Below are 57,671 nucleotides of genomic sequence, written 5' to 3'. Positions count from 1 at the left end.
CCGCCAGCACGCCACCGGTGAACATCGGCGAACCGAAGACGGAGAAGTCGATGAGGGGCTCGGTAAGACGTGCTTGGCGACGTCGAAACAGTACCGCGCCCACCAGCCCGCAGGCGATAGCTGCCACGATGGCGATGGAGGAGCGATGACCGGCGAGTTCCTTAATGAGTGAAACCAGACCCAGCATGGCCAGCATCGCGTAGAAGCTGGTGAGGAAGTCCCAGTGTTTGGCAGGGTTTGGTTGATTCGAGGGCGCAAAAATCAGCGTGCCAATGATTGCGAGAATCACGACTGGGATGTTGATAAGGAAGATAGACCCCCACCAAAAGTGCTCCAGCAGGAAGCCACCAACGACGGGGCCGGCGGCAGCGCCCAGCGTCGCCGTGGCTGACCAAATGCCAATAGCCGTGGCGAGTTCGCGAGGGTGGTGGAAAGTCTCGCGTAGCAGGGCGAGGGTGGCCGGCATCATGGTGGCAGCTCCCAGACCCAAAAAACCACGGGCGGCGACCAGAGCCCAAGCATTTGGAGCAAACGCGGCGGCCAGGGATGAAAAGCCAAAGATTGTCAGGCCGACAAGAAACATTTTGCGGTGGCCGATGCGGTCTCCCAGGGTGCCCGTGCCGAGCAGGAGCGCGGAGATTACCAGGGGGTAGGCGTTGATAATCCACAGTCCCTCTAGCTCAGTGGTGTGAAGCTGTTCGCGCAGGACGGGTAGAGCTGTGTAGAGCACCGAGTTATCTACGCCGATAAGTAGTAGGCCGGCGCTGATGATAGCGAGGAAGAGCCACCTGTGGGTGACTGGAGTGGGCGGATTTGCCCCCGCGGGAGCGGTTTTGTCGGTGCTTGTCATTCCAGTAACTGTAACGAACGTTCGGTTTAGTTACAACTTCTGAAATTTAGGAAATTAGGCATGAAGCTGCAGGAAAAGTAAGCCAATCTTACCCAGCGGGATGGTGGAAAAGCGTCTAAGTTGAAGGCATGGTCGAGGTACGAATTCACGGACGCGGAGGGCAAGGCGTAGTCACCGCCTCTGATCTCATCGCGATGGCGGCTTTCGCGGAGGGGCGTCACGCACAGGCATTTCCATCCTTTGGTTCTGAACGCACAGGTGCGCCGGTTGTCGCGTATTGCCGCATTAGTGATCGCGAGATTCGCACCCGCGAACCGGTGCTCCACCCGGATCTATTAATCATCCAAGATCCGACGCTGCTGCCGATTTTGGACGTGTTTTCGGGGCTTTCCGACGAGGGGTATGTGCTCATTAACTCCTCGAAACGCACCGCTGAGCTCGGATTGTCCGAGCTGCAAGCGCGCCAACCGGCGGGGCACTTTATGACAATTCCTGCCACCGACATCGCACGTGAATACACCGGCCGTACCGTCCCGAATGCCGTGCTGCTCGGAGGAATGGCCGCGCTGACCGGGCTCATTGAGATGCAGTCGGTAGCCGATGCGGTTATGCAACGCTTCTCAAAGTCTGTCGGCGAGAAGAACGTAGCCGCGGCCAAGGCAGCATATGAGCTGGTCAATGAGAAAAAGAAAGCAGCACAAAACCCAGCAGCCGCGAAAAACCCAGCACAGGAAAAGTAGGCGAGTAGATGCTTAAGCAAATTGAGGGCAGCCAGGCGGTAGCGCAGACCGTCGCAGCATGTCGTCCAGAAGTTATCTGCGCCTATCCCATTTCCCCGCAGACTCACATCGTGGAAGCTCTGTCGGCTCTGGTGAAATCTGGCGAGCTAACAGGCTGCGAATATGTCAACGTAGAATCCGAGTTTTCTGCGATGTCGGCATCGATTGGCGCCTCGGCAGCAGGTGCTCGCTCCTATACCGCAACCGCTTCGCAGGGGCTGCTCTACATGGTGGAGGCCGTCTACAACGCCTCTGGTCTGGGGCTGCCCATCGTGATGACAGTGGCCAACCGTGCCATCGGTTCGCCGATTAACATCTGGAACGACCATACCGACTCGATGAGTCAGCGTGACTCCGGTTGGCTGCAGCTCTACGCCATCGACAACCAAGAGGCAGCCGACCTGCATGTTCAGGCCTTCAAAATTGCCGAAGAACTCTCAATCCCCGTCATGGTGTGCATGGATGGGTTCATTTTGACACACGCGATGGAGCAGGTTGACGTTCCAGAAGCGGACCAGGTCAGCGAATTCCTGCCACCGTACGAGCCCCGCCAGGTGCTCGATCCGGCAGACCCGATTTCCATCGGTGCCATGGTTGGGCCCGAGGCGTTCACCGAGGTGCGCTACCTCGCTCACCACAAGCAGCTGCAGGCGCTGGACATCATTCCGCGTGTGCAAAAGGAATTTGAGGGGATCTTCGGCCGTGCTTCCGGTGGTCTGCTGCACAAGTACCGCACTGAGGATGCCGAGACCATTATTGTCTGCCTCGGCTCAGTCACCGGAACCCTCCGAGATGTCGTGGACGAGCGTCGTGAAGCAGGGGAGAAGATTGGTGTGCTGTCCCTGGTCTCCTTCCGCCCCTTCCCGACGGAAGCAGTGCGTGAAGCCCTGAGTAACGCGAAGCGATTCATCGTGCTGGAGAAGGCATTTTCGGTCGGTATCGGCGGCATTGTGTCGTCCCACTGCCGCGCTGCGATGCGCGGTCGTCGATTCATCTGCCACGAGCTGATTGCCGGGTTGGGTGGACGCGACATCACGAAGAGCTCGCTGCACTCTTACCTGGACAAGGCCGTTCGCGACGAAGTTGAGGATACGACTTTCCTCGACCTCGACCGAGAGCTCGTTGACCGCGAACTCGAGCGCGAAAAGCTGCAGCGTCGCTCCGGATCCATCCCGGAAAACCTGCTTAAGGATGTATCCAACAAGGCCATGGTCGGTCACTACTCCGAGGAGACCCACAATGACTAGTCCAACGCCACTTCCCACCCCGCACTACCGCGCCACAGAAATTCCGTCTCGTGAAGAGGCAAAGTTCTACCAAGTCGGCTCCTTTGCCATTGGTAACCGACTGGTCGAGGAAAAGCTGCGCTCCGTGCAGTCCGGCACCGAGCGTTTCAACTCGCTGACCTCGGGACACCGCGCTTGTCAGGGCTGCGGTGAGGCACTGGGAGCTCGCTACGCCCTCGACGCCGCCGTGGCTGCCGCCGATAAACAAGTCATCGCAGTAAATGCCACCGGCTGCCTGGAGGTTTTCTCAACTCCGTACCCGGAAACGTCCTGGAACTTGCCGTGGATTCACTCCCTGTTCGGCAACGCCCCCGCCGTCGCGACCGGCGTGCAGGCTGCAATGAAGGCAAAGGGGCGTGACGACGTCCGCGTGGTCGCCCAAGGTGGTGACGGTGGCACAGTCGACATCGGTTTCGGGCCACTGTCCGGCATGTTTGAGCGCAATGATGATGTGCTCTACATCTGCTACGACAACGAGGCCTATATGAACACCGGTGTCCAGCGCTCCGGCGCAACCCCGCCGGCCGCCCGAACTGCGACCACACAGCCGGTCGGTGAGCACCCGGGTAACACCTTTGGCCAGGGCAAAGACTTGCCGCGTATCGCGATGGCGCATGAGATTCCCTATGTCGCCACCGCCACCGTCGCGGACTTGCGCGACCTGGAGTACAAGGTCACCCGCGCTATGGAATTCCGCGGCGCGCGCTACATCCACGTGCTCGTGCCATGCCCGCTGGGGTGGGGCTCGGCCTCGAATCACACAATTAAGGTCGCTCGCATGGCGACGCAGTCGGGCATGTTCCCGGTCTTTGAGGCCGAGTACGGCGAGGTCACCTCGGTGGCTAAGATTCGCCGTCCGGTACCGGTGACCGAGTACTTGAAGCTGCAGCGGCGCTTTGCACACCTGTTCAAAAAGGGTGCTGACCCACAGGTGCTCGAACAGCTGCAGGCGGGCGCGGATCGGAACATCCGCCGGTACAACCTCATCGACGATGACGCCCTGGATTTGCTGGAGAAGCCGCAGGGGACGTCGGCAAGCGAATCAATGACTTCCAGTGAGCGGTAGGGAGAAAGCAGCAATGAGCAATCAGGAATCTCAGTCATCGACTCCGGCTGGCAAGGCTGGAGGAGCATCGGCAGGCGAGACCAAGAAGGGCGAATCGAAGAAGACTCTGCTGCCATTTGCGATTTCCCTCGATGTAGGATCGTCGCTGGCCAACGAGACAGGCTCGTGGCGCACAGAGCGTCCCGTGTACGTGGACTTGTTGCCGCCGTGCAACAAGGCGTGCCCGGCGGGAGAGAACATTCAGCAGTGGCTCTACCACGCTGAAGAAGGCCACTATGAAGACGCCTGGCGAGAAATCATGCGAAACAACCCGCTGCCTGCAGTAATGGGACGTGTGTGCTACCACTCCTGTCAGACTGCCTGCAACCGCGCACAAGTCGATGAGGCAGTCGGTATCAACGCTATCGAGCGCTTCCTCGGTGACAAGGCCATCGAAGAGGGCTGGCAGCCCCGAGTCGCCTGCGAACCAACCGGCAAAAAGGTACTCATAGTGGGCTCCGGTCCGTCGGGGCTGTCCGCCGCTTACCACTTGGCGCTTCTTGGGCACAGTGTGACCGTGCGCGACAAAGCCGACAAGCCCGGTGGCATGATGCGCTACGGCATCCCGTCCTACCGCCTGCCACGCGGAATTCTCGATGCCGAGATTCGCCGAATCGCTGACATGGGCGTGGTCTTTGAACAGGGAAAGTGCGTTGATGATCTCGCCGCCGCGCGAGAGGAATTCGACGCTGTGTTCACCGCTATCGGTGCCGGTCTGGCGAGGAACATTGGCGTGCCCGCAGGTGAGGCTGCACACATTATGGATGCGATTGACGTGCTTGCCGACGTCGAGAAGCAAACCTCTGTGGACGACGAAGCCAAGCCGATGTTGGGCCGCACTGTCGTTGTCTACGGTGGTGGTAATACGGCGATTGACGCGGCGCGTACCGCAAAGCGCCTTGGCGCTGCGGATTCGGTGATTTTGTACCGACGTAATCGCGAGCAGATGCCAGCCCATGATTCCGAGGTCCTGGAGGCTGAGGAAGAGGGCATCACCATGCGGTGGCTGTCGACCGTTAATCACGTCGATGGCGGCAGTATCAAGATTGAGAAGATGGAGCTCGACGAAAACGGGTTCCCACAACCGACCGGCGAATACGAAGAACTGGCGGCGGACTCGCTGGTGATGGCGTTGGGGCAGGAAACTGACTTGACGCTGTTCGACGGCGTAAATGAGATTGCCACGGACCGTGGCAGCGTGACTGTCAACAACCAGATGATGACCGGCCTGCCCGGTGTATTCGCCGGTGGTGACATGGTGCCGAGTGAGAAGAATGTCACTGTCGCCATTGGGCACGGTAAGAAGGCTGCGCGCTACATTGATGCGTACCTTTCTGGTGCTGAGTACGAACCGCCTGCCAAGCACGGCGATGCCACTTTGGACCGCATGGAGACCTGGTATTACTCCGATGCGCCGCAGAAGGTCCGCGTGAAACTCGAGGGAGCACGACGCGCTTCGAACTTCGATGAGGTTGTGCAGGGACTCGATGAGGAATCTGCACTGTTCGAAGCACGCCGTTGCATGAGCTGCGGTAATTGCTTCGGCTGTGACAACTGTTTCGGTGTCTGCCCGGACAACGCCGTACTTAAACTCGAACCTGGAAAGTACGAGTTCAAGTACGACTACTGCAAGGGCTGTGGCGTCTGTGCCGAAGAGTGCCCGTGTGGTGCGATCTCCATGGTGCCGGAGGAGATCTAAAGGTCAGCGTTTACGCGCTGGCTTTACAGTCGGCACTTTACGCTCGGACGTTGTGGCCAATCACTGCCGGAATTGTGGTAGGCGCGTCTCCGAAGAGCTCCTTCTGGTATTCGTTCTGCTCGAAGGCCCCGGCATCGTTATCCCTGATAGCGGCTACATTAGCTAGTTTGCGTGCCGATGGTGTGGTGCCCTTTTGAAACAGTCCGCCACGGTTGCCCGCAGTGGTGGACGCGAGGACACCGGAGCCACGGTTTCCAGCAGCGGTACCCGCGGTTCCGCCAGCGGTGCCCGACGCGCCTGTAGCAGCTCCGTTGCGGGCGTTGATCAGGGAATTCATCAATCCACTGCCACGCTGCGTGGGACTATTTGCGGCGTTCGGCAGGGCAGAACCAGCGATTCCGGCACCCAATCCGACTCCCATCCCAAGACCCGCTTTTGGTGTTGGCACACGGCCGGGGCTTGAAGTCGGAAGTCCTGAGATTTGTGGTCGGGAGTTTGGGTTCCCAGAAGCCGGCAGTGCCGAGATGTTACCCGCTGGTGTGACACGTGCAGGTGTTCCTGTACCGAAGGATCCCGCAGGGCGGCTGCTGTGAGTTGCGTATGGCGTAGATCCTTGTGACGACAGTGCAGGATGAGTCCCCTGAATTCGTTGCGGAGCATTCGCACTAGATGGGGCGACCATTCCTGGATTCGCCGCGTTTGACTGAGGCATGGCTGACGCATTGGTAGGGTTCGTTGGAGTGAGCGTGGAGCTCGTTGGACTGCTGGGTGACGCGGTTTGCACAGGTGCAGCGGACGGATTGGTGGGGCTCGACAAAGTCGAAGTGCTCGGTTGAACATGCGAGGGAGCGGAAGAGCTCGCGGCTGTGGATTGTGGTGTTGGAGAATCCGGAACAGTTGAGGTGGCACCAACTGGTGCGCTGGCGGCTTGCATGCTTCCAGTCATTCCTGCAGGCGAAAGACCGAACTGGCTCGTTCCCGAACGCCCCGCGACTGTGGCTCCAACGGACACTGTAGCGGTTACGCCACTGCCCGCATCGGCGGAAACCAGGTTAGGAATTCGGGGAATAGCAGTCTGTAGCTGTGCGGTATACGGACCAGAAAGAAAAGCCGCTACCTCAGCCTGCTCAAATGCCTTTTGCGCGCCGGGATTTGAGAGTGCCTTGGATTCGGCTTCGATCGCAGACAGTGCGTTAACCGCCATTGCCTTTACGGATGGCAATACTGCTAGATGACCGGCCATGACCTCGGATGCGGCAGCGATGCTTGTCGCTCGGGCGGCTAGACCTTTCATTGTCGCGTCAGCAGCGGAGAAGACTGCACCGCTGTTGCTCGATACCAAGCCGGATGAGATGGAGGTTAGATTTCCGGCCAACGTGGTCATAGTTTCGGCGAAGTTGTTCCAGTAGGCGATTGCCTCGGCTACGACACCGTCGTTTGTCGAGGAAAACATGGATAGTAGTGCTTTGACGTCCAGACCAAGTTCTGCAGAAAGAGTAACTGGCGCGAAAGTGAGACTTCCGGCTTCAAACATTGGTCGACGTTGAAACACGCCGTTTGTTCGCGCTACTTCAGCAAGGGAAGCACCGTCGCCATTGAATGGGTTAATGCTTCGAAGGATCCGGTTCATGGTGGACTCGTGCTCAGTGATTACGCGACGGAAATCAGCGAGATTCGTTTGGGCCCACGTGAGTTGCTTGCCGAGGGATAGTCCGACGGCTGCAGAGCTTCCGGAACTACCGGAAATCGCCAGGCTGTGCTCTGTCGCTACTAGCTGGAGTGACGGAACCTGCGAGTAACCAGCCAGGTTGGGCTGCATAAGTCTGGAACCGCTTGCTAGCACATTCGTAATATTGAACTGCTGGATTGCAGAGTCGATTGCTGGAATTACGGCATGCATCATGATTTTTCCCCCAAGTAATCAATTAACAGTTCATTTACGGGAGCGCACCGTCGGTGTTGTGGATCAGGTTCATCTTGTCCGGTTGTGTCGATAACGAATCCGAGAGCCCCTTTTTCCGTTTCGACAGAAGCAATACAGGCGGAACTTCCTAGTGGTTCTGTTTGCGTGAACGTCACCCAATTGAAAGTCTCGTCATGATGAGCCAAAGGCTCAGCACTGTAGCGTTCAAGTTGCGAGTGAGCGACCGCCGCATGCCAGATGCTTAGTAGGTCGGAAGCATCGGATTCGATAACACAGCCAATCTGCTTATTTCCTTTGATTCGGCCTTCCATGTACGTCTGCTCCCGGAACCCCAGCCTGTCTAAACGCCCCATAATCTCCGGGTCATCGCACGGATTGGTCAGGATGAATTCGGGTGCGTCGTAGTTATAGTGCCCATCGGGCCCGAGTGGAGCATCGCCGGGCTCCGGCGGATTGTCAGGTGGAAGTACACCCGCAGGCAATGTCACGCCCGAGTCAGTGGTGATGGTTGTTAGGTTGTCACCGACAGGTTGAACGTCCTCGCCGGAAGTCTCAGTCGATGAGCAACTAATCCCCGTTGTTCCCAATAAAAGTGCTGACAGTAGGGCAGCAGTAGTCGCCTTTTTCAATTTTCCCTCCCCAAAAAATTTGCGTGACAAAGATATAACACTGCGGTCACAATCGTGCTTGTTGAAAAGCTGAAAAAATGGGCGAGCTGTGGATAACTTTTTGGGGTGTGGATAAAACGGTCGGCGCACAGGATAAACGCTGCTGCACAGCCACAACCTGCACCTTTAGGGTGCTTTCTCCGTACCGTCGTTAAGCGGTAGTGGCAATCGTGGGTGTGATGGCCGAAGAAATCCGAACGATTGGTTAGACTGTGAGACGCATTGCAAAACCACGGGAGTGCCAACCGAAATTCCGGCACTGAGAGGACGCTAGGAACCGAGCGTCGACCGGACGAACCTGAATCTGGGTAATACCAGCGTAGGAAAGGGATGTGTTGCTTCATGGCTGCACGTGTATCTGTATCCGCTCCACCGAAAGAGGGCGAGGTTACAACTGGGCCGATCTACCGCAGCAACAAGCACTATGACGAGGTTGCGTTCAGCAACGATTTTGGTGAGGCGAGCCTGCGCATTCCAGTTCGTCGAATCAATCTGACGGACGGTACTCACTTCGATGCGTACGACACTTCCGGCATCTACACAGAGGAAAATCCGAAGCTGAATCTGAAGGAGGGTTTGGCTAAGACTCGTGACTCGTGGCCGAAGGCTCCTGCGGTTCCGGCGGTTGCGGATTCTGAGGAGGCGCCGAAGGTTAAGACGCAGCTGGCATGGGCGCGTGCGGGAATTGTCACCCCGGAGATGGCGTTCATTGCTGCTCGTGAAGATGTGGATCCGGAAGTTGTTCGCGAAGAGGTCGCCGCAGGGCGTGCCGTAATTCCGGCCAACCACAAGCACCCGGAGATTGAGCCGATGATTATCGGCAAGCGCTTTGCCACCAAGGTCAACGCCAACATCGGTAACTCGGCTGTGACTTCGTCCATCTCCGAAGAGGTGGAGAAGATGGTGTGGGCGACCCGTTGGGGCGCGGATACCATCATGGACCTGTCCACTGGTAAGGACATTCACGAAACCCGCGAGTGGATTCTGCGTAACTCGCCGGTGCCGGTCGGTACTGTGCCGATCTACCAGGCGCTGGAGAAGGTCAAGGGCGACCCGGCCAAGCTGACCTGGGAAATCTACCGCGAAACCATCATTGAGCAGTGTGAGCAGGGTGTCGACTACATGACCGTTCACGCAGGTGTGCTGCTGCGTTACGTGCCGCTGGCTGCCAACCGAGTTACGGGCATTGTCTCCCGCGGTGGTTCGATTATGGCCGCTTGGTGTCTCGCGCATCACCAGGAGAGCTTCCTCTACACTCGCTTCGCTGAACTGTGCGACATTCTGGCTCAGTACGATGTCACGTTCTCCCTCGGCGACGGGCTGCGTCCGGGTTCCATTGCCGACGCTAACGATGAAGCCCAGCTGGCTGAGCTGCGCACTCTCGGCGAGCTGACCAAGATCGCCAAGTCTCGCGGCTGTCAGGTCATGATTGAAGGCCCGGGTCACGTCCCGATGCACAAGATTGCTGACAACGTGAAGTGGGAAGAGGAGTGGTGTGAGGAAGCTCCGTTCTACACCCTCGGCCCACTGGCAACCGATATCGCGCCGGGCTATGACCACATCACCTCCGCTATTGGCGCGGCAATCATTGCGCAGGCCGGCACCGCCATGCTCTGCTACGTCACTCCGAAGGAGCACCTGGGGCTGCCGAACCGCGATGACGTTAAGGTCGGTGTGATTACTTACAAGATTTCCGCTCACGCCGCTGATCTGGCGAAGGGCCTGCCGCGCGCTCAGGAGCGTGACGACGCACTGTCGAAGGCCCGTTTCGAGTTCCGTTGGCATGACCAGTTCGCACTGGCCTTGGATCCGGACACTGCGCTGGACTACCACGACGAGACCCTGCCTGCAGAGCCAGCGAAGACCGCACACTTCTGTTCCATGTGTGGTCCGAAGTTCTGCTCCATGCGTATTTCCAAAGATGTGCAGGACTACGCGAAGGAACACGGCCTGGACTCCGTCGAAGCTATCGAAGCCGGCATGGCTGAGAAGTCCCAGGAGTTCACTGACCAGGGTGGCCGCGTCTATCTGCCGATTACCGCGGAGTAGTCGATTGGCGCAAAGCTGTTGAAGCAAGCCGCGGTCGAGCTCTATTGGGCTTGGCCGCGGTTTTCTTTTGCTCTCAGCCATTTCTTCCAATCCCAGCGTTGAGACTCTAACGGGGGTGGATAAGGCGCGCCTTAATAACTAGGTTAGGTGAGCCTAATATGCGGGGTGTACATTGCTTGTATGCACAGTCTGAAGTTCCTGACTTTCGATCATTCCCACGGCCATCTTGCGGGTGCTCACGAAACTCGCCTTTCGTCCGGCTCCGAATCATCGCCCGTTGGAGAAGGCAAGCGTCGACCGGTGAGGCAGAGTGCGCGCAGAGGTGTTACTGCGGTTTCGCTGTCCGGTGCCATGGTCCTTTCGGCGTTTGTGTCCCCAGCAATGGCTGAAACTGCGAAGCCAATCGTGCCAGACAACTTTCCCAATGTGATTAATCCAGCGGAGAACTTCCAGCCGCAGGATTCGAAGTATGTCGAATCTCCGGAAGTTACTGTCACTTTTGAGGACGGCACACCAGCTGAAGGTGCCACGGTTCATCGCGGCGATGTTCTTATCGTTCGCGGTAGTGGTTTCAATCCGTCGGCCAACCGTGGTGGTTACCCGCTTCCAATTCCTCCGGGTGTGCCCAATGGTGTTTACGTTCTCTACAGTGCGTTCCCAGACTCCTGGAAGCCAAGTGAAGGTGCTCCGTCCTCGTCGCGGAAACATCCGCACGACAACATAGCTTGGGTCACGCCGGCTGGAACTCTCGAGGCGATACCGAACCAGGGCGTCGACATGCGACGTTCTATCGCTCGTCAGGCTACCCCGATGACAGATGACGGCAGCTTTGAGGCTCGCATTGTTGTTGACCCGCCAGAGACCCCAGCTGGTGAAAACTGGGGCATTTACGTCTACCCGGCGGCCGGTTCCATTAATGAGGCCGAGGAAATTTACATTCCGTTGAGTTACTCGGACGCTCCGGGTAAGAATGCCCCGGCTCCCTCCAGCGAGGATTTAGTGATTTCGGTGTCCGCATTGGAAAAAGTATTCGGCGCACTGGGCGGTGGTGTCACTGCCAAGAACGGTGCCCTAGAGCCTGAGGCCGGTGTCGTCTCATTCACCCGCGACAATGACAACAGCAATGCCGAAGGGGAGAGCTACCGCGGAGAAGTTCACATCACCGCGAAGTTCAGTCTGGTTCATGTGGTCGTTCGTAATCCGCGCATTGAGGAAGGCCCGACCGGAAAGATTATTACGGCAGAGGTCTCGCAGGGCTACGATGTCGGCCCGGATGAGATGGAGCGCATGCCCATAGCCGCCGTGGTCGACAGCGATGGAGATCAGCTGATTACGACCATCGGCACTATTTCACAGATTCGATAGTCCTCCGGCCATCACGGCCGCCAACTGTCGTCCTCCTGGCACTTTGTTCAAAGTAAGCCGTCATACCTTGTGGGTTCTTGCGGGGTGTAACCACTGCCGTATTGGAATCACTACATTAGATAGAGGCGCTTACCAGCGATGAGGAGGAACGTGGGACGGCATAGTCGGGCAGAAGGACCTGTGTCACAGGATGGCGCATCGTCACAGGCTGCGGAGTCGCAACGTGCTGTTGCGAAGTCTTGGTCACAGGTCTCGCGAAAAATGTGGGCTCGCAAACCCAGTCAGACCCCCGCGCTGGCGCAATCGCCTGTGATGAGCTGGCCTCTTATTCTGGTCTCGCTGCTCGGTGGTCTTGCCTCGCTGTTGGCCTGGAATGGTCGTACTCAGCCGGACGATTGGGCTTCGCTCTGGGTAGGCGGGCTACTTATGGACAGGGGACTTGAGTCCCATCTCTATGACGCCGATCCAATCGATTTCACCGCCATGAGTGGAGAGGTCTGGCCACGCCTGGCGCAGGAAGTGTCTGCGCCATTTACGCATCCCTTTGTGCAAAACCCTTTGTTCGCAAAGGCTCTGGGAGTGATATCCCACGTCATGAGCTTTGAAACCTCGGTTGCTTGGTTGCTCTTTCTCTCTGGAATGGCCGTCGTGGTCCTCGTCGCAGCCTCCTACCACCTGTGGTTTCGGTCCACCATGCCCTGGGGCATCGCAGCGCTGGTTACCGCATGCGTATTCGCTCTGCCGACCACTCTTAATTCGTTCTGGATCGGTCAGACGACACCGCTGATCGTCGCGGGCGTCGCCTATGGTCTTGCTGCCTCGCGCACTCGTCATTGGCTCGCGGGGATCGTGCTCGGCATCGTCGCATCCATTAAATTGACTCCGTATGCGCTCATCGCTGTGATGCTCTTTTTCGCTTATCGACGGCGCGCAGCCCTCTGGTCGCTGGCCACCACGGCGGTACTGGCGGTCTGGATGTTTATCCGCGTTGATATGTCGGTAATTTCGGATTGGATTGATCGAATCGGCGACATTGGTTCATCGGTCTTGGTCGGCGGTGCGAATCAGTCGTTGGCGTCGACTTTAGCCACAGACCTGGGCAAACCTGATTTATTAGTAACAGTGGTTCGTGATTACCCGAGTCACGTGAAAACGATTCCACTGTGTATTGCGCTTGGCGTGGTGTTGATGGTCACGGTAGTTGCGTGGTTGAACCCGGTCTATCGCTTTGAGCTTCTGGTTACTGGAGCTTGGCTTATCGCAGTCACGTTCTCATCGGTTCTTTGGACGCACTATATGTTGATGCTGGTCACGCCTGCGTTCGGTTTTGTCGCGATGTCGCGGACTCGATTGACCAGACAGTGGCCGTATATTGGTATTGCCACGTTGGTAATTCTACTGTCGTACCCGATTACAAACCCGATTGCTGCTACGCCATATACCGACGGATTTATGTACTCGGGAATTACTGCGATGCTCTTGGCGTTGGCGCTACTGTTAATCATCGGTGGTTGCCATGCTTTCGCAGTACATCGGTACGGCGACGATGATGCAGGCGAGGCTAGTACCGGTGTGGGCAGTGGACTATCTGCCAAGGGGACTTTGAAAGTGCCTCAGCCAGAGCCAATGGTCTTATTCGACTTGAGGAAGCGCTAGATTTAGCGGCTCAGCATAGAGACGATGTCACGGGGAGACATGTCGCTGTAAATTTCGTTCCGGGCGCACTCAACCCGGCGACCGAAGTGGACTGCGTTGGCTTCACTGCTGGTGTCGCGGGTAAACGCCTCGTGCAGTGGCTGGGAGAAAAAGGTGCGCTTGGTAGTGAAGGAACGGGGGAACAGGTTTTCAAGGCTCACGGTATAAACCCTTTCTGTGGTCGGAATCCGGTCAGGACTCCGGTTTGAAAGTTTCTGTATTCACATGGTTTTCTTTGATGCCGTTGCCACTATATGTCTGAATATGCCCGTTATCGAGTTAAAACGGGCAAAAGTGACTAAGCGGATACCGTTCCCAACATGAAAGCTGCATCACACTGTGGTCCGGCTTAATACGCGGTCACGGTCAGTTGTGGGGCTCCAATACAATGAAATGCGGAATCAAATTTGTAGTAGGAGTTTGGTTATGGCTATTTCTTCGGCACCCGCCCCTGAGTCCCCTGAGTCCCCGGATTCGCCGGATTCCCCGGGTACCTCGGAAACGACATCGCGCAGCGTTCCGGCGGCAGCGCTCAGGCACGTTGAGGATCTAATTGATTTTGTGGCTGCGTCGCCAAGCTCATTTCATGCGGCACAACAGGTCGTTGACCGTCTGAGTGCAGCCGGCGCCACGGTCGTCGACGAGCACGAACAGTGGCCAAGCGAACCCGGTGCCTACGTCCTGCGTCGCGATGGCGCTGCCGTTGCTTGGATCGTCCCGGAGACACCGGCTGCCGATTTGACCGGTTTCCGTATTGTGGGTTCCCACACGGATTCGCCCGGTTTTCGTGTGAAGCCCAACGCGCGCACCTCCGCCGCAGGCTATGCACAGGTCGCCGTCGAAGTCTATGGCGGCGCGCTGTTGGGAAGCTGGACCGACCGCGAAATTGAGTTCGCCGGTCGTGTAATTGATAAAAATGGCAATGAGCACCTTGCTCGCACCGGCCCGGTCGCGCGTATTCCGCAGTTGGCTATCCACCTCAATCGTGCAGTTAACGAAGAGGGATTGAAGCTCCACAAGCAGAATCACACTGCACCAATCATCGGACTGGATACCTTCGGCGCCGATGTACACCAGGTCATCGCCGATGCAGCGGGCCTGTCTGTCAATGAGATTGTCGCCTGGGATCTCATTTCCTTCGACACCCAGAAGCCACGCACCTTCGGCGCTCACGATGAATTCCTCGCCTCAGGTCGACTGGATAACCTGCTCAGCGTTCACTCATCCTTGGTCGCTTTCGAGACCTTGCTCCGCCAACATCGGAGCGCGTGGACCACCATCCCCGTCATGGTCGCTTTCGACCACGAAGAAGTCGGTTCTGCCTCCACCACGGGCGCTGCAGGGCCACTGCTTGCCGACGTTCTATCCCGCATCGCAGCGGCCACAGGCGCTGGCCTTGAACGCACCCAGCAGCTCTACCGTGGCTCCGTCTGCCTCTCTGCGGATGGCGCACACGGTGTGCACCCGAACTATGCAGGCGAGCACGAGCCGGGGCACCAGCCGGAACTCAATGCTGGCCCAGTGGTGAAGATTAATGCCAATCAGCGCTACGCCACCACGGCGGCCGGTCAGGCCGAGGTTGTCCGTATCGCGGAAGCGACGTCCAAGCGCATTGGCCAAGAAGTGCCAGTACAGTACTTTGTCTCTGCGAACCACAAACCATGCGGCTCCACCATCGGTCCGATTACCGCAACGCGATTGGGCATCGACACTATCGATATCGGAGCTGCGATGGTCTCCATGCACTCGGCACGCGAGATGTGCGGGACCATCGATCCATGGTGGTTGGCCGAGCTTACTGTGGATTTCTGGGGCGCAGAGAACTAACAGCCCGCAGGCAGCGCTTAAGCCACCCCTAGCAGGGGAGATGTTGGGTCGCTGTGGCCGTCGGAAAGCGAGAATTGGCAGGAGATTTTCCACAGGCGCTCGTCGTGGAGCCTATTTTCTGTCATGCTATGAACCATGAACGATGCTAACGACACCCTGCCGTCGCACCGCCTTGAAGTACCTATCGACGAGGCGGTGGCATGGCGTCGCCAACTGCACCAGAATCCGGAACTGAGCTTCCGGGAGTACAGGACCTCGGACATGATTGAGGACTTGCTCAATCAGTGGGATATCCCGACGTACCGGTTGACCCCGACATCGGTAATCGGCGTCATCGAGGGCACTGCGGGCGACCCCAACACCGGGCGTGTGATTGGCTACCGCGCGGATATTGATGCGCTGCCGATTCAGGAGGAAACGGGACTGCCGTATGCCTCGCGCACGCCGGGTGTCATGCACGCCTGCGGTCACGATGTTCACACGGCGATGCTGTTGGGCACGGCGAAGGTACTCTCCGGAATGCGCGATCAGCTGCACGGCAAGGTGCTGTGCATCTTCCAGCACGCCGAAGAGATGTTGCCGGGGGGTGCTCGTGAGCTGGTCGATAAGGGCGCCGCCGATGACTTGGATGAGGTCTACGCCTTCCACGTGGCGCCTCATCCGGTGGGGCATGTGGGGATTTGCCCAGGGCGAGTGACAACCATGTCTGGCATTGTCTCCATCGCGATTCGTGGTCGTGGCGGACACTCATCGAACCCGCAGCTGTCGATTGACCCGGTGCTCATCGCCAGTGAGGTGACTCTCATGCTGAACACGATCGTCTCCCGCGATGTGGATCCGAAGCACATGAACATCGTCAACGTCGGCTCACTGCATTCGGGCGAAGCCGGCAACGTGATTCCGGATACGTCCAACCTGGAAGTGTCCATTCGCTCGGTGGATGAGTCGGACTGGGAGATCGTCTGTCAGCGTATCGAGGCCGTCGTCAATGGTGTCTGCCAAGCTCACGGCGCGCAGGCGACTTTCGACTGGCAGATTCCGTATCCGATGGTGGTCAACGCCGACATTGCCGTCAACCGCGCCTGGCACGCGGCCACGAAAGCGATCGGCAACTCCAAGGTGTTCACTGCCGACCCATGGGCACCTTCGGATGACTTCTCGTACTTCTCCCGCGAAGCGCCGGGCTGCTACATGTTCCTCGGCACCGGTGGCCCGGAAGCGGGTAATCCCTTCTTTCTCCACAACTCCAAGTTTAAAATTGTGGAGAGAGCCATGGTCAGTGGCATGCGCACGGAAATCCAAATCGCGCTCGACGCACTGAACCCGTCGAAGAATCAACCGCCGGAGCGGCCTGCCGCATCTCAGACCATGCCCGCAGCCGGTTCCGTGCCTCCACGGCCGCGGAACCCAGGCCTTGGCACGCCGAAGTCGCATGCTGGCCAGGCGCGGGCGTCGTCAAGCGAATCGGAGGGGGAGACCTCACCGAGTCCTGAGGCAGCGACGGCGCCGAACAATTCCAATCAGTCTCAGGCACCTAGAGAGGATGCATAGGACAATGTCCACTAACCCCAACGCCCCTGATAAGACGCTCGCTGCCACCGCACCCGAGTGGACGAAGTGGGCGATTGGATGGCACGTCTATCCCCTGGGGTTTGTGGGAGCACCCATCCGGGAGAAGAATCGAGGTGCCGCGCCGGTCAATCGAATTCGCAAACTGATTGACTGGCTGCCGTACGTCCAAGAACTCGGTCTCAACGTCCTGCAGCTGGCACCAGTCTTCGAGTCCACCAGTCACGGCTACGACACCGAGGACTACTACCGCATTGACTCGCGCCTGGGCACCGAAGAGGACATGAAGGCTGTCATCGACGCCGCCCATGAGCACGGCATTAAAGTGCTTTTCGACGGCGTCTTCAACCACATCGGGTCAGAGGCGCCCGCGCTGAAGACTGCGAAGGAAAACCCTGATTCTGAAGAAGCGCAGCTCTTTGCGTTTACGCATTCCAACGGAGACATGACTGCGCCGGTGTTTGAAGGCCACGAGAGTTTGGTCGAGTTTGATCACACCAGTGATGCGACCGCCGACTTTGTCGTGGACGTGATGAACTACTGGCTGGCACGGGGGATTGATGGCTGGCGGCTGGACGCGGCTTACGCAGTGGATCCACAGTTCTGGCGCAAGGTTTTGCCGCGAGTGCGTGCCGAACACCCGCACGCTTACATCTACGGCGAGGTCATCCACGGTGACTATGCGGAGATCGTGTCGGTGTCCGGTATGGACTCGGTGACGGAATATGAGTTGTGGAAGGCGACCTGGTCCGCGCTGAAGGAGGAGAACTTCTTCGAGCTGGACTGGACCCTGAAGCGCCATAACACCTTCGCAGAGTCGTTTGTGCCGGTGACCTTTGTGGGCAATCACGATGTTTCGCGCATTGCGACGCAGGTGGGGCCTGACAAGGCTGTGCTGGCGGCAACTGTGCTGTTTACTGTGGCTGGTGTGCCGCTGGTGTACTACGGCGACGAACAGGGCTACACCGGAACTAAGGAGGAACGCATCGGCGGTGATGACCAGGTCCGACCGGTGTTCCCGGATAGCCCGGAGGAACTGTCTACGCTCGGTGAGGATCTCTATCGCGCTTACCAGCAGCTAGTTGCAGTGCGACGCCGCTTCCCGTGGCTGCACTCCGCTTGCGTGGAAACTAACGAGTTGCGCAATGGTTTCCTGCGCTACCGCGTGACCGCGACCGATGCGGCGCTGGTCGGCGGGGGTGCTGGGGTTTCCAAGGACGCCGGTGCTTCTGGTGCTTCTGGTGCTTCTGACACTTCTGGCGAGATGCCCTCGCTTATTGTCGAGCTGAATCTGGAAAACGGCGCAGCCAGCGCGGTAATCCGAGACGGTGACCATGTGGAATTTGAGTTTTCCTAGGCGCTCCTGGCGGCACTAGGCTGCCCGGAGAGCAAAAACCGGGTTAATAGACAGAAAGCATGTCCGCCCAGCGTGTCGCCGGGTGGGCACCTTTTGCTATTTCGCCCTACTTAACCCCAATGCGAGTTAGTGACTGCGTTTATGTTCGGCGGCAGCGGGCCAATCCGAGTTACTGACTGCGTTTATGACAAAAATGGCCCGAAAAATAGCCTGAAAGTGTCATAAGCTCACACAGTTTCACATTTGCAGCCCGTAGAGCGGGGCGTGGACCCCGCTTTCCACGCTGTTGGTTGTTGATTTCCCATCGCTTCGGTTCCAGCACACCAGCATGCAGCACACCGGCATGCGTCCAACATGCGGCCAACATGCGGCCAACATGCGGGTGCCATTCCGGTGGATTGAACAAAAAAGGGGCTTGAATAAGGAGCGAAACCTTATTCAAGCCCTATTTTCAGGGGTTTAATCATCGGCACCCAGGGAATTAGACCACCTGTTTGCCACCTACCCCGGTTTTCGCAGATGTAATTATTGAATCTGCAATTACATCTGTGCAGTCTCAGAAGGGATCATCTCTTCGGAGGGGGCCGGGGTGGTGGTCTTCTGCTCGAAGGTCCCCGACGGGTTGGCCTGGTCTCCGACCTTCACGTCCGAGTCAACCTCATTAGGGGGAGAGCAAGCGACCAGGGCTGCTGCGGCAATGGCGGATGCGGCGATAGCGCCGGCGATGCGGTTACGCATGGATGTGGCTCCTCTGTCGGAAAAACAATAGCTACAAGGGGCTAATGAACTTTTCTCACAATATCTTAAAGCAATATCTTAGAGGATTCTTAACGGCTTGCGGGAACCAAGGGGCCAATCGCCCCCGCTCCGATGCACAGCGTCGCCCCTGGAGTCGCCTTTTCCACATCGACATGCAGAGTATTTCCACCACCGTTGAGGTAGACATAACGCGGTCGCAGGTCATTATTCATCTTCACGACCGTGGAACCACCGCGGGTCTGCTCTTCGGTCTCGAAAGGATTAGGAAGCGACAGTCGCACATCCATGTTCTCAGAGGCCGTGGCTGGGAATTCAAGCACCCAGTCACCGAGCTTGATGATGTGCTCAAGCTTGATGTCCTCAGACGCAGTGCCGTCCTCACCAACTGTGATGCGATGGCCACACTGCTCGACAGGGCCATCAGTGACACGGGTGATCTCGGAGACCTTGGCGTCGATAAGCGAACCGTCGGTATTGAACATGCGTGGGTGACCGGTGACACGCTCAAATGGTGGGCGATCGGCGACCGCATCAAACACGTGCGAGTACATGTTCATGGGAGCGGCTACGGGCACGAGAATCTCGAAGGGGACGGGCTGGTCGATGAGGTTGTAGTCGATTGCCTTGTCGGGGCCAGCGGCGTCGGCCTCCTCACGCAACGCGGACAGTGATGACTTGCTGTTGCTAGTCCACTCCATTGCGATGTCGTCAGACCAGGCATTGCGGTAAGTGACCACGGAAATCGTGGACGTGACAGCCAGTGCGACGCCCAGCGACCAAATGAGAATGTGTGTACGGGCTGGAAGGAGGGCTGGGGCCTCATTCTTCGGGGGAAGTCCTGCCAGGGAAATCGCGACACAGACCACAAGTATCAGCGCGACGTCCGAGTAGTAGTGCAAAGTGTGCGCCAGCACGCCAGAGGTGTTCTCGCCCGAGCGGAACAGGGTAATGGCGAACAAGGTGGTGAACATGTACGCCACCGACAGCGTCCACGGAGCCCAGCCGCGGTAGTCGCGGCCGATGAGGGTGGCAGACAGAATCAACAAGATAATGCCGCCGAGAGTAATGAGCTCGGACGAAGCGGAGGCAAATGGCTGTCCCGGAGCCCAGCGTTCCCAGCTGGTCGGGCCACCGATGATGCCAGCAAAGATTTGTCCGAGGCCGTTGAAGAACAGCTCTGGCTGTAGCTTGTCGGAAATGTAGCCGGTGGTCTCGGCGGAGCCGAAGTAGTACCACAATGCCCAGGCGCCGGTCAGTAGCATCGACGGAATCCAGATAATCAGGCCGCGACGGAGAACCTGCAGGATATTGCGGCGCTCCATGTAAGCCAAAGTGGCGACAATCAGCATGGAAATCGGCGCGATAGCCAGGGACTTCTCAAAGAATCCCAGCGCTACTGCAAGCAGCACGAACAGGCCAACAGCTTCCCACGGGCGGGGGCCGAAGGAGCGGCGCATCGTGGTGCGAATCGTGACAATCATGAAAATCACGAATGCCAGGTGGAACGGCTGTGAATTGGCCGCGGCCGACCACCAGGTGTCGCCCGGAAGCATCAGCGGTGTCCAGGCGACGACCGTGATGAGGAAGAGCGACACCAATGTGCGACCAGTGAGAAGCTCAAAGAGCTTAGTTGTGGCGTAGGTCAGCGCTACTGACATCACGGCCATGGTGATAGCCGGCAACCACCAGTTCCACGGCGCGATGAGGTGATAGAGACCTTGTACTAAGAAGGCCAGAGGTGCAAGGTGTCCGTCGTGATCCTGAAGCAGGTAGTCCTTGCTCAGCAGCGGGGTGTCATAAAGATGGCCGACAATGATGAAGTCATCCCAGTAAAAACCATGGCTGGTCAGCACCAGAATGCGAGCGAAAAGCTGTATGACAATGACAACTCCGATGAGTGACCACCACTGCTTCGCAGACAGGTCAAGTCTCTCTCCCCATGTCAAGTTAGGCATGTAGTATGGTCGAGAACTTGCCTGCTCAGCGGTGTTGTCAGCATCGGGGGCTTCGGCAGTTTTCACTGCGGAATCCGTGGCTGTCTCCTCATCGCCCACTGTCGGCGTATGAGGGTTTTGGGCAGTTGGGGTATCTCCAGCAGATGACCGCTCGGCTTTAGTCATGGTTCCTTATGTTATATAGGCCATCTGCTGAGCGCGGTAGGGTATGCAAAAGTTAGTGCTTAGGGCGTGTCGGCAGAGTCCCATACGCTAATAACGCGTACATCAATAACGTTTGAGCAAGACTGCTCGAGTTAAAGAAAGTAATTAGGAGCAAGTGGGATGACGCAATCGGCGAGTGCAGCGCGCGCTAACTTCTCGTGGCGCAATATCGACATCATCATTGCAGCTGTCATCGGCGTGGCTGTCGGTCTGATCTTTGTTATTTGGAACATCGTCGGTGGCGCGGGCTACGAAGCTGTCAACGCGCTCACTCCAGGCCTCGGCGGTTTGGTTGCAGGCATGTGGTTCCTCGGTGGTCCTCTCGGCGCATACATCATCCGTAAGCCCGGCGCCGCTATCTTCGTCGAGGTAATCGCGGCGACGGTCTCGGCGCTGATTGGTAACCAGTGGGGGATTACCACCCTGTACTCAGGTTTGGCGCAGGGGTTCGGCGCGGAGCTGGTGTTCCTCATCCTGGCGTATAAGCGCTACAACATGGCCACCGTGGTGATTTCCGGTCTCATGGCTGGCGTCGGCGCTTGGACCTATGAACTTTTCACCGACAACTTGGCCAAGACTTTCGAATACAAACTCATCTACCTGATTTCCACTGCACTGTCGGGTGCTGTCCTCGCTGGCTTTCTGGCGTACTTCCTGGCTAAAGCGCTGGCGGCAACCGGCGCACTAGATCGCTTTGCCATCGGGCGAGAGCGACACGACGACATCTAGGAAAACCGATGACAGATGAGGCGTTGACGCGGGGGTCGTCGTCAAGCGGAAATATTCCTGCGGTGAGTGCGCGGGGTTTCGGGTACCGGCACGCGGGGCGGAAGGCCGCGGTACTGAACGACATCACGCTGGACATTGAGAGCGGCGAAAAGGTGCTGTTGCTCGGCGCGTCGGGGGTGGGGAAGTCGACGCTGCTCGCCGCTATTGCTGGCGTGCTTGGCGACGACTCCGATGGCGAGGCCACCGGAAAACTCCTGATCGAAGGCCGCACGCCCGCTTCCGCACGCGGTGCGGTGGGCCTAGTGCTGCAAGACCCTGACTCGCAGACGATTAGTGCTCGCGTTGGCGACGATGTCGCATTTGGCGCGGAAAACCTCGGCGTTGACCCGGCCGAGATTGGCAACCGAGTGCGTGCCAGCCTGGATCTGGTGGGGCTCGATTTGCCGTTGGACCATCCGACGCACAGGCTTTCCGGTGGGCAGAAGCAGCGCCTCGCATTGGCGGGTGTGCTGGCAATGGGCGCACGCGTCATCTGCCTGGATGAGCCGACAGCCAATATTGACCCGGCTGGTGTACCTGTACTGCGCGATGCCACGATTGCAGCGGCAGAGAGAACCGGTGCGGCACTGATTGTGGTCGAGCATCGAGTGGATGCGTGGGTCGATTCGGTTGACCGTATTGTGGTGCTCGGCCGTGAAGGTGTGATTGCCGATGGTGCACCACATCAGGTGTTGGAAGATTACGGGCAGGCCCTGACGGACGCCGGTGTGTGGATTCCGGGTGCTCCGCCCGCGTTGCCGGATGCGCGTTCCGTTGCCTGCGACCAGGACGGGTACCCGAGCGGTGACATCGCCATCGAAACCCGTGGGCTGGACATCGGCTATGGCGCGAAGAAATCGTGGTTCAGCGGCGGAGAAAACGTTGAGCCGATTGCTCGCGATGTATCAATTGCTATTCCATCGCAGGCTTCCACCTGCATCGTTGGGCACAATGGCAGTGGCAAGTCCACTCTGGCGCTGACGCTTGGCGGCCTGCTTGAGCCGATGGCGGGCACTGTCCAAGTTGCAGGCAGCGGCAGCGCGCCGTGGAAATGGCCGTCAAAGAAATTGGCCACTCGGATTGGCACAGTGTTCCAGGATCCTGAGCACCAGTTTGTCACGGGCACTGTGCTGGAAGAATTGCAGCTTGGCCCCAAGCTGGTAGGTGTCAACGCCGACAAACGCATCGAGGAGCTACTTGAGCGTCTGCGGCTGACAGCCCTGACCAAGGCGAACCCATTTTCGCTGTCCGGCGGTGAGAAGCGACGCCTGTCGGTGGCGACGATGCTGGCGACAGCACCGGATATTGTGCTTCTCGACGAACCGACCTTCGGCCAAGACCGCCGGACATTCACTGAGCTGCTTACTCTACTTCGCCAGCTTGCCGATGACGGCCGGACTGTCATCTCGATTACCCACGATCCGCTGGTGATGCAGACGATGGGTGACTACGTCGTAGACATGGATGCGTTTCATCCGGAGCGGTCAGGGCGTGCGGCGCTGGGGCAGAACAGGACGCCTGGGCACAGTGGTGCGAGCAGGCAGGACGAGCCAAGTGGTCGGGACCGGCCGAGCGGCCAGGGCGAAGCAGGAGGGAAACCGTGACTGAGTTCGACACCGTTGGTACGGCTGAAAGCTCACATAGCGCCGCCCAGAGCAAGCAGCCTTTCCTCGCGACGGTCAACCCGGTGGCGAGAGTATTAGGCCTATTCCTGCTCACTACGCCGCTGTTGATTTCTATCGACTGGGTATCCGCAGTGGTGGCACTTGTCTGCACGCTTTTCTTGGTGCCACTGTCAGGCTTGGGTTTTCGTCGTTTTCTAGGACGCAGCCTGCCGCTTCTTATCGCCGCGCCCATCTCAGGTATCTCGATGGCGCTCTACGGCAACCCGGAAGGTAAAGAGTATTTCTCTTTCCTGCTTGCGCATGTGACGGATAATTCCATCTCTCTGGCCATCGCGATTATGCTGCGTGTGCTGGCCATCGGTACTCCCGTAATCGTGCTGACAGCCAACATCGATCCCACTGATCTGGGCAACGGGCTGGCACAGATTCTCAGGCTGCCCAGTCGGTTTGTGTTGGCAACGGTGGCGAGTCTGCGGCTCGTCGGTCTGTTCATCAATGATTGGCAGGCGCTGACCCGAGCCCGTCGCGCACGTGGTTTGGGTGACCACGGAGCAATTCGCCGCACTATTTCCCAGGTGTTCGCCCTGCTGGTGTTTGCGCTGCGCCGCGGCACCAAGCTGGCCACCGCCATGGAAGCCCGCGGTTTTGGTGCACCGATTAAGCGCACATGGTGGCATACCTCGACTCTGGCTGCGCGCGACTACGTCACCATGGCTGCCTGCCTTGCCATCGCCGTCGCAGCAATCGGTATTTCCGTGTGGGCCGGGGAGTTCCGCTTCCTGGGCGTGGCGTAGTAAAGGCGTTTCAATCACGATGATTCTGCTTATCGACGGCCGTTCCGGCAGTGGCAAAACCACCTTTTCGGCAAAGTTGCACAGTATCCTCGGTTGGCCAGTGATTCACTTGGAGGATGTTTATCCGGGCTGGTCCGGCCTGCAGAAAGCATCGGCCGCAGTCGCGGAGACCATTTTGAATCCCGCGCTACCGGCCGATGAGCGGGGGTATCGCCGTTGGGACTGGTACGCCAGTGAATTCGCCGAGTGGGTACCTACGCCACCGGACTGTTCTCTCATCGTCGAAGGCTGCGGCGCTGTCACTGAAGCTAATCTTGCCGCTGCCCGTGCCATCGGCGACGGCAACGCGTGGGGAGTCTGGGTAGAGCTGGACACGCAGACTCGCTTTGCCCGCGCCATGGCTCGCGACGACCACTTCGAGGAGTACTGGGACATGTGGGCCGAGCAGGAATCCCAGCACATGGCCAAGCACAATCCGCAAAAGCTCGTTGACTGGACCATCACCCCGCCAGAACCTTTAACCTGGGATCTCTGATGAGAAAAATACTCGCTTGCCTCGGTGCAGGCTTCGGTTCCATGCTCCTCGTCGGCGGACTGCGCGTCGTCGCCAGCTCGGAGCTACGCCCACCACGCCTGCCCAATCGCAGGCCCCCGCGGTGGGGTCTGCCCGCTGTCGGTGCCGCGTGGATGCTCGCCAGCTACAGCAGTTACCAGGCACGCGCACCGCATCGCTTGACGACGCCCCTGCTCACCGGCCTCGCAGTGCCAGGAGCCACGGCCATAATTTTCGAAGCCGTTCGCCGTCGATGTGCCGCCAAAAACCCAACTGTGCCACCACACACCGTGATTGTGTTGGGATGCGCCTTGAAGAACAATCAACCTTCGGAATTGCTGGCCAGGAGATTACATCGAGCCGTAGCAGTCTGTGATGAGCGCACCGAGCGAATCATTTGCGCCGGTGGGCTCGGCAGCGAAGCGGTGACAGATGCCACCCGCTCCGAGGCGGATGCCATGGTGGAGTGGTTGGCTGCAGTCGCTGGGGACGTCGTAAAGCGTGGCGATATCGAGTTAATCCCCGAGGACCAATCGACGAATACGTCGGAAAACATTGACTATGCGTGCGAGTTGATGCGTGGCATCCACGGTGCGTTGAGTGCTGGCACGGTTATTGTGACCAGCGATTTTCATGTGCCGCGGGTAGCGAAGCTAGTGCGCGAACGGGGACTGGAGTCCTGGTGTGTCATCGGGGCCTATACGCCGTTGCGGTACTGGGCGACATCGATGCTGCGGGAATTTCTAGCGCAATTCATTCTGTGGGCACCGCGCGGGAATACGAGAATTTTGCGGATTTCCCGGGTGCAACAAAGTGTTAGCCAGTAGTATCGAACGGAGATAATTACGTTGTGCGGTGATAGCGCTGCTTGAAAAGCGATATCAAGCACGACATCGGAATCATTATTCGGGAGGAACACCCACATGGCTTTGACCCCAGGATTCGACCTGTTCCAGCTGCCAGAGGAGCACCAGGAGCTCCGCGCCGTTATCCGTGATCTGGCAGAGAAGCAGATTGCTCCGTATGCAGCGGACGTCGACGAGAACGAGCGTTTCCCGGAGGAGGCTCTGAAGGCTCTCAACGAGGCCGGCTTCAACGCCATCCACGTTCCGGAGCAGTTCGGTGGTCAGGGTGCGGACTCGGTTGCAGCCTGCATCGTCATTGAGGAAGTTGCTCGCGTCTGTGGCTCGGCCTCCCTTATCCCGGCTGTGAACAAGCTGGGCACCATGGGCCTGATCCTCAAGGGCTCCGACGAGCTGAAGAGCAAGGTCCTGCCGGACATCGCCAACGGTGAAATGGCCTCCTACGCGCTGACTGAGCGCGAGGCTGGTTCGGATGCCGGTTCCATGAAGACCCGCGCTGTCCGCGAGGGCGATGAGTGGGTCCTCAACGGCTCCAAGTGCTTCATCACCAACGGTGGTCGCTCCACCTGGTACACCGTCATGGCTGTCACCGACCCGGAAAAGGGTGCTAACGGCATCTCCGCATTCATGGTTCACAAGGATGACGAGGGCTTCCGCGTCGGTGGTCTGGAGCACAAGCTGGGCATCAAGGGTTCTCCGACCGCTGAGCTGTACTTCGAAAACTGCCGCATCCCGGCTGACCGCATCATCGGTGAAGAGGGCACTGGTTTCAAGACCGCCCTGGAGACCCTGGACCACACCCGCCCGACCATTGGTGCACAGGCACTGGGTATTGCGCAGGGTGCTTTCGACTACGCAGTTGGCTACGTCCAGGAGCGTCAGCAGTTCGGCAAGCCGATTGCTGCTTTCCAGAACACCCAGTTCATGCTGGCTGACATGCGTATGAAGATTGACGCTGCTCGCCTCATGGTCTACACCGCGGCCGCCAACGCTGAGCGTGGCACCGCTGAGGGCGGCGCGCGCCTGGGCATGATGGCCGCAAACGCCAAGGCTTTCGCCTCCGACGTTGCTATGCAGGTCACCACTGACGCTGTGCAACTGCTCGGTGGTTACGGCTTCACCCGTGACTTCCCGGTCGAGCGCATGATGCGTGACGCCAAGATCACCCAGATTTACGAGGGCACCAACCAGATTTGCCGCATGGTCGCAGGTCGCCAGATTCTCGCAGACGCACAAAAGCGCTAATCACCAGCGCACATGCTAAGCCCTCGCTACCAAGGCGGGGGCTTTTTCATGTCGCCGCATCACCCAGGCTTTTCGCCCGTCCCGCACTGGTCCCGCACTACGCCATCCACCAGCTCGCCAGTGGCCGCACGCATCAGCCTCGCTAATCACACCCTCATTTCGCCAACCAAGCATAGGCAGCTACAACGATTGCCTCTGCTCCTCGGTCAAGGGTCGGTTGGAGATCAGGGGCAAAAGCAGGGTTGTGGTTGCCAACGGCGCTGCTCTCATCCACAAAGCCGCCGAGCCACTAAGAGCTGTCTACGTAGTCACAAAGAACTTCTGATTTCGCTCGCCGCGGTAGGACTGTGCCGTCGCAGTCGCCGCGATGATAGAGGCAATAATGAGTAGACCGGCCGTAATCAAGCCAAGGACCGATGAATTGTCGGCTCGCACCTGCGAAATCGCTCCGACCAAAGTCATCGATGCATTAATGACAAAAACTGCCGCCGCCACTGACAGCACAGTGCGCGCCGCAGTTGATCCCTCAAGGAGTTTGCCAGCAAGCCACCAGCACGCAATCGCCGTTGCCGTCTGCGCGATAATCGCAAACGCGAAGCTCACGGCCAAGCTGGTCTGAGCAGCAGAAATCTCGATATTATTGGCTTTTGCCGCTTCCGTAACAGTCGCATCCCACTTCAACAGAGAACTGACCACGGTGAGGATTAGCGCCGGGATGTAGACATACACCGCCAGTCGCCACCACCTAAAGGACTGCGCCGCATGGAAAGGAACGTCTTTGGTCGAATTGACTGCCATAACTCCACACTCTAAACCACGCTGTCGCGGCGCGAAACGTCACTGCTAGGTTGCGCTTATTGCTTGTCGACGAGCACCTAATCGGTAACCGCCCACAAAGCTAGCTTTTATACGGCGCTGGTGCGGTGCGGATCGGTGAAGTCGACACCTTGGGTTTCCCAGACGCGACGCAGTTCGTCAACGCCCTTAGCACGAGCAAGGGCAAATTCGTTGGTAGTGGCCGGGACCGGCTGGAAAATCGTGACTTCGGTTTCCTCTACTACAACCGGCGGGATTTCTGCCTTGAGCAGGACAAAACCGGTGAAGCGCGACTGATCCCACAGTGGCTGGCCGAAGTCGATAAGCGCCCCGTCGGTGAGGATGAGTCCTTCGATGCTGGGGGAAGCAGCGAGAATCCCCAGCGGGCGAATGACTTCGTCCAGGCCACCGCGGATGGGCAGGATGAGTTCAGCGCGTGGGCCGGAGCTGGTGTCCACGACCATTGCGGACGGGTCCTGCATAGCCTCGGCACTGCAACCGAGTGTTGCGTAGGTGACGATGCGGTCGGTGTCAGGGCCAAAGCGCAGCATCTTCAGTGGCGCAGACCCAAGGAAGGTCAGCTGGGCCTCGCCTGGATTGGACTCTTCAAAGTAGGAGGTAAATGCTGCTCGGACGGCCTTGATAATCGCATTGCTATCGGGGCCGGCGGGAGGAATTGGGCCGGTTAGGTTGTCGAACACGGACGGTACTCCTTGTCGGGATGGTCGTTCTAGACTGCGGGCGAAAGCTCAACGGCATCGGCCCAGGTCGTATTGAGATTCAAAGACTGCATCCACGCATCAATGCTGTCACCGTGCGCAGCGATTGCGGCGCGTGCAGTCAGCGTGGTCTCGATGGCGAACTCGGTGAGTTCATCGCTAATCAGTCCCTGAGTATGGGCTGCAACAAGTTCGTCGACATCTTCAACCCGAATCTGTGTGGCTGCATCGGCAGGTAGGGGAGCTACGGCCTCAGCATCGCTCGGCGCCTGGAGGATGTCGAGATACAGATCGGTCATACGCCAGCACTGCGGGTCAGTGTGGTCGATGCTGACGATATCGACGTATCGTTGGTGCTCCACCTTTACGCCCGGACGGAAGTGATAAATGCTGATGCGCAGCCCCTCGTCGGCAAGCAGGAATGACTCGAGATACCCGAACTTTGGATGATCCATTCCGCGACGCATGTACAGGCGGTTGGGCGTAAGGAGTTGGAACTCGTCGACTTTGCGCCGAAAACCCTTGGGGTCGATGTTGACCATTTCACGCAGATTAAAAGTTTCGGCCTTCGGAGGATGTGTGTCCTGGCTCGAGTGGATGGAGGTGGGCGCAGGAGTTGCCGAGGATGAAGGCGAAGGAGCCGGTGAAATGGACATGCGAATACCTTAACGTGTGTCTGCTGCCTATTTGGGCATAGAAAAGCCCTTTTTGCATGTGCGATGCAAAAAGGGCTGGGGGAGAACTAGAAAAACTTAGTTCAGGCCGACCGGGAAGACACCGGCGGTCGGGGTGTAGTTGCAGTTAGTCGGGCCAGGCTCTTCCTGGGTGGTGATACCGCCCTGCATGACAGCGATGACCATGCCCTTGCCCGTGTCAGCGGTGCCGTTGACAGCGCCCGGGCCCTCCTTGGCGTTGATGCCATTGTTCTGCAGGGTGGTCTTGCCGTACTTGCCGTTGGCAACGTTGACCCAGTAGACGTTCATCTCGGTGTTCTGTTCCTTAGCCAGCTGCTTGGTGCCCAGACCAGTGAAGACGAAGCCAAGCTGGTTCTCCGGAACGCCCGGCAGCGGCAGCTCAGCTGGGCCCGGAACGGTGGTGGCCAGACCGATGGAGCGGCTGTCGCCACCGATGCACTTGTCAGCCACGGTCGGCAGCAGGAACTGGTTGGTCTTTGGGGCGCGGTCCGGAATGTTGAAGCCCGGCTCGCCGTCACCCTCACCAGTCAGGAAATCAATTCCCTTGTTCAGAGCGCTGGAAATTTCCTCAGGAACACCTGGGGAGTTGATGATGTCGCGCGCGTTGCCGTAAAGATCCGGCGAAGCGATGTTCAGGGAGTCCAGCGATGGGGAAGCAGAAGCGGCGGGAGTCATGCCCGCAGTGAGAATTGCAGCTGCACCCAAGGTCGCTGCGGCACGGCGCAGGAAGGAGCGTCCAGTCGAAACCACGGTGAAGAACCTCTCATTCGTGGGCTATTGGAGTCGGAATCAAAATTTCGGAATCGTTGCTCATCTTAAAACGACTTCAACGTGAATTGGAAAGATTTGAAAAAGAAATCTTCAGAATCTTCTCAGGAGATTAACGCATGCATTCCTGCGTGTCGCAAGTTGATCAGAGTAAAAAATGGTGTAAAAGGAAACGGCTGTGAAAATTGATACTCCGCGTATACGTAAGGGGTTAATGGTGTTTCGCAGCGTGTACGCAAGTGAAGTCAAGTCTTATCCCGTGGGTTACAGCAGTGGCATTTAGTCACATCTGTTACGTGAGGGGCTGAGAGGTTGCCGTCGTGAAGCGTCCTAATAGGGGAAAGTTTGCCGTTTCGACTGGCGGCAAAGCGGGGGTGTAGCAAGGGGGTAATTTCTGCCTGGCGGCGGGGAAGGGGCGCCACTTTGCATGACGGATAGGTGCCCGGGGTTGCGAAAAGAGCGGCCGGATGTGCGGGGTCAATAAGAAGGAGTAGACTGTAGAACGCTTTATTGCGCGTTGATGCGAGTCATTAATGGCTTCTCATTTGAGGTAGCCAATAATGGCAAGGCCGTATCTATTTTCTTTTAGTCCTCTTAGCTTGTTAGGAGCTATCCGCCTGTGAGCGATACCGAGTTCCGTAATGTCGCCATCGTCGCACACGTCGACCATGGCAAGACCACTCTCGTGAACGCCATGCTGGAGCAGTCCGGCGTTTTCAGCGATCACGAAGAAGTTGCAGACCGAGTGATGGACTCTGGTGACCTTGAAAAGGAAAAGGGCATCACCATCTTGGCGAAGAACACCGCTATTCGCCGAAAAGGTGAGGGCAAGAACGGCGAAGATCTCATCATCAACGTCATCGACACCCCTGGCCACGCCGACTTCGGTGGTGAGGTGGAGCGAGCGCTGTCCATGGTTGACGGCGTCGTGCTGCTGATTGACTCTTCCGAAGGTCCGTTGCCACAGACTCGCTTCGTGCTGGGCAAGGCTCTGGCTGCGTCCATGCCGGTCATCATTGTGGTCAACAAGACCGACCGTCCAGATGCGCGTATCGACGAGGTCGTCGAGGAAGCACAGGATTTGCTGCTCGAGTTGGCCTCCACCCTGGAGGATCCGGATGCCGCTGAGGTTGCAGAGCGCAACCTGGAACTGCCGGTTCTCTACGCCTCCGGCCGTGCAGGTAAGGCTTCGACTGAGAACCCGGGCAACGGTAACCTGCCGGAGTCCGAGAACCTGCAGCCATTGTTCGACGTCATTACCGAGGTGCTCCCGGAGCCGTCCGCTGAGATTGACGCGCCGCTGCAGGCGCAGGTTACCAACCTGGACTCCAGCTCCTTCCTCGGTCGAATTGGTCTGATTCGTATTCACAAGGGTCGTATCCGCAAGGGGCAGCAGATTTCGTGGATTCACTACGACTCCGACGGCAAGGAGCATATTAAGAACGCGAAGGTCGCAGAGTTGTTGCGTACCGTCGGCGTGACCCGTGTGCCTGCTGAAGAAGCTATTGCAGGTGACATCGCCGCTATCTCCGGTATCGACGAGGTTATGATCGGCGACTCGCTGTGCGACGTCGAGCACCCGGATCCATTGCCGCGCATTCTGGTAGACGAGCCGGCCATCTCCATGACGATCGGCGTTAACACCTCGCCGCTGGCTGGCCAGGGTGGCGGCGACAAGCTGACTGCTCGCATGGTCAAGGCCCGCCTGGACCAGGAGCTGATTGGTAACGTTTCGCTGCGCGTGCTGCCGACCGAGCGTCCGGATGCCTGGGAGGTGCAGGGCCGTGGCGAAATGGCGCTGTCCGTCCTGGTTGAAACCATGCGCCGTGAAGGTTTTGAGCTGACCGTCGGTAAGCCGCAGGTTGTGACCAAGACCGTCGACGGCAAGGTTCAAGAGCCGTACGAGCACCTGACCATCGACGTTCCAGAAGAGCACCTGGGTGCTGTCACCCAGCTGATGGCTGCCCGCAAGGGGCGTATGGAACAGATGGGCAACCAGGGCACCGGCTGGGTGCGCATGGAGTTCCTCATTCCGTCCCGCGGCCTGATTGGCTTCCGTACCACCTTCATGACGGAAACCAAGGGCACCGGTATAGCCAACCACTACTCGGCCGGTTATGGCGAGTGGGCTGGCGAGATTAAGGACCGCCCGACCGGTTCGCTGGTGGCCGACCGTACCGGCCAAATCACCGCCTACGCGCTGATTCAGCTCTCAGACCGTGGCACCTTCTTCGTCGAGCCGGGTGACCAGGCTTACGAGGGCATGGTGGTCGGCCAGAACCCGCGTGATGAAGACATGGACATCAACATCACCAAGGAAAAGAAGCTGACCAATATGCGCGCAGCCTCGGCTGATGCGACCGTGACCCTGGAGAAGGCCCACAAGCTCTCCCTCGATGAGGCTATGGAGTTCTGTGGCGCCGACGAGTGCGTTGAGGTCACCCCGGAGGGCATCCGCGTACGCAAGCAGATCCTTAGCGCCACCGATCGCGCCCGCGCTCGTTCCCGCGCGAAGGCCATGAATAAGAAGTAATTCAGGTTGTCAGGGGCGAGACCACCTGAAAAACAGTCTCGGGGTAACTGACTCAGCCAGGTGTCGAGTAATCTCGTGAATATGTTTATTCGCAGCCGTCGTCACGCAGCTTCCCGTCGATTCTTCGTAGCATCGACGCTCTGCGTGACGGCGGCTTTGGCGTCTTCGTGTATGGCTCGTCCGTCGGACGCTCCGACTGTGCCCGGGAGGCAGGAAGCGCCGGTGCAGCAGGAAGACCCCGTTGACCAGGTAAAAAAGATGCGTGAGGTCACGGTCGGCGTCGACGAATTTGTCGAAGGCTTCAACCCGCATTTGCTTGCCGACGTATCCCCGGTGACCAGCCTTGTCGCGCGGCTGACACTGCCCAGTGTTTTCACCCCCGCGCCAGTAGCGGGCGGGACAGGTGACGCTGCCGCCTCCTCGCAAGCTCCCGGAGTGGTAGATAATGCTGCGAACGCTCGCTCAGCGGTTATTCCTCAGTGGCTGCTCAACGCCGACTTGCTGGATTCCGTGCAGGTCATAGTCGACGACAACAGCAAGGATGGTACTCCTAATAGTGGGGCTGGCAGCTGGAAAGCAGCCGATGTGGATGTGACTGATCCGACGGTGACGGCCGAACATGTCCGCTATCGCATTCGCAAGGGTGCACAGTGGAGCGATGGCACGCCGATCAGCGGCGAGGACTTCCGTTACCTGTATTCCCAAGTCACGTCCACGCCAGGAGCCCTGGATACGGCGACCTATGAGCTGATTAAGTCCATTGATGTCTCCGACGGTGGCCGTCAGATTGACGTGAAGTTTACCCAGCCGATTACGCAGTGGCAGCGGCTGTTTGCCCACCTTTTGCCAGCACATCTGATGCGTTCGAATACTGATGGTTTTTCCGAGGGGTTGGCCAGCCGTTTCCCGGCGTCCGGTGGTCAGTACACAGTCGAGTCGATGGATGTCGGCCGCAATATCATTCGACTAGTTCGAAATGACCGCTACTGGGGTGAGCAGCCAGCAACCTCGGAAATTATCACGCTGCGCGCCATGCGCAGTGCCATCGACGGTGCGGAGCAGCTGCGCTCGAAGCAGATCCAGGCCGTGCAGGTCCGACCGAAGGAGACGTCTGAACTGACCTACGGTCTGGTTCCTGGTGTTGCTGAGTTTTTCCATGAGCCGAACCGAGAACTGGTTTTTAGTACAAATCTGGCGTCGAGCAGACTTGCCGACGAGTCCGTCCGCCACGCCATTCTGAGCACCATAAATGTTGCAGAGGTTGCGGAGGTGGCCACTGGTCGCCGAATTGTAGGTAGCTCTGAGGAAGGTGTCGACCAGAAACAGCCAAAGGTGCCCCAAGCCGGTTTTACTGAGGACAATCCGATGCGAATTGGCGTCATCAGTGACGGTGTGCCGGCACGAGCTGCAGCTTTTGCTGTATCTGACCAACTGACTGCGGCTGGTATCCCCGCCACAGTCGTTTCGTATTCTCCGGCGGACATGCTGCGTTCTTCGTTGCCCTACGGAACTGTCGATGCCGTGGTGGCGTGGGCAGAGCAACCCAATTCTGTGCAGGCGGCTCGTGAACGCTATGCGTGTACAGGAGGATCGGTTAGCTCGCTGCCGCCGAAGGATTTGGACGAAGCAGGCGCAGAGTCGAGTACCGAGTCCGGGCCTGAGTCTGATGGCGTGGACAGTTCAACAAAGCCAGCTCCAAGTAGAGATCGGGAAAAGAGTGCTGAAGAGCAAAGCTCGATGGACGGGACATCACCGTCTGAGCAGTCCAGTTCTCCTACCGCTGCAGAGTCAGGGGATCTGCGTGGAGTGCCTGTTGCTCCGAAATCGGCTGCGCGGAGCGAGAATCTCGCCGGCCTATGTGACCCGGCAGTTGATGAATTGCTCGCTCCCGACAGCTCTGAGCTGCCCGCTGAACTGTCCGACATCATTACTGGTCACAGCATCGAGGTGACCTTGGTGAAGGACGGCTTGCTGACGGTGGTCAGTCCGGAAATTACAATTGCTGGACGCAAGGACTCCTCACAGTGGACGGATGATCCAGTGTTGGGGCGTCTCGGTACGCTGGGAGAGGTTCGCCGAGTTTCTGCACAAAATGGAGCTCGAGAATCGTCTGAGAACTCTCAATCGGGCGATGATCTGCGCGAAGAGAATAAGCAGGGCGGTTCAGGCCAGAGCAATGAAGGTCTCGATAGCGCCGACCAGGAGAGCAAGGGGAAGTAAGAAAGCTCGTGAAACTACTTTTTGTGCACGCACATCCAGATGACGAGTCCATTTGGACAGGTGGTTTGATTGCGGCTGCCGCGCGCTCCGGGGCGTCGGTAAGCATAGTGACCTGCACGATGGGTGAGCTGGGAGAGGTCATCGGCGCGCCGTACCAAGAGCTGGTTGCTGACAAAGCTGACCAGTTGGGAGGTTTTCGCGTGGCCGAGTTGCGCTCGGCCCTGCGGGCGTTAGGCGCCAACGGTCCTGATAACGCGCCGCGTTTCCTCGGCGGCGCTGGACGTTGGCGTGACTCCGGGATGGCCGGTGACAAGGGCAATGAGCATCCACGTGCCTTCGTGAACTCAGGTGATGAGGCGGTCGCCCAGCTTCGCACCATCCTCGATGAGTTGCAGCCGGACGTGGTCATTACCTACGACGCCGATGGTGGCTATGGGCACCCGGATCACATTCGCGCGCACGAGATCACGGTCGCGGCATGTGGCAAGCGCTTTCCGACGCTGTGGGCGGTCACCGACCGGGAGGCCATGGCGGCGGGACTGGATGCCATTACCGTGGTGCCGGAGAGCTGGCAGGCGTGCGATGTTGATGACTTCGCCACCGTGACCGGCCATTTCGAGGTTCAACTGGACGACACCGCGGTGGCTGCCAAGGTTGAGGCGATGCGCGCGCATGCGACGCAGGTGTGGTTCGCCGATGGCTCAGTCAGTGAGGTCAATCCGGATGCTGTCTATGGGCAGACTGATGGCTCTGGTCGCGCACGAGCCGTCTGGGCGTTTTCCAATTTGCTGTGTCAACCGGTGACACCGACGGAGGCCTATCGTTTTGGTACGGCGACCACTGCAACCCTGGAAGCCCTGGGTAAGCTGGCGGATATCCGATTGCTGCAGGATCCGGTAGCAAGCGCCGACTCGGTGCCGGGCGCGGACCCGGCGGTGGAGGTGAGTGCGGACGGTGAGTAATCCTCAACCTCACGAAAATGAAGACGTGATTAACGCTGCTGGTGGAAAGTTGAAAAACGAGCGCTTGAGTATTGAAAAGCGCACGTTCGGGGATGAGCGTTATTGGGGTGATCCGGAACGTTCGCAGCCACGCGAGAATTTTCATCAGGGTGAGGTCACGGTAGCGCTGGTATGGCTGTCGCTGGCTGCGCTAGCAGCGCTGGTAATTGAGGTAGTTTTCCTCGGCGCCTGGATTACCATCGGCTCGGTTGCTATTCCGTTGCCGTGGACTATTCCGTTGGCCTACATTGCCAATCTGATCATCACCAATACAGCGTTGCTGTGGACTCGTGATCGCTCTAAAGCTGCGATTCCGACTGTCATCTGGGTGCTGGGTTTTGCAGGCATTTTGCTGTGGGCAGTACTGCCTTTCGGTGGGGATTTGGCAATGGGGCAGTGGTTGCGAACAGTTCTGCTGCTCGGTTTCGGTGTGCTGGGCGGTGCCTGGCCATTGCGTCATCTGCGGGCGCTCTAGCTGATATGGCAGCTGATCCCGCAGGAAGCGGTTCAGGACTTGATGCAGGGCAGCCCTGCATCAATATGTCTATTTCTGGAGCTAGTTGAAAACAACACCTACGTTGGGTGTAGACTCCAATCTGAATATACCGCTCTGTCTATTTTTGCTCTGCTTCTCGTCGGAACGGCATAATCGACAGATAGCGAAAGCCTCAGCCCATATCTTGTGAGAAAGGTTCTTAAACCTAAAACCATGACTTACATCATTGCCCAGCCATGTGTTGATGTCCTCGACCGAGCCTGCGTCGAAGAGTGCCCGGTTGACTGCATTTATGAGGGCAAGCGCATGCTCTACATTCACCCTGATGAGTGCGTGGACTGCGGCGCCTGTGAGCCGGTCTGCCCAGTCGAGGCCATCTTCTACGAAGACGATGTGCCGGATGAGTGGATTGAATACATCGATGCCAACGTCGACTGGTTCGATGAGCTGGGTTCCCCGGGCGGCGCTGCCAAGCTCGGCCCGCAGGACTTCGACGTGCCATTCGTGGCAGCTCTGCCGCCGCAGGCAGAAGACTAAATCCACAGAGGATTAAAACCATTTCCTTTTCCCGGTAAGGACTTCATCACCGCTCATGTCAGCTGCCCGCAAGCGTGTAACTCCCGGTTCTCTTCTGCCTCAGTTTCCGTGGGATTCTCTCACGCAGGCGAAAGCCACTGCGGCTGCGTATCCCGAGGGCATGGTGAATCTCTCGGTTGGTACACCGGTCGATGAAGTCGCTCAGATTATCCGGCAGAGCCTTTCCGAAGGCGCTGCGGAACCGGGTTACCCACAGACCGTCGGCACGCCTGAGCTGCGCACTGCGATCGATGCAGCAATGGCGCGGCGCTACGGCGTGACGGGACTGGAGTCAGCGGTCAACGGTGGCAATGTCCTTCCGGTCATCGGCACCAAGGAAGCAATTGGCTGGCTGCCGTTCCTCCTCGGCGTAGGCGCAGGGCATACCGTCGTCATTCCGGAGCTGGCATACCCGACCTACGAGGTCGGCGTACGCATTGCGGGCGCTGAGCTACTGCGCGCGGATTCACTGACCCAGATTGGCCCTGCTTCGCCGACACTGATGTTTATTAACTCCCCGGGCAACCCCAACGGCAAGGTCCTCGGTGTTGAGCACCTGCGCAAGGTAGTTGAGTGGGCTCGTGAGCGGGACGTCATCGTCGCCTCCGACGAATGCTACCTGGGGCTCGGCTGGACCGAACAGCCAGTCAGCATTCTCGACCCGCGAGTATGCGACGGTGATTTCACCAACCTGTTGGCTATCCACTCGCTGTCCAAGACCTCGAACATGGCGTCGTACCGCGCGGGTTGGTTCGCCGGCGATGCGAATCTCATCGCGGAGCTGGTTTCCGTGCGCCGTCACATGGGGCTGATGATGCCGGGGCCCATCCAGCACGCCACAATCGCCGCGCTTAACGACGACTCCCACGAGGCCGAACAGAAGCAGCGCTACTGTGATCGCCGCGAGATTCTGCACAATGCACTTGTGTCCGCAGGCTTTCGAATCGACAACTCCGAAGGCGGACTCTACCTATGGGCTACTCGCGGGGAAGACTGCTGGCAGACGGTTGATTGGCTGGCCGAACGTGGCATCCTGGTCGCGCCGGGCAGCTTCTACGGCCCCAAGGGGGCGCAGCACGTGCGGGTGGGGCTCACAGCGACGCTCAACGACATCGAAGTGGCAGCGGCGCGCATTCGCGGCTAGCTCTGCTAACCCAGTTGGGTCGGCTAGATGTGCTGGTATGGCTAGACCGAGGCGCTATCAACGGTGCCGATATCGGCATCGAACGAAATGGGAAATAAGGGGAGTGTGCTGTGGGGCGAGCCGCTGGCAACCGCGATGACTGGTGGGGGCTTGAGAAGAACCGTCAGGCAGCCCAGGTCGATGTCGCTGCTCATGAGCGTGAGGAGTACATCCCCTTTGAGCCGGTAATTCTGGCCGACACCGATGAATTTCTGGTGGTGGACAAGCCACCTTTCCTGCCTGCAACCCCCAATGGCCGTATTGTGGCCAATACCGTGCAGGAGCGCTTGCGTGGCATCCTCGGTGAACCGGAAATTGTGGCCGTTCACCGTCTGGACCTACTCACCAGCGGGTTGATGCTGCTGTCCCGGAATCCGGTTACGCGTGCTCGGTACCAGCAGCTTTTCCAAAAACAGGAAATCACCAAAGAATACGAATGCCTCACCGTGATGCCCGATGATTGGCATGCGGGAGAAAGCAGGGAAGTCACACTCCTGCTCGACCCCAACCCGGCAGAGCGCGGAGTAAAAGTTGTGGAGACCAATGATCCACCACGCGCCGCTGCGGAGAATCCCAAGCTCAAGCTGGCACACACAACAGTGACCTTCCTGGGCCCGGTAGCGGCGGATATCGGCGATGTGCTGGCGAGCAATCGCGGCGGTGGCGGGACCAGCTCCAGCATTCCGCTCCACACAGTCGGCTGTGGCTGCGGGCATTGCGGCAGTCGCATGCAGGTGGCGCACTGGCGGCTGCAGCCTCATACGGGCCGCACGCATCAGCTGCGGGCGACGATGGACTGGTTGGGCTATCCGATTCTCGGTGAGGACACTTATGGCGGGGAAGCGGGGGCGCAGGGGCCGTCGGCAAGCGAAGACGGCGCGTCGAAGTACACGCCGCAGCTGCGGCTGACAGCGACTGCGCTGGCGTTCATCGACCCTGTCACAGGCGAGCGACGTGCATACCGGAGCACGCGGAATATTGCGGCTCCAGCAGACAGGCCGACCACTTCTAGTTAGCGTGCAGTTCAGCGCTGAGCTTCACCTTCTCAGCAGCCCACGGCACAACCTCTACCGCACCAGAGAGCGAATTGCGGCGGAAGAGCATATTCGACCCGCCCGAGAGTTCGCGTGCCTTGAGCGTCTTTTGCACGCCGTCCAATGCGACATGGCACTTGGTACCTGCGGTGATGTAGAGGCCAGCCTCAAGCACGCAGTCATCGCCGAGCGAGATGCCGAGTCCAGCGTTCGCACCGAGTAGGCACCGCTTGCCGACGGACACAACTTCCTTACCTCCACCGGATAGTGTGCCCATGATGGAGGCGCCGCCGCCGACGTCGGAGCCGTCATCGACAACGACGCCCTGAGAGATACGGCCTTCCACCATGGAGTGCCCAAGCGTGCCTGCGTTGAAGTTGACGAAGCCCTCGTGCATGACTGTGGTGCCCTCTGCGAGGTGGGCGCCAAGGCGCACACGGTCGGCGTCACCGATGCGGACTCCGGTGGGAGTGACGTAGTCGACCATGCGGGGGAACTTATCGATGGAGTAGACGGTGACCGTCCCGCGGCGTGACAGCTTGGCTCGGGTTACTTCGAAACCTTCGACAGCGCAGGGGCCAAAGTTGGTCCACACAACATTGTTGAGCTTTCCGAAAACACCGTCCAGGTTGATGCTGTTGGGGGTGACCAGGCGGTGAGAGAGCAAGTGGAGTCGCAGGTAGACGTCGATGGTGTCGACTGGTGCGTCAGCGAGTGAACCGATGGTAGCCGTGACCAGACGACGTGTAGTGCCGCGGTCCGCATCGGCTACGGCCAGATCTGCGAGGTAGGCGAAATCTTCGGGCAGCGCATCGGCATCAATAGTTCCAGTCGTTGTGGAGGTTGCGACGCCCTCTTCGATGAGCTCGGGGGCGGGGAACCAGACGTCGAGAACAGAATCGTGGTTAAAAGTGGCGATGCCGGTAGCTTGTGCTCCAAATTTCATGGAAAACAGGCTACCGGCAAATCCCTATCTATGAAAAGCATTCCGTAAATGTGTAGGAACGAATTGTTCGGATAGGGGTAGCAGAGCGGTCACGCCCTGCAGTTAGTTGCTGTCGACTAGTTACTCTCGGTGGACTCGAGAGTCTCGCGCGCAGCGGTACGACCCTTCTTAGTCAGTGCGGCAAGTACTGCGAGGAACGCGGTGACACACAAAACGGCGATGACCTGCTGGCGAGCACCCGGGTCGGTGAGCATGCCAACAGCGAGGCCCAGAATCAGGATGACCGCGACCCAGGACAGCGTCGGGTAAGCCCACATGCGAACGGAAAGCTCGTTATTGGCCTCCATTTGCGGGCGCAGCTTGATTTCGGACAGGGCAATGACCAACCAAATCACCAGCAAGCAGCCACCGACAGCGTTCAGCAGGAAGACCAAGACACTCGAACCGTCGAAAACAACCTGCAGGCCAACGGAGAAGAAGGCGAACACCATCGACATGATGACGGCACGGTTTGGCACAGCATGCTCATTGGTGTGAGCGAAGAAACGCGGAGCCTCACCGCGGGTGGACATGGAGTAGACCAGACGAGAGGTGGCGTAAATCTGTGCGTTGAATGCAGACAACAGCGCCAGAACGATAATGGCCTCCATGAAGCCAACCGCACCCGGAATGTTTGCCTGCTTTAGAACCAGGGTGAACGGCGATTCCTCTGCGGAGTCAGCGCCGTCGATCTGGGCGTACGGCAGCAGCAGGATGATGACAGTCACGCAGCCCAGGTAGAACACAGAGATGCGGAAGATCACCGAGCGGACGGCAGCCGCGATGGAGCGCTGCGGATCTGCGGCCTCAGCTGCGGCGATGGTGACGATTTCAATACCGCCGAAGGCAAAGGCCACGGCCAACAGACCAGCAGCAATACCGGAAGCGCCATTCGGGAGGAATCCGGATTCTGCAATATGCGTAGTACCGACAAAGCTTGTGCCCGGCAGGAGACCGAAGAAGAGAAGAACGCCAATAACCAGGAAGGCGATAATCACTGCGACCTTGATGAATGCGAACCAGAACTCGAACTCGCCGAAACCGCGCACATTCGCCAGGTTCACCACAGCGAAGAAGACGACACAGATTAGGCCAGGAATCCAGCCCGGAATGCCGAACCACGCACCCATGATGGCGCCGGCACCGGTGATTTCAGCACCGAGCACCATGATGAGCATGAACCAGTAGAGCCAGCCGAGGACAAAGCCCGCCGAGGAGCCAAAGGCCATCTCAGCGTAGGTGGAGAAGCTACCCGGTGTCGGGCGGGCAGCAGCCATCTCGCCGAGCATCTGCATGACGAGGACGACGATGAAGCCAGCGATGACATAGGAAATCAGAACACCCGGGCCAGCTGCCTTAATACCGACACCCGTACCAAGGAAAAGACCGGCGCCGATTGCGGAGCCGAGACCCATCATGGTCAGGTGTCGAACCTGCAGCCCCTTGCCCAGCTGAGTTGTCTCGCTGGAGGTGGAGGTAATTTGCGATTCGGTCATGTCGCAAACATTACCTGGCTGATAACAGGGGCAATAACCGTAGAACGGGGTTACCCCCATTTACAGTTCGGGTGCCAATTTACGTTGTAAACAGAGCACCTAATTTAGGCTATCCGGCCAGCTCATCCGGCACGTCGGCAAGCTGAGTGAAAGCAGTGGCGTCTTCGTCGTTGCCCGGGCGTTCGGTGCGGCGGACACACACTGCCGAGTGGTCCGGGTGGTGGTAGAAGTGCATGTTGTCGTGACCCGAAATCTCCCACGCTTGAATACGGCGGTTTTCCGAGGGGACATCGATGGGTGTATCGGGGGCGATGAGGATGCTTCGGTCAATAACGCAGTCATTGCCGAGGCTGATGCCGACGGTGCCGGCAGCGATGTCGATGTGGCAGCGCTCGCCAATGGTGAGCGGCTTACGTTGACCGTCATCGTCGTGGGCGGCGATGATAGAGGCTGACAGACCCACCTTGGTGTGCGCGCCAATGACGACACCGGAGGACAGGCGCCCTTCAATCTTGCACGGGCCCAAGGTGCCCGAGTTCAGCGAGACAAATCCCTCACGCAGTACTGAGGTGCCCGGCGCCAGATACGCGCCCAGCCGCACACGCTCGGCCTCTGCAATGCGGACACCGGCTGGCAGCACATAGTCGACCATGCGTGGCATGCGGTCGATGGCATAGACGTGAATCAAACCGCGAACGCGCAGGTGGGTGCGCAGCTGCTCGAAGTTATCTGGCAGACACGGCCCCTTGTTGGTCCACGCCACGACGTGGAGCAACTCGTAGAGGCCCTTGGTATTCAGCTGATGCGGCTTGACCAGGCGGTGGGAGAGCAAATGCAGGCGTAGGTAGGCATCGTGTGGGTCAATCGCAGGCTTCGACAAATCCTCAATGGACGTGCGCACCGCAACCTGCTCCACACGGCGGTCTTCGTCCAAAATCACCTGGCGCAGCAGCTGGGGGGTTAAATCAGCGGCGCCGAGTCGGTGAGTACCCGATTCTACGACCTCATCGCTTAACTGAGGTGCGGGAAACCAAGTATCAAGAACTGTACCGTCCATTGCGATGTTGGCGATTCCCGTAGCGACAGCACCAGATGTAATCATGATTCTTAATATTAGTATCCCTCTAAGGATTCTTCGCGAAAGGATGAACTATGCCCCTAGCTGGCCTTGAAAGCACACAAAAGATGAAGCAGTGGTTCCTGGTTAGCCTCATCATTGCTGTCAGTGTGCTCGGACTAGGTTTCATCCTGGTCTTGCCGGTGGTCTTCTTCGTCGGCTTCGCGCTATTCAGCGCCTGGACTCTTGCTGTGGCCAGCTTCTTTGGCTTCGTTTTGCCGCCGAGGGCAATGCCGATCGGCGCTGTTGGAGTGATTATTGCTGCAGTAGTTGCGGTAATCGCTCCGAACCGTCTTGTCTTGGTTCTCGCAGCTGCCATCGCCGTGGGACTCGGCGGTGGCATGATTGCTCGCCTTCTGCTGGAGCGCAAGAGCCGTGATCAGCAAGCCCGTATCGATGCCCTGCCTATGTGGGAACGCGATGAGCTGGGGGATGTTGCCGCAACGCTCCGTCCTGCTTATCGACGTGACATCGATTCGGCTCCAGTGCGGCTGCCACATGCAACCGCCAAGATTGTCGCGGCCGTCTGTAAACCGCTGTCCGGTTCCACTGTGATTGTCAGCACGAATGAGCTGCGGCCGGTCATTGCCGTCTATGGCTCTCGTGTGGCTGTGGTCTATGGTCCCGGCGCGGGTGTTGTTGAGGAAGATAACGTCAATGGGGATGTCGCCGAATTGGCGGTAGGGGAGCGGGCGCTGGGGTCGTCGACAAGCGAAACTCCGGAGGCGATCATCGCACAGACTCTCCCAGAGGGAGCGAAAACCCTGGTCTTTGAGGTGGCTGATGGACTCAAGCGCCCGGCAGAGGGACGAATTGGGGTGACGTCCGCAGAGCCACATGAGCTGGCGCTGTTCCTTGGCGGTGGTGCGCCTGCCAACGGTGATGCGATTAACGGCCGTGCGGCGCATATTCATCACAAAGTTTTGGTTTCGCTGGCGCACAATGGTTTGTACGCTGGTTTGATGTGAATGCGACGTTAAACCTGCTCCAAGACCCTGTCGACCTTACGGCGGCGCTGGTGGACATCGAATCGGTGTCCCACAATGAGACCGCGATTGCGGATGCCGTCGAGGCGGCATTGCGTGAGGTCGCGCAGGCAGATGAGTCGATTGAGGTCCTGCGCATAGATAACAACGTGATTGCGCGTACCCATCGCGGGTTGCCACAGCGCGTGATTCTGGCGGGGCACTTGGATACGGTGCCGACTGCGGATAATGTGCCTTCGACGCGTGGGGTAGACGCGCAGGGGCGGGATACGCTCTTTGGTTGCGGAACCGTGGATATGAAGAGTGGTGACGCGGTCTATCTGCATGCTTTTGCGACGCTGGCGGCAAGCCAGGAGCTGCAGCGCGACCTGACGCTCATTATGTATGAATGCGAAGAAATCGCGGCGGAGTTCAACGGATTGCGTCACTTGAGTGAGTCGTATCCGGAGCTCCTGACCGGCGATGTCGCCCTGCTGGGCGAGCCCAGCGGTAATGCCATCGAGGCTGGTTGTCAGGGCTCTATTCGCCTGCGGCTAACCGCTCACGGCACACGCGCGCACTCGGCTCGGGCGTGGCTCGGTGACAATGCGGTGCATAAGCTGGCGCCGGTGCTGTCACGCATTGCCGCGTACGAGCCGCAGATCGTGGACATCGACGGGTTGGCTTACCGCGAAGGTCTCAATGTCGTTTGGGTGGAAGCCGGCGTTGCCACTAATACGGTTCCCGACAAGGCAGTGCTGCGGGTCAACTTTCGGTTCGCACCCAACCGTAGTGCCGACGAGGCCATGGTGCACTTTCGCGAGGTGCTGGGGCTCGACGAGTTTGCGGCAGAGGATCTCACCGTCGATGTCGAAGATGTGAGCCCTGGGGCACTGCCGGGATTGCATGCGGCTGCTGCTAAGGAATTGGTTGCGGTCGCAGGCGACGTCGTAAAGCCCAAGTTTGGGTGGACGGATGTGGCGCGTTTTTCGGCGCTCGGCATTCCTGCGGTGAACTTTGGCCCGGGTGACCCGGCGTACTGCCACAAGAAAGACGAGCAGATTCCGGTCGAGTGCATTACGGCACTGTGGGCGGATTTGCGACGGTACCTGACCACCGCGCCCGTGGCTGGCTGACCTCGTCCAGCAGCTGCGACAGGCACTGCTTAAGTACCTGTGATGGCCTCGAATCACACCCTGTCACGCTGAGCGGGTGCGCGTATGTCATTGCTGACATACATTGTGAGGTTATGAAACCTGTACGTACTCCGTCCCCAGCTAAGCGCCGTGCACTCCGTGGCCCCATCGCAATCCGACAGGCGGGCGAACCGCAGGCGTCCACGACCGACCGCAGGCTGTTGTCGCACAATCCGAACACGGACTGGCTGCACAACGACACTTGGCGTGTGCTGCGCATTCAGTCGGAGTTCGTTGACGGCTTCGGTGCGTTGGCGGAGATTCCGCCGGCAGTGACGGTGTACGGTTCGGCACGTCTGCCCGAGGACAGCCCGTACTACCAATTGGGCTTTGACCTGGGCAAAGCGCTGGCAGAAGCCGGTTACGCGACCATTACTGGTGGTGGCCCGGGCATCATGGAAGCGGCTAACCGAGGTTGCTACGATGCCGATGGTTTGTCCATTGGTCTGGGCATTGAGCTGCCGCACGAGCAGCACTTGAACGACTGGGTCGACCTGGGCATGAACTTCCGCTACTTCTTTGTGCGCAAGACCATGTTCCTGAAGTACTCGCAGGCGTTTATTTGTCTGCCGGGCGGTTTCGGCACTCTCGATGAACTCTTTGAGTCACTGGTGATGGTGCAGACCGAGAAGGTGGAGAATCACCCGATTGTGCTGCTGGGCACTGAGTTCTGGTCGGGCCTGGTTGATTGGATGCGCGAGAAACTGGTGGCCATGGAGCTAATCTCGCCGACTGATATGGACCTTTTCTTGGTCACCGACTCCATTGAAGAAGCCGTCGAGTACATCGAGACCGCGCACGAAAAGCTGATGGAAGAGTGCGAGCAGACCTCCGACGTTCGTGAGAAGCTCCGGCGCGTCCGCCGCTTCAGCGAGAGGTAAAACGCTGTGCGGAGCTTTTATCAGGACTCTGCGGTGCCGACGGTGATGGCCATCGTCAATCGCACCCCGGATTCGTTCTATGACCGTGGCGCGACGGCAGCGGAGGAGGCTGCGCTCGCCCGCGTCGATGAAGTTGTTGCTGCCGGTGCGGGCATCGTCGACATCGGAGGCGTCAAGGCCGGTATCGGCGCGGAAGTCACCGTTGCCGAAGAGATTGATCGAGTGGTGCCGACCATCGCGAAGGTTCGCGAGCGCTATTCTGACCTGCACCTTAGCGTCGATACCTGGCGTGCCGAAGTGGGAGAGGCCGCTATCAAAGCCGGCGCCAACCTCATCAACGACACATGGGCAGGCCACGATCCGGAACTGCTGGAAGTTGCGGGCGCACACGGGGTGGGCTACGTCTGTTCGCACACCGGTGGGGCACTGCCACGGACCAATCCGGTTCGCGTGCGTTACGACGACGTCGTAGACGATGTCATCTCAGAGACCGGCAAGCTTGCCCAGAGGGCAGTGGACGCTGGCGTGCCGGAGGACCGGATTCTCATCGATCCCACCCACGATTTTGGCAAGAATACCTACCACGGTCTCGAACTTCTGCGGAGGTGCAATGAGCTCGTGGCTACAGGCTGGCCGGTACTCATGGCTTTGTCGAATAAGGACTTCGTTGGTGAAACGCTGAACCGCTCGGTCGAGCAGCGTGTGCCCGGCACTCTGGCCGCGACCGCTCATGCGGCAGCTGCCGGTGTTGCGGTGTTCCGCTCGCATCAGGTGGCCGAAACCCTCGATGTCTGCCGTATGACGCTGGCCATTTCCGGTGATTTTGCGCCACTGCATCCGGTGCGTGGGCTGGTGTAGGGGCGTAGCCCTGCCCACTTAACCCATGTCGCTGCGTGAGACAAAAGACTATGATGAAGAGAAGTAGTCGAAATGCCGACCGGGATTCTAAACCGGGATTCTAAACCGGGATTGTCAATCTCCCGGCTGCCCCAGTTGGACTGAGGTAGCTGGTGGTCTCCTGCATCGACATTGTCTTAGAACGAAGGAGTTCACATGGCAGCAATGAAGCCGCGTACCGGTGATGGTCCGCTGGAGGCAGTTAAAGAGGGCAAGAAGATTGTGATGCGCGTCCCCGCAGATGGCGGCGGTCGCCTGGTCGTGGAACTCTCCCCGGAGGAAGCAAAGGAGCTCGGCGCTGAGCTCGTAGCCGTAGTGGAGTAGCGGGGTAGTGCCCGGGTAGTGGTCGGGCCTGTCCGGTTTTGACCCAGCGGCGACCTACACAAGTGGTGTAGGTCGCCTTTGCCTTTTCAGGTGATAACGGCTCGAATGAGGGTTTATGAACAACAGTACGGGCTGCAAATGTGAAACTGTGCGAGTTTATAGCACTTTCAGGCCATTTTTTGGCCATTTTTGCTATAAGCGCGGTCACTAACTTGCATTGACCTGCCGGCGCCACACATAAACGCAGTCATTAACCCGCCAACGAGTTGGATTCGAGTAAGTCGGATTATCGAATCGCCAGGTATGAGTTACTTGGCTGAGCTCGACACGGGCTAAGATGGTAAAAATTATTTTTCTAGCTCAGTTTGAGGAGTGACCGACGTGCTAGCTGACATCATTGATGTGCTTGCGGACCCAATCGATGGCACTGATTTGAAGTTTGGTGATGCCGAACGAATGACTCTGAAGTCGGAATCCGGCCATAGCTATGACATCGCCCGCCAGGGTTATGTCACGCTCGCCGGCGGGGCTGGTCTGCGCTACACCGGCGATGATGCCAAGATGATTACCGCCCGTGAGGAATTCCTCTCTGGCGGCCACTATGGTCCATTCGTTGAGGCGGTTACTGGCAACGTCCAGGACGTGCTTGACGACGCCCACGTGTCCGAGGCCGCCAGCCCGGTCATCTGCGAAGTCGGTGCGGGAACTGGTTACTACCTTGCACACACGCTGGACAGCATTCCCAATTCTCGGGGCATCGGCATCGATGTGTCTGTGCCGGCCGCCAAGCACCTTGCGAAGAGCCATCCGCGTCTCGGTGCGGTTGTGGCTGATGCGTGGGCGCGTCTGCCGCTGCGTGATAGCTCCATCGATGCCCTCACGGTTGTCTTCGCACCTCGCAACGCGGAGGAGTTCGCCCGCGTACTTAAGCCAGGCGGCCAGGTCGTAGTTCTGACTGCCACCACCGGTCACCTAGGCGAGCTTCGCGAGCCACTGGGCATCATCGACGTCGAGCGTGGCAAAGTCGAGCGCATGATTTCCCAGGCAGAGGGCCACCTTGTGCCTGTTGGTGACCCGGAGCTGGTGGAGTTCGATATGAACCTCAATCAGAGTGCAATTGCCGCTCAGATTGGTATGAGCCCGTCGGCACGCCATATTCACCCGGAGGTGCTGCAGGAGCGCATTGCAGCGCTACCTGCAGAAATGCACGTTACCGCCCGCGCCTATGTAACTCGTCTTGGCCGACCGGGAGACTAGCGTCTACTCCTTAACCTCGGTTTTGTGAATCTGATCATCCAGGTCTTCTGGATCCAGATCCGCATCCGAGAATTCCGCCGTTAGCGGAAGACGGAGCTGCAGGTCAGTGCCCGGGCACAACTCGATAGTGCCTGAACGCAGCTTGAAGTCCAGTACATGCCCGCCGCCGGTGCCGCCTTCGGCGAGGAAGTGCACATGGCAGCCGGGCACCGAAATTCCCTTCTCGTAGACTGGCGTGCGGAAGCCCGCAATCGTGCCGCTCAGGTTCTCAAAATCAACCGACGCATCTTCTTCCGTCGCATCAACCATCTTCTGGTACGGCTTTTCCTGCTTCACGACGGTTCGAGTCTTTACCCACTCAAATTCGCCGGTAATCCTCAGTGCGTACATAAAGTTTTGGCTCGGTACCAGGGAATCGATGATGGGGCTAATTTCCTTGCGAGTCAGGTTTTCCGGCGCATCCATCACCGTGTGGGGGACGAAGTTGGTCACCACTGTGTAGGGGCTGCGCTGATCCATGGTGGCTCGGGTCGCGGAGCCGTCGTGACGCACCTGCCAGCAGACCCCGTCGAGAATCACCATCTCTCCGTCGAGGCCGTCGAAGGTGCCGATGCCGAAGTTGCCATGACCGAGGATTTCGCCAATGGTCATCTCGCCGTCGTAGATGCCATCGAGCAGCGCGGACATCAGTGAGTTTTGGAAAATTGTGTGTCGGACCGTTGGAAAATTCTCGTGAGTGGTCATGCCAGCCATTATATTCGCGATATTTATGGCTCAAGTTTGGGCGGATCTGCGGGCAGGGCTGTGGGGGGAGGAAAACGAGGGGAAGGAAAACGGGGGGGAAGGGTCTCGTGGTACGAATAACGCCCTGTGGAGTCTTCCACAGGGCGTGATTCGGTGAGCCGCGGGAGTTTGCCTCGTCTGGTTCTGTGTCGGCTCGTCTTACTTCGGCTGGATGGTGACAGTAACCTGGTCAGCAGTAGAGACGATATGAACCGTCTGGCCATCGGCAGCAACGGTGGCGTGGCCGCCTTCGACATTCACTGTAAACCCATTCGGGAAGTTGATCGAGGGCACAACGAGCTCGCTGGTGGAACCAGGTGCGAAAACTCCGGTGCCATCGACACGGCTGTTATTCCAGCTGGCCTGGTAGACCCGGGTGTCTGCGTTCCATTCAGTGGCCTGTGGAGTACCCGCGACCGCCCGCAGGTGAGGAGCGGCGAGGATGGTCATCTTGTCGCGGTTGAAGGCATCAGCACCTACCGGCCCTGGAACAGTCGGGTCGAAGACCATGCCCTGTTCCTTCTGGTTCTGCGTCGTCGGATCGTTGCAGCCGCAGTAGGACCAGTACTGCCAGCCGACCATGTGGCGGCGGGCAAGCGAAATTACGCCGTTGAGGGTATCGGCATCGTCGGTAGCGCCGAACTCGGACAGTAGTGTGGCCGAGCCGTTACCGGACGAGACGATTTCTGCATTGTCGAAGACGCGACCATCGAAGAAGTCGCAGCCCGTGTAGGTATTGAACAGGGCGTTTGTGGTGCAGTAGACATGCCAGCTGAGGGCCGTACCTGCGGTTTCAGGAACCTTTGGCGCGGCCGGATTGGTATTCAATCCCGTGTTCCACATGGAGTAGGGCTCGTAGTGGACAATTGCGTCTGCATCTTTGGCGACAATTTGATCTGCAGCCTTCTGGTGCAGTTCATCGAGCTTTGCCTTAGCTGGACCACAGTCGCCCAGAGCCAGGTAGCACAGTGGGTATGCCGAACCCGGCCAAGGTTCATTTATGATGTCGTAGCCCATCAGTCCCGGCATGTCACCGAGACGTTTTGCGACATGACCCCACATGGCTGCATAACGCTCCTGCAGCCCAACGCCACCCGGTCCTTCGCGGTTATTCAGGAAGTTGTCGTATGCCCTAATGAGACCGATATTGAGGGCCTGGTTAGCCGGGAAGCCGACCTTTAGAAGGCTGGGAACGCCGTCGTCAATGACAGCCCAGTCCGGGGCAAATTCGCCCTCGAACTTTTCGTTGTACATGTCCTGATGGGCATCGACCAAGACCGCGATTCCACGCTCAGTGAGCATGGAGATGGTGCGGGCAATGGAATCCAGGTATTCGTCGTCGTACTCGCCGGGCTTTGGCTCTACTGCTTTCCAGATAATGCCGACTCGCATGGAGTCGAAGCCCTGCTCCACGAGCCAGTCAGCATCGTCCTCATTAAAGCCACCGGCCTCTGGAGTGTAGGGATCGTGCTTGTAGACGATGTTTGAACCCTGAGTGAGGAAAGCTCGGCCGTCGCCGTCGGTGAACCAGCGGCCGGACTGTCCAAGGGGCCCACGCTCAGTGATGGTAGCGGTGTCGGGGGAGGACGCTACTTCGGTAGCGAGCGCCTGATGCGGTACTGCACCCGCTAGCGCTATGGCAATGGCGGCGCCTACTGCTGCCACCTTCTTAGTGAATCTCATACTCAATATGCTATTGACCAGTATTGATAAAGTCACCCAAAATTCAACTTAGGCTTAGAAAATGTGGTCAATGGCATAAGTAAATGTCCTGAACGGGGTTAGCAAGAGGCAAAGAAAAAGACCCACCGCTTCTTCGGAAGCGATGGGTCTTGTGAGGAGGCTCCGTGTGGTGCGCAGCCGCGGCATAGAAACGGTGCGCGACAACCGGCCTGCTACATCAAAGACTTGTAGACTTCGACGGTCTGCTCGGCGATGTTCTCCCAGCTAAACACATCCTCGGCGCGCTTCTTGCCCGCCTGGCCAATCTTGGCAGCGCGTTCGCGGTCAGCGACCATGTTGTTGACAGCGGCAGCAATGTCGCGTTCGAAGCCCTCCGGATCGGACTCGTCGTAGTGAACCAGAGTGCCGGTTTCACCGTCGACGACAACCTCCGGAATACCGCCGACATCAGAGGCGACGACGGCGGTGCCACAGGCCATAGCCTCGAGGTTGACGATGCCCAGCGGCTCGTAGATAGACGGGCAGACGAAGGAATCTGCAGCCGTCAGGATTTCCTGGATCTTTTCCTTCGGCAGCATGTCCTTCACCCAGAAAATGCCGTCGCGCTTTTCCTGGAGGTCGTGAACGAGCTGTTCGGTCTCCTTAGCGATTTCCGGGGTGTCCGGCGCGCCGGCGCACAGTACAAGTTGCACACCGTCGTCGAAAAGCGATGCGGCCTTGACCAGGTGAGCGACACCCTTCTGGCGGGTGATGCGGCCGACGAAAGCGACCATCGGGCGAGACGGGTCGACGCCGAGGTCCTCCAGGACGGACCAGCCGTTCTGCTCCTTGGACTCTTCCCACGTCGGGCGCGGGCGCCACAGCTCGGTGTCGATGCCGTTTAGCACGACGTGAACCTTGTCTGGGGAGATGCGCGGGTAGGCATCCAGGATGGCGTCCTTCATGCGCGCGGAGACAGCAATGACGGCGTCCGCGTATTCCATAGCATTGCGCTCGGACCAGCTGGAAACGTCGTAACCGCCGCCGAGCTGTTCGCGCTTCCACGGGCGGTGTGGCTCCAGCGAGTGCGCGGTGGCCACATGCGGAATGCCCTTGAGTAGACCGGTGAGGTGACCGCCCAAGCCTGAGTACCAGGTGTGAGAGTGAACGACATCAATGTCGGTTTCCGCAGCGGCATTGGCCATACGCAGGCCAGTGGACAGCGTCTTAATCGAGGCGTTGGCATCCTTCAGCTCCGGATCAACGCCGTGGACAAAAACATCCGCCTCATTGCGAGGACCGCCCATGCAGTGCACGTCGACCTCAACGCCGTCGAGGCCGCGCATGAAACGGGTCAATTCAGTTACGTGAACACCTGCTCCGCCGTAAATCTCCGGAGGGTATTCCTTGGTCATCATGGCAACACGCATAGCTCCAGCGTAACCAGATTTGACAATTTCCGTCGCTTGATATGCCCGGGTGTGGGTAGTGGGGAGGGGAGACTGGCAGCGAGGAAAGTAAATCGCATATAGGTTGGTTGGTGTGAGGAGTCAACCACATGTTTTGTCCATTGTCCTTGCCGGTGGCGAAGGCAAGCGTCTCTTCCCGCTGACGGAAGACCGCGCTAAGCCCGCCGTGCCTTTCGGCGGTAGCTATCGGCTTATCGACTTCGTGCTGTCGAACTTGGTCAACGCAGGTTTCCTAAAAATCTGTGTGCTGACCCAGTACAAGTCCCACTCGCTCGACCGTCACATTTCGCAGGCGTGGCAGCTGTCCGGCATCACCGGCCAGTACGTCACTCCGGTGCCGGCTCAGCAGCGTCTGGGTAAGCGCTGGTTCACCGGTTCGGCTGACGCGATTTTGCAGTCGCTGAATTTGGTTTATGACGAGGATCCGGAGTACGTCATCGTCTTCGGTGCCGACCACGTCTACCGTATGGACCCGCAGCAGATGCTGGAGGCCCACATCGAGTCTGGCGCTGGCGTTACCGTTGCGGGTATCCGTGTCCCACGCTCCGAGGCCAGCGCATTCGGTGTCATCGATGCGGATGACAATAACCGAATCACCGAGTTCCTGGAGAAGCCGGCTGATCCGCCTGGCACCCCAGATGACCCAGACTCGACGTTCGCGTCGATGGGTAACTACATCTTCACTACCTCCGCGCTTATCGACGCAATTAAGCGTGACTCGGAAGATGAAAACTCCGACCATGACATGGGCGGAGACATCATTCCGATGTTGGTAGAGGAGGGCGAGGCCTTCGTCTGGGACTTCAAGGACAGCTACGTTCCGGGTGAGACCGAACGTGATAAGGGCTACTGGCGTGACGTCGGTACCATCGATGCCTTCTACGAGGCCAATATGGACCTGATTTCCGTCCACCCGGTGTTTAACCTCTACAACAAGAAGTGGCCAATCCACACCTTCTCGGAGGAGAACCTGCCTCCGGCGAAGTTCGTCCAGGGCGGTATTGCTCAGGCTTCCATGGTGGGTGCCGGTTCGATTGTCTCTGGTGGCACAGTCCGCAACTCGGTGGTTAGCACCAACGTTGTGGTCGAGGATGGCGCGACGGTGGAGGGCTCGGTTCTCTTCCCAGGTGTACGCGTCGGCCGCGGAGCAGTGGTTCGTCACGCGATCTTGGACAAGAACGTTGTTGTCTCCGACGGCGCCATCATTGGTGTCGATCCGGAGAAGGACGCAGAGCGCTTCAAGGTCAGCGCTGGTGGCGTTGTGGCCGTCGGTAAGGGCCAGGTTATTTAGCCTGTCTGAGCCAGATTGGCTGCAAAAAAGGCACGTACCGTGTGGTACGTGCCTTTTTATTGACCCTTTTTGCGGGTTAGTCCGAAGACCGGCAACCCCGAAAAATTGCGGGCTGCAAATGTGAAACTGTGCGAGTTTATGACACTTTCAGGCCATTTTTCGGGCTATTTTTGACATAAACGCAGGCAGTAACTCGCATTGGCCCAGCCGCCACCGCCGCCATCGCAGCCACCGCTGCCAGCTGGCAAACAGGAGATAACTACTTCTTCACCAGCACAGTGGTGCCAGCTGCCAGAGGGAGGCGCATCACGTAAGCGTCGTCAAGCTGGAGCATGTATTCGTCGGCTTCGCGGGCGGCGACGGTGTCACGGTCAGTGCGTGACGAGTCAGCGATGGTGCCGTCGAGAAGTGCGCCGGTCAGCACGAGTGCGCCGCCAGAGCGAAGCAACGGCCAGGCTTTTTCCTGGGCAGCGCGGAGGATTGCCGGGGCAACGTCCAGATAGACCAGGTCGTAGGAGTCGGCGGCCAGGCGATCCATGACCTCCAGCGGTTGCGAGGGCAAAAAGCGCTGGCGGTTGGGTCGGATGCCTGCGGCTCGGAAAGCGGCCTTGGCCAGGGACTGGTGCTCGAGCTCCGGGTCGATGCAGGTGAGTACGCCGTCGTCGCCAAGACCGGCGGCGAGATGCAGCCCGACTACGCCTGCTGCCGGGGATGCGATGACTGCAGCGGGGTGGCCGTCGCGGCGGGCACTGGCCAGAGCCATGAGCGAGGTCAACGCGGCGCCGGTCATCGTATCGGGGACGGCAACTCCGTATTCGCGAGCGCTCTCACGGGCGCTGCCGAGGGTCTCGGAGACTACGGTTGTGTTGTTGACGTGCTGTGCAATAGCGTCATGTGCGGATAGCGGGGTAGCTGAAGAACTCGTTTCGGACACGCTCTACAGCGTAGGAAAAAACTCCGTGCAGGGCAGAGGGGCGCGCCGGTAGGCACGGGAGTAGGTGGCTAAAAGCACGCTAAACTTCTCTGGACTCTCAAACTATTTTCAGGGTAAGGTCACTACAAACCTAAGGTTGGTAAGGAACACTGAACCCATGCCCGAACGAGTCAAGCCCGAACAAGTCAGCGCAGGCGACACCGGCGAAGACGCCCCGGTTGCTGATGCAACTGAGCAACTGTCCGGCACCGCGGCTTTCGATGCAGGTGTGGGGGAGATGCCGTCGTGGTCCGAACTTGTCCAGGCCCACGCGGATAGCGTTTACGGTCTCGCATATCGGTTGACTGGTAACCAGCAGGACGCGGAAGACCTGACGCAGGAGACGTTCATGCGTGTGTTCCGCTCACTGAAGTCCTACCGTCCCGGCACTTTTGAAGGTTGGTTGCACCGGATTACCACAAATTTGTTCTTGGATATGGTCCGGCACCGGCAGGTCATCCGGATGGAAGCACTGCCGGAAAACTATGACCGCGTCCCGGGTACGCTGAAGACTCCGGAGCAGGCCGTCGATGACGCGATGCTTGACCCGGATTTGGAAATTGCGCTGGCTGAGCTGCAGCCGGATTATCGCGCGGTGGTTGTCCTCTGCGATGTCGTGGGGCTGACGTATGAGGAAATCGCTAGCACCCTTGGTCTCAAAATGGGCACGGTGCGGTCCCGTATTCACAGGGCGCGTTCCAGTCTGCGCGCAACCTTGGAGCGCTTGGAGAGGCAGCGGCAGGAACTGCCGGAGTCGGTCACCGCAGGCTAGTTTTCCCGCACTCAATCCGCGGGAGCGGCTATTGTGGGGCTAGTTATGTAGGTGCGATTTCTGGAGGTGCTGCAGTCTGTGATTCGGCAGGACGATGACAAGCGTTTTTTGTCGACGGAGCATCTCGGCACCGAGGCGATTGCCGCGTTTGTTGATGGCGAGTTGTCGCTCGTGGCTGAGCGCCGCGCGCAGGCACATTTGATGGCGTGTTCGGAGTGTCGCCGGGAGGTTGCGAAGCAGCGGCAGGCGGCTAAGCGTCTGCGTGATAGTGCGGCGTTGCACATTCCCGCTGAGCTGCGCGCTCGTATCGCGGATTTCGCAGGCAGTGGCGAGGACGCTGAGCCCCGCCGGTCCGCGCGTCATCTCGCGCACCGTCCGCCGGAGTCGCTGACTGCTGCGTTGGAGCAGATTGTTCGCGGTTTTCGTAAAGGCGGTAGTCACTAGTGGGCAAACATCGCTCTTTCGATGATTCCGCGTTTGCCCCAGACGCCGATCGTGCCGCCGCAACTGGCGGGTTACAGCGTGCGCCAGGGCAGAAGCTTGACGACGACACCAGCGCCACCACTAAAGAGTATTCGCCGTGGCAAGATTCGTCGTCACGCATGACGACGGGGCGTCCAGCGCGCAAACCCGAAGCGAAGAAGAAAACTCGCCCGAGGACGGTTCCCCGCGTCAGCGCGCGGGAAGTGATTTTTGGCCGCGAGGTGCCGTGGCGTGTGCTTGCGGCATCGGCGGCCGTGGTGCTGCTGATTGGCGGTGTTGGCGGCTTTGTTGGAGGTTGGGCTGGCAAGACTTTCCGCTCGGACTACCAGCGTGTGGAGTTGCAACAGGTCGAGGGGCGCCCGGGCAACGGTGATTTGACCGAAATCGGCAAGGTGGCGGAGACTCTTCGTCCCGCAGTGGTGTCGATTGCGGTCAGTGCCGGTGAGGTCTCGGGCGTGGGCTCGGGGTTTGTCATTGATGGTGACGGTCATATTTTGACGAATAACCATGTCGTTTCGGCGGTGGCGGACCGTCAGGATATGCAGGTCTCGGTAACGTTTTGGGACGGCGGCAAGTTGAAAGAGGTGCCGGCCAAGATTATTGGCCGTGACCCGAAGACCGACCTTGCCGTGATTAAGGTCGAAGACGTTGCGGGGCTGACTGTGGCGCAGCTTGGTGATTCCAATGCGGTTGCAGTCGGTGACACGGTGATTGCGATGGGGTCGCCGCAGGGGCTGGGCGGAACGGTGACTTCGGGAATTGTCTCGGCGCTTAATCGGCCGGTACGCCTGGCTGCTGAGGGGACTGATACGGATGGCTACGCCGATGCGATTCAGACCGATGCCTCCATCAACCCGGGTAACTCGGGTGGTCCACTGGTGGATATCCGCGGTGCAATCGTCGGTATTAATACGGTGATTTTCAGTAGCTCGGGTGGCTCGCAGGGCTTGGGCTTTGCGATTCCAATCAATTCAGCAGTCGCCATCGCCGAGCAGCTCATGGCCGGTGAACAGCCGGTTCACCCAGGAATTGGTGTGACAGCGCGGACGGTGTCCAATGGCGCACTGACTGGCGCCGAGATTGCCAGTATTCTGCCTGGAGGCGTCGCCGACCGGGAAGGCCTCCAGGAAGGCGATGTGATTACGGCTGTGGGCGACCGTGCCGTATCGTCCGCAGATGAGCTCACGGTGGCGCTGTGGACTGTTGGCGCTGGTAATGAGGCGGTATTGAAGATTGTTCGCCACGGAGCCGAGCTGGAGGCGAGAATCACGCCGGAGTAGGGTGTTGCTGGTTCTGGCTGGGTGCGGCATGGCTGGGATTGGCTGGACTTGGCTGGTTCTAGCTATTTTTGGCAGGTGTCGTGGGATTTGGCCGCGCAATGCTGCATGTGAGTTTCACTGCAACTAAGGTGGTATAACGTGTTTTCTAATGTTGGCTGGGGCGAGATTCTCGTCCTCTTTATCCTCGGATTAATTCTCATCGGACCTGAGCGGTTGCCGAAGGTAATTGAGGACATTCGCGCAATGGTCTTGGCCGCGCGCACCGCGATCAATGACGCACGCGATAACCTCTCGGACGAGTTCGGTGAAGACTTCGACGATCTTCGCAAGCCGCTGCAGGAGCTCAACGATCTCCGTCGCCTCAACCCGAAGACCGCCATCACCAGGACGCTTTTCGACGGCGATGACACCTATCTGGACATGCTCTCCGGTAAGCCCGCAGCGGGTGGTGGAGCTGGTGCGGCTGGAGCCGGTGGAGCCGGTGGACCCACCGGAGCCACTGGAGTAGCCGGTGCGGCTGGCGCCGTTGGTGCTGCAGGCCAGAAAAATCAGCAGTCCAACATGAACCAGCAGCCAGCCCAGCCAATTCAGCCACAGCAATACCAGCAGCCACAGCAGCCGGGTGCATGGCAGGATCCGGTTGCCCAGGCTCGCCAGCAGCAGGCACAGCAAACACCACAGCAGCCGCAACAACCGCAACAACCTCAGCAGCCCCGTGGGGTGCAGGCCTGGGTCGACGACGACAACCTATAGAGGTTGCAAACCGTTCCCGACCGCAAGTTGCTGACTAGGTTTATGACGCTTTCAGGTGGTAGGTTCAGGCGGTGAATGCATCACCACTTTCGACCAGGAGAAGTAGT

The 57,671-nt window shown here is 58.7% G+C and carries 51 protein-coding genes, 1 pseudogene and 1 riboswitch (1 of these 53 running past the window's edge); of the genes and pseudogenes, 34 read left to right on the top strand and 18 right to left on the bottom strand.

Features of this window, described 5'->3' with window-relative positions:
• On the bottom strand, positions 1–850 hold the 5' portion of the coding sequence (locus tag ADA16_RS09035) for an MFS transporter (RefSeq protein WP_048761142.1). It extends 647 nt beyond the left edge of the window; the window shows 850 of its 1,497 coding nt (coding positions 1–850); it begins with the start codon at positions 848–850; its stop codon lies off the left edge, out of view.
• 128 nt (positions 851–978) lie between these two features.
• On the opposite strand from ADA16_RS09035, the gene ADA16_RS09030 reads away from it, so the two are divergent.
• The 4 genes from ADA16_RS09030 to ADA16_RS09015 are packed head-to-tail and all read left to right on the top strand — an operon-like array spanning position 979 to position 5,719.
• Positions 979–1,590: a 2-oxoacid:acceptor oxidoreductase family protein gene (locus ADA16_RS09030; protein ID WP_048761141.1), complete on the top strand. Its 612-nt coding sequence runs from the start codon at positions 979–981 to the stop codon at positions 1,588–1,590.
• Between the two features lie 8 nt (positions 1,591–1,598).
• Complete coding sequence (locus tag ADA16_RS09025; RefSeq protein WP_048761139.1) at positions 1,599–2,876, top strand: transketolase C-terminal domain-containing protein; 1,278 nt, start codon at positions 1,599–1,601, stop codon at positions 2,874–2,876.
• Complete coding sequence (locus tag ADA16_RS09020) at positions 2,869–3,981, top strand: thiamine pyrophosphate-dependent enzyme (RefSeq protein ID WP_048761136.1); 1,113 nt, start codon at positions 2,869–2,871, stop codon at positions 3,979–3,981. Before ADA16_RS09025 ends, ADA16_RS09020 begins: the two co-directional genes overlap by 8 nt.
• A gap of 13 nt (positions 3,982–3,994) precedes the next feature.
• Positions 3,995–5,719, top strand: a complete 1,725-nt coding sequence (locus ADA16_RS09015; RefSeq protein ID WP_082150691.1) for an NAD(P)-binding protein — start codon at positions 3,995–3,997, stop codon at positions 5,717–5,719.
• Between the two features lie 37 nt (positions 5,720–5,756).
• Here the strand turns inward: ADA16_RS09015 and ADA16_RS09010 are convergent, their stop codons facing one another.
• Both ADA16_RS09010 and ADA16_RS09005 read right to left on the bottom strand, forming a co-directional pair.
• Complete coding sequence (locus ADA16_RS09010) at positions 5,757–7,622, bottom strand: hypothetical protein (protein WP_048761133.1); 1,866 nt, start codon at positions 7,620–7,622, stop codon at positions 5,757–5,759.
• A complete protein-coding gene (locus ADA16_RS09005; RefSeq protein ID WP_239659422.1) occupies positions 7,619–8,401 on the bottom strand; it encodes a hypothetical protein in 783 nt (260 codons plus the stop codon). Before ADA16_RS09005 ends, ADA16_RS09010 begins: the two co-directional genes overlap by 4 nt.
• Positions 8,402–8,533: 132 nt before the next feature.
• A riboswitch (TPP riboswitch) is annotated at positions 8,534–8,655 on the top strand.
• Here ADA16_RS09005 and thiC point away from each other — a divergent pair.
• The 3 genes from thiC to ADA16_RS08990 all read left to right on the top strand — a co-directional run bounded on the left by thiC (position 8,654) and on the right by ADA16_RS08990 (position 13,381).
• Entirely contained in the window at positions 8,654–10,360 is a 1,707-nt protein-coding gene (gene thiC / locus ADA16_RS09000) for a phosphomethylpyrimidine synthase ThiC (RefSeq protein ID WP_048761128.1), read from the top strand. Its footprint overlaps the riboswitch before it by 2 nt.
• Positions 10,361–10,741: 381 nt before the next feature.
• Complete coding sequence (locus ADA16_RS08995) at positions 10,742–11,725, top strand: HtaA protein (RefSeq protein ID WP_239659421.1); 984 nt, start codon at positions 10,742–10,744, stop codon at positions 11,723–11,725.
• 180 nt (positions 11,726–11,905) lie between these two features.
• Positions 11,906–13,381: a glycosyltransferase family 87 protein gene (locus ADA16_RS08990; RefSeq protein WP_239659420.1), complete on the top strand. Its 1,476-nt coding sequence runs from the start codon at positions 11,906–11,908 to the stop codon at positions 13,379–13,381.
• Positions 13,382–13,383: 2 nt separating this feature from the next.
• Here the strand turns inward: ADA16_RS08990 and ADA16_RS08985 are convergent, their stop codons facing one another.
• A complete protein-coding gene (locus tag ADA16_RS08985) occupies positions 13,384–13,581 on the bottom strand; it encodes a hypothetical protein (RefSeq protein ID WP_048761126.1) in 198 nt (65 codons plus the stop codon).
• A 265-nt stretch (positions 13,582–13,846) separates the two neighbouring features.
• Between ADA16_RS08985 and ADA16_RS08980 the strand changes: the two genes are divergently transcribed.
• The 3 genes from ADA16_RS08980 to ADA16_RS08970 all read left to right on the top strand — a co-directional run bounded on the left by ADA16_RS08980 (position 13,847) and on the right by ADA16_RS08970 (position 18,173).
• On the top strand, positions 13,847–15,247 hold the full coding sequence (locus tag ADA16_RS08980) for a M18 family aminopeptidase (protein WP_048761123.1): 1,401 nt from the start codon (positions 13,847–13,849) through the stop codon (positions 15,245–15,247).
• A gap of 135 nt (positions 15,248–15,382) precedes the next feature.
• The gene (locus ADA16_RS08975) at positions 15,383–16,798 is read left to right on the top strand and encodes a M20 metallopeptidase family protein (RefSeq protein ID WP_048761121.1); all 1,416 of its coding nucleotides are present in this window, start codon (positions 15,383–15,385) and stop codon (positions 16,796–16,798) included.
• 4 nt (positions 16,799–16,802) lie between these two features.
• Positions 16,803–18,173, top strand: a complete 1,371-nt coding sequence (locus ADA16_RS08970) for an alpha-amylase family protein (RefSeq protein WP_048761119.1) — start codon at positions 16,803–16,805, stop codon at positions 18,171–18,173.
• A gap of 540 nt (positions 18,174–18,713) precedes the next feature.
• Here ADA16_RS08970 and ADA16_RS08965 read toward each other — a convergent pair.
• A complete protein-coding gene (locus ADA16_RS08965; RefSeq protein WP_048761117.1) occupies positions 18,714–18,911 on the bottom strand; it encodes a hypothetical protein in 198 nt (65 codons plus the stop codon).
• Between the two features lie 89 nt (positions 18,912–19,000).
• Positions 19,001–21,052: a hypothetical protein gene (locus ADA16_RS08960; RefSeq protein ID WP_048761114.1), complete on the bottom strand. Its 2,052-nt coding sequence runs from the start codon at positions 21,050–21,052 to the stop codon at positions 19,001–19,003.
• Positions 21,053–21,211: 159 nt separating this feature from the next.
• Between ADA16_RS08960 and ADA16_RS08955 the strand changes: the two genes are divergently transcribed.
• From ADA16_RS08955 to ADA16_RS08930, 6 genes are all read left to right on the top strand, one after another.
• Complete coding sequence (locus ADA16_RS08955) at positions 21,212–21,820, top strand: ECF transporter S component (protein WP_048761111.1); 609 nt, start codon at positions 21,212–21,214, stop codon at positions 21,818–21,820.
• An 8-nt stretch (positions 21,821–21,828) separates the two neighbouring features.
• On the top strand, positions 21,829–23,463 hold the full coding sequence (locus ADA16_RS08950) for an ABC transporter ATP-binding protein (protein ID WP_048761108.1): 1,635 nt from the start codon (positions 21,829–21,831) through the stop codon (positions 23,461–23,463).
• The gene (locus ADA16_RS08945; protein ID WP_048761103.1) at positions 23,460–24,278 is read left to right on the top strand and encodes an energy-coupling factor transporter transmembrane component T family protein; all 819 of its coding nucleotides are present in this window, start codon (positions 23,460–23,462) and stop codon (positions 24,276–24,278) included. Before ADA16_RS08950 ends, ADA16_RS08945 begins: the two co-directional genes overlap by 4 nt.
• Before the next feature lie 19 nt (positions 24,279–24,297).
• On the top strand, positions 24,298–24,813 hold the full coding sequence (locus tag ADA16_RS08940; protein ID WP_048761100.1) for a para-aminobenzoate synthase: 516 nt from the start codon (positions 24,298–24,300) through the stop codon (positions 24,811–24,813).
• A complete protein-coding gene (locus ADA16_RS08935) occupies positions 24,813–25,658 on the top strand; it encodes a YdcF family protein (protein ID WP_048761097.1) in 846 nt (281 codons plus the stop codon). Before ADA16_RS08940 ends, ADA16_RS08935 begins: the two co-directional genes overlap by 1 nt.
• Before the next feature lie 96 nt (positions 25,659–25,754).
• Positions 25,755–26,939 carry an acyl-CoA dehydrogenase family protein gene (locus ADA16_RS08930; protein WP_048761095.1) on the top strand — a complete coding sequence of 395 codons (1,185 nt, stop codon included), beginning with the start codon at positions 25,755–25,757 and terminating at the stop codon, positions 26,937–26,939.
• A 154-nt stretch (positions 26,940–27,093) separates the two neighbouring features.
• Here the strand turns inward: ADA16_RS08930 and ADA16_RS11420 are convergent.
• The 5 genes and pseudogenes from ADA16_RS11420 to ADA16_RS08910 form a co-directional block, all read right to left on the bottom strand.
• Positions 27,094–27,225 (bottom strand): annotated as a pseudogene (locus ADA16_RS11420) (amidohydrolase); the annotation flags it as partial.
• Between the two features lie 14 nt (positions 27,226–27,239).
• Positions 27,240–27,737, bottom strand: coding sequence for a hypothetical protein (locus tag ADA16_RS08925; protein ID WP_048761093.1), 498 nt, complete (start codon positions 27,735–27,737; stop codon positions 27,240–27,242).
• Positions 27,738–27,844: 107 nt separating this feature from the next.
• Positions 27,845–28,456 carry a suppressor of fused domain protein gene (locus tag ADA16_RS08920; RefSeq protein WP_048761089.1) on the bottom strand — a complete coding sequence of 204 codons (612 nt, stop codon included), beginning with the start codon at positions 28,454–28,456 and terminating at the stop codon, positions 27,845–27,847.
• Positions 28,457–28,485: 29 nt separating this feature from the next.
• Positions 28,486–29,130: a DUF402 domain-containing protein gene (locus ADA16_RS08915; protein ID WP_048761086.1), complete on the bottom strand. Its 645-nt coding sequence runs from the start codon at positions 29,128–29,130 to the stop codon at positions 28,486–28,488.
• Between the two features lie 96 nt (positions 29,131–29,226).
• Positions 29,227–29,919, bottom strand: a complete 693-nt coding sequence (locus ADA16_RS08910) for a hypothetical protein (protein ID WP_048761083.1) — start codon at positions 29,917–29,919, stop codon at positions 29,227–29,229.
• Between the two features lie 637 nt (positions 29,920–30,556).
• On the opposite strand from ADA16_RS08910, the gene typA reads away from it, so the two are divergent.
• The 7 genes from typA to ADA16_RS08875 all read left to right on the top strand — a co-directional run bounded on the left by typA (position 30,557) and on the right by ADA16_RS08875 (position 38,962).
• On the top strand, positions 30,557–32,470 hold the full coding sequence (typA, locus tag ADA16_RS08905; RefSeq protein WP_048761080.1) for a translational GTPase TypA: 1,914 nt from the start codon (positions 30,557–30,559) through the stop codon (positions 32,468–32,470).
• A gap of 81 nt (positions 32,471–32,551) precedes the next feature.
• Positions 32,552–34,690, top strand: coding sequence for an ABC transporter family substrate-binding protein (locus ADA16_RS08900; RefSeq protein ID WP_048761079.1), 2,139 nt, complete (start codon positions 32,552–32,554; stop codon positions 34,688–34,690).
• An 8-nt stretch (positions 34,691–34,698) separates the two neighbouring features.
• Positions 34,699–35,652 carry an N-acetyl-1-D-myo-inositol-2-amino-2-deoxy-alpha-D-glucopyranoside deacetylase gene (mshB, locus tag ADA16_RS08895; RefSeq protein ID WP_048761077.1) on the top strand — a complete coding sequence of 318 codons (954 nt, stop codon included), beginning with the start codon at positions 34,699–34,701 and terminating at the stop codon, positions 35,650–35,652.
• A complete protein-coding gene (locus tag ADA16_RS08890) occupies positions 35,645–36,166 on the top strand; it encodes a hypothetical protein (protein WP_048761074.1) in 522 nt (173 codons plus the stop codon). Before mshB ends, ADA16_RS08890 begins: the two co-directional genes overlap by 8 nt.
• 234 nt (positions 36,167–36,400) lie before the next feature.
• Positions 36,401–36,724: a ferredoxin gene (gene fdxA / locus ADA16_RS08885; RefSeq protein WP_048761072.1), complete on the top strand. Its 324-nt coding sequence runs from the start codon at positions 36,401–36,403 to the stop codon at positions 36,722–36,724.
• A 55-nt stretch (positions 36,725–36,779) separates the two neighbouring features.
• Positions 36,780–37,907, top strand: coding sequence for a succinyldiaminopimelate transaminase (dapC, locus tag ADA16_RS08880; RefSeq protein ID WP_048761070.1), 1,128 nt, complete (start codon positions 36,780–36,782; stop codon positions 37,905–37,907).
• Between the two features lie 110 nt (positions 37,908–38,017).
• A complete protein-coding gene (locus tag ADA16_RS08875; RefSeq protein ID WP_048761067.1) occupies positions 38,018–38,962 on the top strand; it encodes a pseudouridine synthase in 945 nt (314 codons plus the stop codon).
• On the opposite strand, the gene dapD is transcribed toward ADA16_RS08875, so the two are convergent.
• From dapD to ADA16_RS08860, 3 genes are all read right to left on the bottom strand, one after another.
• Complete coding sequence (gene dapD, locus ADA16_RS08870) at positions 38,955–39,926, bottom strand: 2,3,4,5-tetrahydropyridine-2,6-dicarboxylate N-succinyltransferase (protein WP_048761064.1); 972 nt, start codon at positions 39,924–39,926, stop codon at positions 38,955–38,957. The two genes, ADA16_RS08875 and dapD, sit on opposite strands and share 8 nt — an antisense overlap.
• 116 nt (positions 39,927–40,042) lie before the next feature.
• The gene (locus ADA16_RS08865) at positions 40,043–41,446 is read right to left on the bottom strand and encodes an amino acid permease (RefSeq protein ID WP_275042188.1); all 1,404 of its coding nucleotides are present in this window, start codon (positions 41,444–41,446) and stop codon (positions 40,043–40,045) included.
• Positions 41,447–41,570: 124 nt separating this feature from the next.
• Entirely contained in the window at positions 41,571–42,563 is a 993-nt protein-coding gene (locus ADA16_RS08860; protein ID WP_048761060.1) for a succinyltransferase, read from the bottom strand.
• 83 nt (positions 42,564–42,646) lie between these two features.
• Between ADA16_RS08860 and ADA16_RS08855 the strand changes: the two genes are divergently transcribed.
• The 6 genes from ADA16_RS08855 to ADA16_RS08835 all read left to right on the top strand — a co-directional run bounded on the left by ADA16_RS08855 (position 42,647) and on the right by ADA16_RS08835 (position 48,098).
• Positions 42,647–43,546 (top strand): hypothetical protein, encoded by a 900-nt coding sequence (locus ADA16_RS08855; protein WP_239659418.1) that lies wholly within the window; start codon positions 42,647–42,649, stop codon positions 43,544–43,546.
• Positions 43,543–44,679 carry a succinyl-diaminopimelate desuccinylase gene (gene dapE / locus ADA16_RS08850; RefSeq protein WP_048761053.1) on the top strand — a complete coding sequence of 379 codons (1,137 nt, stop codon included), beginning with the start codon at positions 43,543–43,545 and terminating at the stop codon, positions 44,677–44,679. The genes ADA16_RS08855 and dapE overlap by 4 nt, the downstream gene beginning before the upstream one ends.
• Before the next feature lie 113 nt (positions 44,680–44,792).
• A complete protein-coding gene (locus ADA16_RS08845) occupies positions 44,793–45,620 on the top strand; it encodes a TIGR00730 family Rossman fold protein (protein WP_048761049.1) in 828 nt (275 codons plus the stop codon).
• A 45-nt stretch (positions 45,621–45,665) separates the two neighbouring features.
• Positions 45,666–46,478 (top strand): dihydropteroate synthase, encoded by an 813-nt coding sequence (gene folP / locus ADA16_RS08840; RefSeq protein WP_048761047.1) that lies wholly within the window; start codon positions 45,666–45,668, stop codon positions 46,476–46,478.
• A 195-nt stretch (positions 46,479–46,673) separates the two neighbouring features.
• Entirely contained in the window at positions 46,674–46,841 is a 168-nt protein-coding gene (locus ADA16_RS10855; RefSeq protein WP_005509573.1) for a DUF3117 domain-containing protein, read from the top strand.
• A gap of 381 nt (positions 46,842–47,222) precedes the next feature.
• Positions 47,223–48,098, top strand: a complete 876-nt coding sequence (locus ADA16_RS08835; protein ID WP_048761043.1) for a methyltransferase domain-containing protein — start codon at positions 47,223–47,225, stop codon at positions 48,096–48,098.
• A gap of 3 nt (positions 48,099–48,101) precedes the next feature.
• Here the strand turns inward: ADA16_RS08835 and budA are convergent, their stop codons facing one another.
• The 3 genes from budA to glgA form a co-directional block, all read right to left on the bottom strand.
• Positions 48,102–48,842 carry an acetolactate decarboxylase gene (gene budA, locus ADA16_RS08830; RefSeq protein WP_048761040.1) on the bottom strand — a complete coding sequence of 247 codons (741 nt, stop codon included), beginning with the start codon at positions 48,840–48,842 and terminating at the stop codon, positions 48,102–48,104.
• Between the two features lie 198 nt (positions 48,843–49,040).
• Complete coding sequence (locus ADA16_RS08825; RefSeq protein WP_048761038.1) at positions 49,041–50,564, bottom strand: glycoside hydrolase family 5 protein; 1,524 nt, start codon at positions 50,562–50,564, stop codon at positions 49,041–49,043.
• Between the two features lie 212 nt (positions 50,565–50,776).
• Positions 50,777–51,973, bottom strand: a complete 1,197-nt coding sequence (glgA, locus tag ADA16_RS08820; protein WP_048761034.1) for a glycogen synthase — start codon at positions 51,971–51,973, stop codon at positions 50,777–50,779.
• A gap of 112 nt (positions 51,974–52,085) precedes the next feature.
• On the opposite strand from glgA, the gene glgC reads away from it, so the two are divergent.
• Positions 52,086–53,303 carry a glucose-1-phosphate adenylyltransferase gene (gene glgC / locus ADA16_RS08815; RefSeq protein WP_048761348.1) on the top strand — a complete coding sequence of 406 codons (1,218 nt, stop codon included), beginning with the start codon at positions 52,086–52,088 and terminating at the stop codon, positions 53,301–53,303.
• Between the two features lie 259 nt (positions 53,304–53,562).
• Here glgC and ADA16_RS08810 read toward each other — a convergent pair whose 3' ends face one another.
• The gene (locus tag ADA16_RS08810) at positions 53,563–54,237 is read right to left on the bottom strand and encodes an O-methyltransferase (RefSeq protein ID WP_048761030.1); all 675 of its coding nucleotides are present in this window, start codon (positions 54,235–54,237) and stop codon (positions 53,563–53,565) included.
• 157 nt (positions 54,238–54,394) lie between these two features.
• On the opposite strand from ADA16_RS08810, the gene sigE reads away from it, so the two are divergent.
• From sigE to tatB, 4 genes are all read left to right on the top strand, one after another.
• Positions 54,395–55,048 carry an RNA polymerase sigma factor SigE gene (gene sigE / locus ADA16_RS08805; RefSeq protein ID WP_048761027.1) on the top strand — a complete coding sequence of 218 codons (654 nt, stop codon included), beginning with the start codon at positions 54,395–54,397 and terminating at the stop codon, positions 55,046–55,048.
• Between the two features lie 78 nt (positions 55,049–55,126).
• Positions 55,127–55,492 carry an anti-sigma factor family protein gene (locus ADA16_RS10800; RefSeq protein WP_239659417.1) on the top strand — a complete coding sequence of 122 codons (366 nt, stop codon included), beginning with the start codon at positions 55,127–55,129 and terminating at the stop codon, positions 55,490–55,492.
• On the top strand, positions 55,492–56,811 hold the full coding sequence (locus ADA16_RS08795) for a S1C family serine protease (protein WP_048761024.1): 1,320 nt from the start codon (positions 55,492–55,494) through the stop codon (positions 56,809–56,811). The genes ADA16_RS10800 and ADA16_RS08795 overlap by 1 nt, the downstream gene beginning before the upstream one ends.
• A 138-nt stretch (positions 56,812–56,949) precedes the next feature.
• Positions 56,950–57,564, top strand: a complete 615-nt coding sequence (tatB, locus tag ADA16_RS11535; RefSeq protein ID WP_048761022.1) for a Sec-independent protein translocase protein TatB — start codon at positions 56,950–56,952, stop codon at positions 57,562–57,564.
• Positions 57,565–57,671 lie beyond the last annotated feature (107 nt).

It is taken from the genome of Corynebacterium vitaeruminis, from assembly GCF_001054325.1.
Lineage (GTDB): Bacteria > Actinomycetota > Actinomycetes > Mycobacteriales > Mycobacteriaceae > Corynebacterium > Corynebacterium vitaeruminis_A.
This window is presented reverse-complemented; position numbering and strand designations above follow the sequence as displayed.

Bases quoted from the DNA above. Each gene is read 5' to 3' on its own strand.
- ADA16_RS09030 (WP_048761141.1), top strand. From the start codon at position 979: ATGGTCGAGGTACGAATTCACGGACGCGGAGGGCAAGGCGTAGTCACC.
- ADA16_RS09025 (WP_048761139.1), top strand. From the start codon at position 1,599: ATGCTTAAGCAAATTGAGGGCAGCCAGGCGGTAGCGCAGACCGTCGCA.
- ADA16_RS09020 (WP_048761136.1), top strand. From the start codon at position 2,869: ATGACTAGTCCAACGCCACTTCCCACCCCGCACTACCGCGCCACAGAA.
- ADA16_RS09015 (WP_082150691.1), top strand. From the start codon at position 3,995: ATGAGCAATCAGGAATCTCAGTCATCGACTCCGGCTGGCAAGGCTGGA.
- ADA16_RS09010 (WP_048761133.1), bottom strand. From the start codon at position 7,622: ATGATGCATGCCGTAATTCCAGCAATCGACTCTGCAATCCAGCAGTTC.
- thiC (WP_048761128.1), top strand. From the start codon at position 8,654: ATGGCTGCACGTGTATCTGTATCCGCTCCACCGAAAGAGGGCGAGGTT.
- ADA16_RS08995 (WP_239659421.1), top strand. From the start codon at position 10,742: ATGGCTGAAACTGCGAAGCCAATCGTGCCAGACAACTTTCCCAATGTG.
- ADA16_RS08980 (WP_048761123.1), top strand. From the start codon at position 13,847: ATGGCTATTTCTTCGGCACCCGCCCCTGAGTCCCCTGAGTCCCCGGAT.
- ADA16_RS08975 (WP_048761121.1), top strand. From the start codon at position 15,383: ATGAACGATGCTAACGACACCCTGCCGTCGCACCGCCTTGAAGTACCT.
- ADA16_RS08970 (WP_048761119.1), top strand. From the start codon at position 16,803: ATGTCCACTAACCCCAACGCCCCTGATAAGACGCTCGCTGCCACCGCA.
- ADA16_RS08965 (WP_048761117.1), bottom strand. From the start codon at position 18,911: ATGCGTAACCGCATCGCCGGCGCTATCGCCGCATCCGCCATTGCCGCA.
- ADA16_RS08960 (WP_048761114.1), bottom strand. From the start codon at position 21,052: ATGACTAAAGCCGAGCGGTCATCTGCTGGAGATACCCCAACTGCCCAA.
- ADA16_RS08955 (WP_048761111.1), top strand. From the start codon at position 21,212: ATGACGCAATCGGCGAGTGCAGCGCGCGCTAACTTCTCGTGGCGCAAT.
- ADA16_RS08950 (WP_048761108.1), top strand. From the start codon at position 21,829: ATGACAGATGAGGCGTTGACGCGGGGGTCGTCGTCAAGCGGAAATATT.
- ADA16_RS08940 (WP_048761100.1), top strand. From the start codon at position 24,298: ATGATTCTGCTTATCGACGGCCGTTCCGGCAGTGGCAAAACCACCTTT.
- ADA16_RS08935 (WP_048761097.1), top strand. From the start codon at position 24,813: ATGAGAAAAATACTCGCTTGCCTCGGTGCAGGCTTCGGTTCCATGCTC.
- ADA16_RS08930 (WP_048761095.1), top strand. From the start codon at position 25,755: ATGGCTTTGACCCCAGGATTCGACCTGTTCCAGCTGCCAGAGGAGCAC.
- ADA16_RS08925 (WP_048761093.1), bottom strand. From the start codon at position 27,737: ATGGCAGTCAATTCGACCAAAGACGTTCCTTTCCATGCGGCGCAGTCC.
- ADA16_RS08915 (WP_048761086.1), bottom strand. From the start codon at position 29,130: ATGTCCATTTCACCGGCTCCTTCGCCTTCATCCTCGGCAACTCCTGCG.
- ADA16_RS08900 (WP_048761079.1), top strand. From the start codon at position 32,552: ATGTTTATTCGCAGCCGTCGTCACGCAGCTTCCCGTCGATTCTTCGTA.
- fdxA (WP_048761072.1), top strand. From the start codon at position 36,401: ATGACTTACATCATTGCCCAGCCATGTGTTGATGTCCTCGACCGAGCC.
- dapC (WP_048761070.1), top strand. From the start codon at position 36,780: ATGTCAGCTGCCCGCAAGCGTGTAACTCCCGGTTCTCTTCTGCCTCAG.
- dapD (WP_048761064.1), bottom strand. From the start codon at position 39,926: ATGAAATTTGGAGCACAAGCTACCGGCATCGCCACTTTTAACCACGAT.
- ADA16_RS08860 (WP_048761060.1), bottom strand. From the start codon at position 42,563: ATGATTACATCTGGTGCTGTCGCTACGGGAATCGCCAACATCGCAATG.
- ADA16_RS08855 (WP_239659418.1), top strand. From the start codon at position 42,647: ATGAAGCAGTGGTTCCTGGTTAGCCTCATCATTGCTGTCAGTGTGCTC.
- ADA16_RS08845 (WP_048761049.1), top strand. From the start codon at position 44,793: ATGAAACCTGTACGTACTCCGTCCCCAGCTAAGCGCCGTGCACTCCGT.
- folP (WP_048761047.1), top strand. From the start codon at position 45,666: ATGGCCATCGTCAATCGCACCCCGGATTCGTTCTATGACCGTGGCGCG.
- ADA16_RS10855 (WP_005509573.1), top strand. From the start codon at position 46,674: ATGGCAGCAATGAAGCCGCGTACCGGTGATGGTCCGCTGGAGGCAGTT.
- budA (WP_048761040.1), bottom strand. From the start codon at position 48,842: ATGACCACTCACGAGAATTTTCCAACGGTCCGACACACAATTTTCCAA.
- ADA16_RS08825 (WP_048761038.1), bottom strand. From the start codon at position 50,564: ATGAGATTCACTAAGAAGGTGGCAGCAGTAGGCGCCGCCATTGCCATA.
- glgA (WP_048761034.1), bottom strand. From the start codon at position 51,973: ATGCGTGTTGCCATGATGACCAAGGAATACCCTCCGGAGATTTACGGC.
- sigE (WP_048761027.1), top strand. From the start codon at position 54,395: ATGCCCGAACGAGTCAAGCCCGAACAAGTCAGCGCAGGCGACACCGGC.